The organism is Bradyrhizobium sp. 159 (assembly GCF_023073795.1).
Taxonomy (GTDB): Bacteria; Pseudomonadota; Alphaproteobacteria; order Rhizobiales; family Xanthobacteraceae; genus Bradyrhizobium.
The window spans coordinates 54,049-111,011 of record NZ_JADPKE010000050.1 but is presented as its reverse complement, the minus strand read 5'-3'; the positions used below and the strand labels follow the sequence as shown (position 1 = coordinate 111,011).

The 56,963-nt window shown below is 64.0% G+C and carries 51 protein-coding genes and 1 pseudogene (2 of these 52 only partly in view); 32 read left to right on the top strand and 20 right to left on the bottom strand.

Annotated elements, in window-relative coordinates:
• The 5 genes from IVA96_RS13110 to IVA96_RS13090 all read left to right on the top strand — a co-directional run.
• Positions 1-136: the 3' portion of a penicillin-binding protein 1A gene (locus IVA96_RS13110; RefSeq protein WP_247277234.1), read on the top strand. 2,366 nt of this gene lie to the left of the window's left edge; the window shows 136 of its 2,502 coding nt (coding positions 2,367-2,502); its start codon lies off the left edge, out of view; its stop codon occupies positions 134-136.
• Positions 137-241: 105 nt separating this feature from the next.
• A protein-coding gene (prfB, locus tag IVA96_RS13105; RefSeq protein WP_247417653.1) for a peptide chain release factor 2 occupies positions 242-1,373 on the top strand; the annotation gives its coding sequence in 2 pieces (ribosomal slippage) (positions 242-310 and positions 312-1,373; 1,131 coding nt in all).
• A gap of 2 nt (positions 1,374-1,375) precedes the next feature.
• Positions 1,376-2,257 carry an NAD(P)-dependent oxidoreductase gene (locus tag IVA96_RS13100; protein WP_247417651.1) on the top strand — a complete coding sequence of 294 codons (882 nt, stop codon included), beginning with the start codon at positions 1,376-1,378 and terminating at the stop codon, positions 2,255-2,257.
• A gap of 144 nt (positions 2,258-2,401) precedes the next feature.
• The gene (locus tag IVA96_RS13095) at positions 2,402-3,313 is read left to right on the top strand and encodes a DMT family transporter (protein ID WP_247417648.1); all 912 of its coding nucleotides are present in this window, start codon (positions 2,402-2,404) and stop codon (positions 3,311-3,313) included.
• A gap of 110 nt (positions 3,314-3,423) precedes the next feature.
• A complete protein-coding gene (locus IVA96_RS13090) occupies positions 3,424-4,659 on the top strand; it encodes an ABC transporter substrate-binding protein (RefSeq protein WP_247417646.1) in 1,236 nt (411 codons plus the stop codon).
• A gap of 18 nt (positions 4,660-4,677) precedes the next feature.
• On the opposite strand, the gene IVA96_RS13085 is transcribed toward IVA96_RS13090, so the two are convergent.
• Positions 4,678-6,045, bottom strand: a complete 1,368-nt coding sequence (locus IVA96_RS13085) for a M23 family metallopeptidase (RefSeq protein WP_247417643.1) — start codon at positions 6,043-6,045, stop codon at positions 4,678-4,680.
• Between the two features lie 110 nt (positions 6,046-6,155).
• Positions 6,156-6,835 (bottom strand): annotated as a pseudogene (locus tag IVA96_RS13080) (peroxiredoxin).
• A gap of 168 nt (positions 6,836-7,003) precedes the next feature.
• Here IVA96_RS13080 and IVA96_RS13075 point away from each other — a divergent pair.
• A complete protein-coding gene (locus IVA96_RS13075; protein ID WP_247417640.1) occupies positions 7,004-10,840 on the top strand; it encodes a DUF3971 domain-containing protein in 3,837 nt (1,278 codons plus the stop codon).
• Positions 10,841-10,907: 67 nt separating this feature from the next.
• Here the strand turns inward: IVA96_RS13075 and IVA96_RS13070 are convergent, their stop codons facing one another.
• The 4 genes from IVA96_RS13070 to tyrS form a co-directional block, all read right to left on the bottom strand.
• Positions 10,908-12,602 carry a methyl-accepting chemotaxis protein gene (locus IVA96_RS13070; protein WP_247417638.1) on the bottom strand — a complete coding sequence of 565 codons (1,695 nt, stop codon included), beginning with the start codon at positions 12,600-12,602 and terminating at the stop codon, positions 10,908-10,910.
• A gap of 344 nt (positions 12,603-12,946) precedes the next feature.
• A complete protein-coding gene (locus IVA96_RS13065; protein WP_247277227.1) occupies positions 12,947-13,384 on the bottom strand; it encodes a DoxX family protein in 438 nt (145 codons plus the stop codon).
• 218 nt (positions 13,385-13,602) lie between these two features.
• Positions 13,603-14,859, bottom strand: coding sequence for an MFS transporter (locus IVA96_RS13060; protein ID WP_247417636.1), 1,257 nt, complete (start codon positions 14,857-14,859; stop codon positions 13,603-13,605).
• Between the two features lie 57 nt (positions 14,860-14,916).
• A complete protein-coding gene (gene tyrS, locus IVA96_RS13055) occupies positions 14,917-16,170 on the bottom strand; it encodes a tyrosine--tRNA ligase (protein ID WP_247417633.1) in 1,254 nt (417 codons plus the stop codon).
• Between the two features lie 164 nt (positions 16,171-16,334).
• Between tyrS and IVA96_RS13050 the strand changes: the two genes are divergently transcribed.
• The 3 genes from IVA96_RS13050 (at position 16,335) to IVA96_RS13040 (ending at position 18,547) form a co-directional block, all read left to right on the top strand.
• Positions 16,335-17,438 carry an anhydro-N-acetylmuramic acid kinase gene (locus IVA96_RS13050; RefSeq protein WP_247417630.1) on the top strand — a complete coding sequence of 368 codons (1,104 nt, stop codon included), beginning with the start codon at positions 16,335-16,337 and terminating at the stop codon, positions 17,436-17,438.
• Between the two features lie 97 nt (positions 17,439-17,535).
• Positions 17,536-18,213, top strand: a complete 678-nt coding sequence (locus tag IVA96_RS13045; RefSeq protein WP_247417627.1) for a glutathione S-transferase family protein — start codon at positions 17,536-17,538, stop codon at positions 18,211-18,213.
• 10 nt (positions 18,214-18,223) lie between these two features.
• Positions 18,224-18,547: a multidrug efflux SMR transporter gene (locus tag IVA96_RS13040; RefSeq protein ID WP_247277222.1), complete on the top strand. Its 324-nt coding sequence runs from the start codon at positions 18,224-18,226 to the stop codon at positions 18,545-18,547.
• A 14-nt stretch (positions 18,548-18,561) separates the two neighbouring features.
• On the opposite strand, the gene IVA96_RS13035 is transcribed toward IVA96_RS13040, so the two are convergent.
• Entirely contained in the window at positions 18,562-18,852 is a 291-nt protein-coding gene (locus IVA96_RS13035) for a DUF1330 domain-containing protein (RefSeq protein ID WP_247277221.1), read from the bottom strand.
• 64 nt (positions 18,853-18,916) lie between these two features.
• The gene (locus IVA96_RS13030; protein ID WP_014495555.1) at positions 18,917-19,564 is read right to left on the bottom strand and encodes an alpha/beta hydrolase; all 648 of its coding nucleotides are present in this window, start codon (positions 19,562-19,564) and stop codon (positions 18,917-18,919) included.
• Positions 19,565-19,902: 338 nt separating this feature from the next.
• On the opposite strand from IVA96_RS13030, the gene IVA96_RS13025 reads away from it, so the two are divergent.
• The 8 genes from IVA96_RS13025 (at position 19,903) to IVA96_RS12990 (ending at position 27,514) form a co-directional block, all read left to right on the top strand.
• Positions 19,903-21,042, top strand: a complete 1,140-nt coding sequence (locus IVA96_RS13025) for a cysteine desulfurase family protein (RefSeq protein ID WP_247417781.1) — start codon at positions 19,903-19,905, stop codon at positions 21,040-21,042.
• Between the two features lie 122 nt (positions 21,043-21,164).
• Positions 21,165-22,661 (top strand): Fe-S cluster assembly protein SufB, encoded by a 1,497-nt coding sequence (sufB, locus tag IVA96_RS13020; protein ID WP_247277219.1) that lies wholly within the window; start codon positions 21,165-21,167, stop codon positions 22,659-22,661.
• Positions 22,662-22,723: 62 nt separating this feature from the next.
• On the top strand, positions 22,724-23,476 hold the full coding sequence (gene sufC / locus IVA96_RS13015) for a Fe-S cluster assembly ATPase SufC (protein WP_247417623.1): 753 nt from the start codon (positions 22,724-22,726) through the stop codon (positions 23,474-23,476).
• A gap of 11 nt (positions 23,477-23,487) precedes the next feature.
• Positions 23,488-24,792 (top strand): Fe-S cluster assembly protein SufD, encoded by a 1,305-nt coding sequence (sufD, locus tag IVA96_RS13010; protein WP_247417619.1) that lies wholly within the window; start codon positions 23,488-23,490, stop codon positions 24,790-24,792.
• Positions 24,789-26,036 carry a cysteine desulfurase gene (locus IVA96_RS13005; protein WP_247417616.1) on the top strand — a complete coding sequence of 416 codons (1,248 nt, stop codon included), beginning with the start codon at positions 24,789-24,791 and terminating at the stop codon, positions 26,034-26,036. The genes sufD and IVA96_RS13005 overlap by 4 nt, the downstream gene beginning before the upstream one ends.
• Positions 26,033-26,404: an SUF system Fe-S cluster assembly protein gene (locus IVA96_RS13000; protein ID WP_063683732.1), complete on the top strand. Its 372-nt coding sequence runs from the start codon at positions 26,033-26,035 to the stop codon at positions 26,402-26,404. Before IVA96_RS13005 ends, IVA96_RS13000 begins: the two co-directional genes overlap by 4 nt.
• A gap of 49 nt (positions 26,405-26,453) precedes the next feature.
• Complete coding sequence (locus IVA96_RS12995) at positions 26,454-26,864, top strand: iron-sulfur cluster assembly accessory protein (RefSeq protein ID WP_247417614.1); 411 nt, start codon at positions 26,454-26,456, stop codon at positions 26,862-26,864.
• A gap of 200 nt (positions 26,865-27,064) precedes the next feature.
• Positions 27,065-27,514 (top strand): TfoX/Sxy family protein, encoded by a 450-nt coding sequence (locus IVA96_RS12990; protein WP_247417611.1) that lies wholly within the window; start codon positions 27,065-27,067, stop codon positions 27,512-27,514.
• Positions 27,515-27,567: 53 nt separating this feature from the next.
• Here the strand turns inward: IVA96_RS12990 and IVA96_RS12985 are convergent, their stop codons facing one another.
• From IVA96_RS12985 to IVA96_RS12975, 3 genes are all read right to left on the bottom strand, one after another.
• The gene (locus IVA96_RS12985) at positions 27,568-28,635 is read right to left on the bottom strand and encodes a GGDEF domain-containing protein (RefSeq protein WP_247417608.1); all 1,068 of its coding nucleotides are present in this window, start codon (positions 28,633-28,635) and stop codon (positions 27,568-27,570) included.
• Positions 28,636-28,803: 168 nt separating this feature from the next.
• A complete protein-coding gene (locus IVA96_RS12980) occupies positions 28,804-30,333 on the bottom strand; it encodes a DEAD/DEAH box helicase (protein WP_247277213.1) in 1,530 nt (509 codons plus the stop codon).
• Positions 30,334-30,630: 297 nt separating this feature from the next.
• Positions 30,631-31,608 carry a helix-turn-helix domain-containing protein gene (locus IVA96_RS12975; protein ID WP_247417605.1) on the bottom strand — a complete coding sequence of 326 codons (978 nt, stop codon included), beginning with the start codon at positions 31,606-31,608 and terminating at the stop codon, positions 30,631-30,633.
• Positions 31,609-31,820: 212 nt separating this feature from the next.
• Here IVA96_RS12975 and IVA96_RS12970 point away from each other — a divergent pair, with 212 nt between their 5' ends.
• On the top strand, positions 31,821-33,335 hold the full coding sequence (locus IVA96_RS12970; protein ID WP_247417602.1) for a caspase family protein: 1,515 nt from the start codon (positions 31,821-31,823) through the stop codon (positions 33,333-33,335).
• 395 nt (positions 33,336-33,730) lie between these two features.
• On the opposite strand, the gene IVA96_RS12965 is transcribed toward IVA96_RS12970, so the two are convergent.
• On the bottom strand, positions 33,731-33,979 hold the full coding sequence (locus tag IVA96_RS12965; RefSeq protein ID WP_247417599.1) for a hypothetical protein: 249 nt from the start codon (positions 33,977-33,979) through the stop codon (positions 33,731-33,733).
• On the opposite strand from IVA96_RS12965, the gene IVA96_RS12960 reads away from it, so the two are divergent.
• Positions 33,978-35,225, top strand: coding sequence for an FAD-dependent oxidoreductase (locus IVA96_RS12960; RefSeq protein WP_247417597.1), 1,248 nt, complete (start codon positions 33,978-33,980; stop codon positions 35,223-35,225). The two genes, IVA96_RS12965 and IVA96_RS12960, sit on opposite strands and share 2 nt — an antisense overlap.
• 178 nt (positions 35,226-35,403) lie before the next feature.
• Positions 35,404-36,168 (top strand): outer membrane beta-barrel protein, encoded by a 765-nt coding sequence (locus IVA96_RS12955; protein WP_247417594.1) that lies wholly within the window; start codon positions 35,404-35,406, stop codon positions 36,166-36,168.
• 110 nt (positions 36,169-36,278) lie between these two features.
• On the opposite strand, the gene IVA96_RS12950 is transcribed toward IVA96_RS12955, so the two are convergent.
• From IVA96_RS12950 to parE, 4 genes are all read right to left on the bottom strand, one after another.
• Positions 36,279-37,049 carry a glucose 1-dehydrogenase gene (locus IVA96_RS12950; protein ID WP_247417591.1) on the bottom strand — a complete coding sequence of 257 codons (771 nt, stop codon included), beginning with the start codon at positions 37,047-37,049 and terminating at the stop codon, positions 36,279-36,281.
• Positions 37,050-37,081: 32 nt separating this feature from the next.
• Complete coding sequence (locus tag IVA96_RS12945; protein ID WP_247334748.1) at positions 37,082-37,267, bottom strand: hypothetical protein; 186 nt, start codon at positions 37,265-37,267, stop codon at positions 37,082-37,084.
• Positions 37,268-37,489: 222 nt separating this feature from the next.
• A complete protein-coding gene (locus IVA96_RS12940; protein ID WP_247277204.1) occupies positions 37,490-38,320 on the bottom strand; it encodes a porin family protein in 831 nt (276 codons plus the stop codon).
• 446 nt (positions 38,321-38,766) lie between these two features.
• A complete protein-coding gene (gene parE, locus IVA96_RS12935) occupies positions 38,767-40,815 on the bottom strand; it encodes a DNA topoisomerase IV subunit B (RefSeq protein ID WP_247417589.1) in 2,049 nt (682 codons plus the stop codon).
• A gap of 273 nt (positions 40,816-41,088) precedes the next feature.
• On the opposite strand from parE, the gene IVA96_RS12930 reads away from it, so the two are divergent.
• The 3 genes from IVA96_RS12930 (at position 41,089) to argC (ending at position 43,490) form a co-directional block, all read left to right on the top strand.
• Positions 41,089-41,619: a DedA family protein gene (locus IVA96_RS12930; RefSeq protein ID WP_247417587.1), complete on the top strand. Its 531-nt coding sequence runs from the start codon at positions 41,089-41,091 to the stop codon at positions 41,617-41,619.
• A 225-nt stretch (positions 41,620-41,844) separates the two neighbouring features.
• The gene (locus IVA96_RS12925) at positions 41,845-42,510 is read left to right on the top strand and encodes an FMN-binding negative transcriptional regulator (RefSeq protein WP_247417583.1); all 666 of its coding nucleotides are present in this window, start codon (positions 41,845-41,847) and stop codon (positions 42,508-42,510) included.
• Positions 42,507-43,490 (top strand): N-acetyl-gamma-glutamyl-phosphate reductase, encoded by a 984-nt coding sequence (argC, locus tag IVA96_RS12920; protein WP_247417581.1) that lies wholly within the window; start codon positions 42,507-42,509, stop codon positions 43,488-43,490. The genes IVA96_RS12925 and argC overlap by 4 nt, the downstream gene beginning before the upstream one ends.
• Before the next feature lie 153 nt (positions 43,491-43,643).
• Here argC and IVA96_RS12915 read toward each other — a convergent pair whose 3' ends face one another.
• Together IVA96_RS12915 and phaC are read right to left on the bottom strand one after the other, a co-directional pair.
• Positions 43,644-44,042 (bottom strand): MAPEG family protein, encoded by a 399-nt coding sequence (locus IVA96_RS12915; protein ID WP_247280961.1) that lies wholly within the window; start codon positions 44,040-44,042, stop codon positions 43,644-43,646.
• 64 nt (positions 44,043-44,106) lie between these two features.
• A complete protein-coding gene (phaC, locus tag IVA96_RS12910; protein WP_247417577.1) occupies positions 44,107-45,927 on the bottom strand; it encodes a class I poly(R)-hydroxyalkanoic acid synthase in 1,821 nt (606 codons plus the stop codon).
• A 256-nt stretch (positions 45,928-46,183) separates the two neighbouring features.
• On the opposite strand from phaC, the gene IVA96_RS12905 reads away from it, so the two are divergent.
• From IVA96_RS12905 to IVA96_RS12885, 5 genes are all read left to right on the top strand, one after another.
• Complete coding sequence (locus IVA96_RS12905; RefSeq protein WP_247280963.1) at positions 46,184-46,459, top strand: hypothetical protein; 276 nt, start codon at positions 46,184-46,186, stop codon at positions 46,457-46,459.
• A gap of 223 nt (positions 46,460-46,682) precedes the next feature.
• A complete protein-coding gene (locus tag IVA96_RS12900) occupies positions 46,683-47,903 on the top strand; it encodes an LL-diaminopimelate aminotransferase (RefSeq protein WP_247417574.1) in 1,221 nt (406 codons plus the stop codon).
• Between the two features lie 28 nt (positions 47,904-47,931).
• Entirely contained in the window at positions 47,932-49,248 is a 1,317-nt protein-coding gene (locus IVA96_RS12895; protein WP_247417571.1) for a homoserine dehydrogenase, read from the top strand.
• Between the two features lie 81 nt (positions 49,249-49,329).
• A complete protein-coding gene (gene glpX, locus IVA96_RS12890) occupies positions 49,330-50,331 on the top strand; it encodes a class II fructose-bisphosphatase (RefSeq protein WP_247280966.1) in 1,002 nt (333 codons plus the stop codon).
• A 163-nt stretch (positions 50,332-50,494) separates the two neighbouring features.
• Positions 50,495-51,214 (top strand): haloacid dehalogenase type II, encoded by a 720-nt coding sequence (locus tag IVA96_RS12885; RefSeq protein ID WP_247417568.1) that lies wholly within the window; start codon positions 50,495-50,497, stop codon positions 51,212-51,214.
• Between the two features lie 64 nt (positions 51,215-51,278).
• Here IVA96_RS12885 and IVA96_RS12880 read toward each other — a convergent pair whose 3' ends face one another.
• Together IVA96_RS12880 and IVA96_RS12875 are read right to left on the bottom strand one after the other, a co-directional pair.
• The gene (locus IVA96_RS12880; protein WP_247417566.1) at positions 51,279-52,250 is read right to left on the bottom strand and encodes an MBL fold metallo-hydrolase; all 972 of its coding nucleotides are present in this window, start codon (positions 52,248-52,250) and stop codon (positions 51,279-51,281) included.
• Between the two features lie 204 nt (positions 52,251-52,454).
• Positions 52,455-53,120 carry a GntR family transcriptional regulator gene (locus IVA96_RS12875; RefSeq protein WP_247280969.1) on the bottom strand — a complete coding sequence of 222 codons (666 nt, stop codon included), beginning with the start codon at positions 53,118-53,120 and terminating at the stop codon, positions 52,455-52,457.
• 116 nt (positions 53,121-53,236) lie between these two features.
• Here IVA96_RS12875 and IVA96_RS12870 point away from each other — a divergent pair, with 116 nt between their 5' ends.
• From IVA96_RS12870 to IVA96_RS12855, 4 genes are all read left to right on the top strand, one after another.
• Positions 53,237-54,031 (top strand): enoyl-CoA hydratase/isomerase family protein, encoded by a 795-nt coding sequence (locus IVA96_RS12870; RefSeq protein ID WP_247417563.1) that lies wholly within the window; start codon positions 53,237-53,239, stop codon positions 54,029-54,031.
• Between the two features lie 9 nt (positions 54,032-54,040).
• The gene (locus IVA96_RS12865) at positions 54,041-55,300 is read left to right on the top strand and encodes a CoA transferase (protein ID WP_247280971.1); all 1,260 of its coding nucleotides are present in this window, start codon (positions 54,041-54,043) and stop codon (positions 55,298-55,300) included.
• A 53-nt stretch (positions 55,301-55,353) separates the two neighbouring features.
• Positions 55,354-56,346: a tripartite tricarboxylate transporter substrate-binding protein gene (locus IVA96_RS12860; RefSeq protein ID WP_247280972.1), complete on the top strand. Its 993-nt coding sequence runs from the start codon at positions 55,354-55,356 to the stop codon at positions 56,344-56,346.
• Positions 56,347-56,545: 199 nt separating this feature from the next.
• Positions 56,546-56,963: the 5' portion of a tripartite tricarboxylate transporter TctB family protein gene (locus IVA96_RS12855; RefSeq protein WP_247417561.1), read on the top strand. 65 nt of this gene lie beyond the right edge of the window; the window shows 418 of its 483 coding nt (coding positions 1-418); the start codon lies at positions 56,546-56,548; the stop codon falls past the right edge of the window.

Sequence of the window (56,963 nt, the reverse complement as noted above, 5' to 3'; positions counted from 1 at the left end):
CAAGCCGGGCACGGCGCCGCCGGACAACTACGCAGTCATCGGCGTTGCTGATGCCGATGGGCGCATGCCGGCGTCGCAGCAGCAGCAGCCGGATTCCGGCTTCTTCATGCGGCCGGGGACCGGTGGGCTGTATTAGCTGATAACGCCGACGTTTGATGGTGGGCGGTTGCGCTTTGGCGCCGCCGCCGCTACATCCCGTTGCAATCGTAAGCGGAACAATTCCGCGACATCAGAGAGCGATATGCGCGCCGAAATCGAGCGGTTGGTAGAAGAGATAAAGCAGTCAGTCGGGCTGCTGAGGAGGCATCTTTGACGTCGAGAAATCGACGGCGCGCCTCGCTGAGCTGAACAAGCTCGCAGAAGATCCCAACCTCTGGAACGATCCCCAGAAAGCCCAGAAGCTGATGCAGGAGCGCACCTCGCTCGAGGATGCGTTGTCGGGCATCGGCAAGGTCGAGCAGGAGCTCGAAGACGATATCGGCATGATCGAGCTCGGCGAGGCCGAGGGCGATGACGGCGTGGTCGCCGAGGCCGAAGCCGCGCTGAAGAACCTGAAGAAGGAAGTGGCGCGGCGCGAGCTCGAGGCGCTGCTGTCGGGCGAGGCCGACCGCTTCGATTCCTATCTCGAAGTCCATGCCGGCGCCGGCGGCACCGAGAGCCAGGACTGGGCGCAGATGCTCTTGCGCATGTACACGCGCTGGGCCGAAACCCACGGCTTCAAGGTCGAGGTGCTGGAAGAATCCGCGGGTGAAGAGGCCGGCATCAAATCCGCGACCATTCAGGTCTCCGGCCACAACGCCTATGGCTGGCTGAAGACCGAGGCTGGCGTGCATCGCCTGGTGCGCATCTCGCCGTTCGATTCCAACGCGCGGCGGCACACCTCGTTCTCGAGCGTGCAGGTGTTCCCCGTCATCGACGACAGCATCAAGATCGACATCAAGGAATCGGACGTCCGCACCGACACGATGCGTTCGGGGGGCGCCGGCGGTCAGCACGTCAACAAGACCGAATCCGCGGTGCGCCTGACGCATATTCCGACCGGTGTCGCGGTGGTCTGTCAGGCCGGTCGCTCCCAGCACAAGAACCGGGCGCAGGCCTGGGACATGCTGCGTGCGCGCCTCTACGAGATCGAGCTGAAGAAGCGCGAGGAGAAGGCCGCCGCCGACCAGGCTGCCAAGACTGACATTGGCTGGGGCCACCAGATCCGCTCCTACGTGCTGCAGCCCTATCAGATGGTGAAGGATCTGCGCACGGGTGTGCAGACCTCCGACACCTCGGGCGTGCTGAACGGCGAGCTCGACGAGTTCATGGCGGCGACCCTGGCGCAGCGCGCCTTCGGCACCACCACCGGCGAGATCGAGGACGTGGACTGATCATGCCCCGCGTCGCCTTCATCGGGCTTGGACGGATGGGCCATGGCATGGCCGGGCGCTATCTCGATGCCGGCTTCACGGTGACGTTGTGGAATCGTACCAAGCCCAAGGCCGAAGACCTGATCGCGCGTGGCGCCCATTGGGCAACGTCCCCTGAGGACGCCGCGATCGATGCCGACGCCGTCGTGACCATGGTCGCCGATGACGAGGCCTCGCGTGCGGTCTGGCTTGGGCCCAAGGGCGCTGCCAAGACCGCGAAGGCAGGCACCATCGCGATCGAATGCTCGACCGTCTCCTATGACCATGCCCGCGAGATGGGCCGCGAGCTGAATGCGCGCGGCCTCATCTACATCGACTGCCCCGTGACCGGATTGCCCGATGCGGCCGCAGCCGGGAAGCTGACACTCTTGGCTGGCGCCGATCCGGCCGATCTCGCTCGCGCGCGGCCTTATCTCGACCCAATCGGCTCGACCATCCGCCATTTCGGTGCGGTCGGCACCGGGACGGTCTACAAGCTCATCAACAATCTGATGGGCGCGATCCAGATCGCCGGCCTCGCCGAGGGCCTTGCCATCGCCGAGCAGGCCGGACTCGACATGAATCTGGTGCTGGAGTCGATTCTGTCAGGCGTCGCGGCAAGCCCGCAGGTGCAGCGCCACTCCAAGCGCATGGTTGCCCGCGATTTCAGCGGTGCGACCTTCACGTCGGCGCTGCGGCACAAGGATGCCGCTTATGCCGTGAATTTGGCGGAGAGCCTGCTGGCCAGCAAGCCGCTGGTCGCGCGCGCCGCCGTCGAGGCCTACGCGCAGGCGAAAGCGACGATGCCCGACGATGATGAAGGCAGGATCATCGAACTGGTGTCGCGGCCGAAGAAATCCTCCTAGCCAAGTGCACCAATATAGGGCCGCCTTGGCCGCTCCATTCATTCCGAGCGCCGGTTTTGCAAACCGGTGCTTCATCGGAAATCGGGTGGCACTATCGGGGCGCAGCGTTCTAGGTGATGGGCTCGGCCGCCGAAGTGAGACACCGTGCCCGCCAACGATAACCAGATTGATGCGCGCGACTGGTCGCTGCTCGCCGTGCTCTCGGTGCTCTGGGGTGGCTCGTTCTTCTTCAACAGCGCGGGCTTACGGGAATTGCCGCCGCTGACGCTGGTGTTCCTGCGCGTCGCGCTTGGCGCGGCCACTCTCCTACCGTTGCTCCGTATGCAGGGGATCGGCTTCCCCTCGGGCACGATGGGATGGAGGCCGTTCGTCGCGATCGGGCTGCTCAACAACGTGATTCCGTTCTCGCTCATTGTACTCGGCCAGACTTTCAATCCGAGCGGGCTGGCGTCGATCCTGAACGCGACCGCGCCGCTGTTCACCGTGGTGGTAATGGCGGCGGCCGGCGACGAGGCCTTGCAGATGCGTCGTATGGCCGGGGTGGCGCTGGGGCTTGCCGGCGTGATCATCCTGCGCGGTTGGGGTTTCGAGACAAGGCCGGGACAGGGGCTCGGCATCCTGCTCTGCCTCGGCGGCGCCTTCAGCTATGGTCTTGCGGCGCTCGCGGCGCGGCGGTTGCTGAAGGACACGCACCCGCTTGGAGCGGCGACATTTCAACTGATGGCATCCACCGTGATGATGGCGGTCGTCGCCGGCGCGGTGGAGCGGTCCTGGCAGCTACCGCTACCGAGCCCGACGACCTGCCTCGCCGTGCTTGGTCTTGCCGCGCTTTCAACGGCGCTCGCCTACATCGTCTTCTTCCAGATCGTGCGGCGCTCGGGCGCGAGCAATGTCATGCTGGTGACGCTGCTCATTCCCGTCACCGCGATCCTTCTGGGATGGCTGGTGCTGGGTGAGCCGATCTCCATGCGCGAGATCGCCGGCGCCATCGTCATCGGCAGCGCATTGCTCGTGATCGACGGACGCGTGCCCGGCCTGCTGCGCCGCGGCGCGTAAGTTCCCGCTCTATCGTTTCATCTTGCGGAAAATCCCGGTGCTTGCCAGCGGCAGGGCGCCTTGCGACACTCCCTGCATAACAAGACTACAAAAATACAGGGGAGAGAACGATGCCGGGTCGTCGCACCAACCTTGCTGCCCTCGCCATGCTTGCTGCCGGAGTGCTCGCCACGACACCGGCCTCGGCGCAGAAAAAATACGACCCCGGCGCCAGCGACACCGAAATCAAGATCGGCAACATTATGCCCTATAGCGGGCCGGCGTCCTCCTATGGCGTGATCGGCAAGACCGAGGCCGCCTTTTTCAGGATGATCAACGATCAAGGCGGCATCAACGGGCGAAGGATCAACTTCATCAGCTATGATGACGCCTATTCGCCCCCGAAGGCGATCGAACAGGCGCGCAAGCTCGTCGAGAGCGACGAGGTTCTCTTGATCTTCCAGTCGCTCGGCACGCCCTCGAACTCCGCGATCATGAAATACATGAACGCCAAGAAAGTGCCGCAGCTCTTCGTGGCCTCCGGTGGCACCAAGTTCGGCGATCCCAAAAATTTCCCCTGGACCATGGGCTTCCAGCCCAACTATCAGAGCGAGGGGCGGATCTATGCAAAGTACATCCGCGATCATTTCCCCGACAGTAAGATCGCGGTGTTCTGGCAGAACGACGATGCCGGCAAGGACCAGTTCAAGGGACTGAAGGACGGGCTTGGCGACAAGGCCAGCATGATCATCGCGGACAAATCCTATGAAGTCAGCGATCCCTCGATCGACTCGCAGATCGTTGCTCTTCACGATTCCGGTGCGGACATATTCTTCTCATGGGCCGCGCCAAAAGGGTCGGCGCAGGCAATCCGGAAGGTGGGTGAACTCGGCTGGAAGCCAAAGTTCTTCCTGGCCAACACCGCGACCTCGGTTGCCTCGGTGCTCAAGCCGGCCGGGCTGGACTATTCCAAGGACATCATCTCGACGGTCTATCTGAAAGACCCGACCGATCCGACCTGGGACAAGGATCCGGCTGTGGTGAAATGGCGCGCGTTCATGGACAAATATTATCCCGATGGCGACAAGACTAACGCCAACAATGTCTATGGCTATGTCCAGGCCGAAGCGATGGTCCAGGTCCTAAAGCAGTGCGGCGACCATCTCACCCGCGAGAACGTGATGAAGCAGGCTGCGAACCTGAAGGATTTCCACACTGACCTGATGCTGCCGGGCATCATGGTCAACACCTCGCCCGACGATTATTTCCCGATCGAGCAGATGCAGCTGATGCGCTTCAACGGGCAAGCGTGGGAGCTGTTCGGTGACGTCATCACAGGTGAGGTCGGCCACGAGCGCAGCCATTAATCCGCCGCTGTATCAGCGTTAGCCCGCGCTGAGCCGCACGCCGGCGCGCAAAAATTTCTGCGGATCGACCGCTTCGCCCTCGTTGCGGGTCTCATAGTGCAAATGCGGACCGGTGGAACGGCCGGTCGATCCGACGAGACCGATCACCTGGCCGATCTTGACGACCTCGCCGATCCTGACGTTGATCTCGGAGAGATGGCCATAGCGGGTCGAAAGCCCGTTGCCGTGATCGACCTCGACCATGCGGCCGTAGCCGCCGGACCAGCCGGCGGAAATCACCTTGCCGTTGGCGGTGACGCGAACGGGATCGCCGGTGGCGGCGCGGAAGTCGAGCCCGGTATGCATTGCGGGCCGGCCGAGGAAAGGATCGCTGCGCACGCCGAAGCCGGAGGTGAACTCGACCTCGCCAATGACGGGCTTGCGATAAGGCACCAGCGCCAGCGTGCGATTGAGCCGGTCCAACTCGGAGCGCGTGGTGTTGATGCGATAGAGCTGCTTCTCGAACGGCCCGGCGTTCGGCGTCAATTTGACGGGTACGTAAGGCCCACCCATTGCGGTGCGCGGTACGGCGGCTTCGAGAGTGGCGAGGCTGAGGCCGAGATCGCTGACGACGCCGCGCATCCGGCGCATGCGTGAATCCATGCTTTCCTCAACGGCGTTGAGCGCCGCCATCTGGCGACGCTCGACCTGATCAAGCGAAGCCGTGAGCCGGACCAGGACGTTGTCGAAGCCCTGGTTCTTGGCGAATTGGCTGGTCGGCGGCGCCGCGACGGTCGGCGCGCGCGACTCGAGCCGCGCTTCGCGATCCGGCGGCGCCACGAAGATCACGGTGTCGCTGATCGGCGACGGCTTCGGCGTGCCCTGGGTTGCGTTCTGGCCGGCGTCACCACGCTGCGGTGTCGAGCGCGGGATCGACCCGGTCACGTCGGGCATGGCGCCGAGCGCCGTCGCCCGGGATTCCAGCGCCGTCTGGCGCTTCATGATCTGGTCGAGCTTCTGATCGAACTGCTCCTGGTCGAGCAGCTGCCGGCTGGTGGTGCGGTCAACCTTGGCGCGCAGCTCGGCGATACGGTCTTCATAGGCGTACTGCATCTCGGCCTGGCGGGCGATCAGCCGGGTCAGGACGTCGTCGCGGAAGGCGAAGTAGGTGGCGGTGGCGGCCGACCACAGTCCGAGCAGCACGACCGTGCCGACCACGATCCAGAACACCACGGGTCCGAAGCGGACTTGCTTGCCGGCATGGACGATGGTGTAGGCGTCGTCGGTCGCGGGAAGGGGAATCGCAACCGCCGCCGCTGGGGCGGCTGGATGGCGATGGAAGGCCCGTCCGTGGTGGTGAGGATGATGTTGGGGGTACTGCGAGTATTGGGCAGAACTTTTCGACATCGGCACTCCCGCGCCGGTCGGATGAGTCCGTACGGCCTAATTGCCGCAGCAATCTGGGCCGGTCATGGTTAATTTTCCGGAAACGGGAACATTCGAATTTAAAGGACTGGTTAAAGACTTCTTGCCGCTTCCAGGACCTCATCGGCATGGCCGTCGACCCGGACCTTGCGCCAGATCCGGGCCACCTTGCCATCGCTCCCGACCAGCACCGTGGTGCGAAGAATTCCGAGGAAACTCTTGCCATACATGGACTTTTCGCCCCAGGCGCCGTAGGCCTCCAGCATCTCGTGCGTCTCGTCCGAGACGAGTGGAATGGTGAGCTTGTGCTTGTCGCGGAACTTTTCCTGGGCCTTAACGGATCCGCGGAGATGCCGAGCACGGCCGTGCCGGCAGCCGTGAAGGCGTCCGCCAGCCGGGTGAAGTCGATGGCCTCCCTGGTACAACCGGGCGTGTCGGCGCGGGGGTAGAAGAACAGCACCAGCTTTTGCCCGGCATAGTCCGCCAGCGTGACCACATCGCCGCCGTCGCGGGGCAGACGGAAGGCCGGAGCCTTCTGGCCCTCGGTCAAGGCGACCTTCGCCGCCGCGGGCGACTTGGAAGAATTTAACTGTTTCGAGGCGGCCTTATGCGATCCTGCTTTTGCTACGGTCTTGGTTGATTTGCTCGCCGGCGTCCGCTGTGTTTTCGCGGACCTTGTTTGAGTCGCTGCCCGCGTTTTCAGGGTCTTCTTTTTAGCCGTCGGACTGCCGGAGGGCGTTTTGGACGATTTCTTTTGGGATTTCTTGGACATACGCCTTCCTTTCGTCGCTTTCGGCAGGTCAACCAAAGCGGTATTGCAGCTCTCGTCCGGTGTGCCGGAATCGCGCCCTCGGCTGGGCAAGTCTGACGACGCCGGAGTATGGTTACAAGGAATTCCACGCACCACCCCACTGCTCGTTGAACGCGCTGCCGGGGCGAAATGACGAACAGCAGGAATATTCGAAGTACGGCGGCATTGCCGGCGCAGGGGCCTTCGCTCCCCATCGACGGCTGCGGTCCCGGCGGCGCTCAATCCGACGATGGACGCCTGTATCGAGAGGCAATGGCAAGGAATAAGTCGCCCCAGGATTACACGCGGGACTTCGATCGGCGCGGCGGTCAATCACAGCCGCAGGAATGGGATGACGCCGATTGGGATCCGGATCAGGAGGAGGCGGCGGGCCATCGCGCGCGCCGGCTGTTATCGCGTTCCAATTCGGGTTTCCATCGCCTCGGTGACGGGTTTGGATCTTTGCGTCGCTGGCTGGGCGGCGGCCGCTGGCTGAAGCGGCTGGCCGTCGTCGTTGGCGTCCTCGTCGTCATTTTCGTCGGCTGTTTCGGCACGCTGTGGTGGCGGCTCGGCGCCGGTCCCATCAATCTCGACATTGCAACGCCGTGGCTGGCAGCCGCCATCGAGGACAATATCGGCCACGGCAACACCGTAGAGGTGGGCGGCACCCAGATCGAGCGGGCGGGGCGGGTCCGGATCGCCGTCCGCATCCGTGACATCGTCGTCCGCGACCGCGATCACGCCATCGTCGCCAGTGCGCCGAAGGCCGAGGTCAAGCTGTCGGGTACGGGTCTCCTCATGGGGCGCCTGCGCGCAGAAAGCCTCAATCTCGTCGATGCCGAGCTCGCGATCCGCATCGCACCTGACGGCACCGTCACGGTCTCGGCCGGCGATACCGCAAAGCCGCTGGCAACCGGCGTGGCCTCCAAGAAAGAGGCAGGCTTGCCGCCGACATTCCCACGCAATGGCGTCCCGCCGCCGCCATTCGCCACAGCGCCTGCGGGCCCGGACCCATCCCAGGCTGCTCCCCAGGCGACCGCACAGAGCGGAATTCTTCAGGGCCTCGATTGGCTCGATAGTCTGAGCATGACCGGCCTTGACGGCCAGAACCTCAACGAGATCGGTCTGAAGAACGGCAATCTGATCGTCGACGACCAGCAGCGCGGCAGCAGATGGTCGTTCGAGAACATCACGCTCAGCCTGCGCCGCCCGAGCAGTGGCGGCGTCGCGCTCAGCCTCGGCGAGGAGGGCGCGCGCCCGTGGATGCTGCGCGCCACGATCGGGCCGGCCGAGAACGGCGTGCGCTCGGTCGACATCCGCGCCGACAAGGTCTCGACCTCCAACATCCTCTTGGCGCTGCGGGTCAAGGATCTCACCTATACCGCGGACCTGCCGCTGACGGGCGAGCTGAAGGGCGAACTCGGCCGCGACGGGGTGCCGACCTACTTCCGCGGCAAGATTGCGGTCGGCGCGGGCAACATCATTGACACCGACACGCCCGATTATCCGATGGCGATCGACTCGGCCGAGATCAACGTCGAGTGGGACGCGAACCGGCGGGTGCTGGTCGCTCCGTTCAAAATTCTCTCCGGCGCCAACCGCCTGACCCTGCTGGGGCATCTCGAGCCACCGAATGGCGCCACCAATGACTGGCAGCTCGGCTTCAGTGGCGGCTCAATCCTGCTTGGTGGCATCGACAACGAGCCGCCGCTCGTCTTCAACCGTATTGCGATCGGTTTCCGTTTCGACACTGACCACAAGCGCCTCTTGCTGACGCAGGCCGATATCAGCAATGGCGAGATCGGTGTCGCCGGCACCGGTGCCATCGACTATTCGGGCGAGCCGCGGCTGACGCTCGGCTTTGCGGGAACGCCGATGTCGGCCTCCGCGCTGAAGCGGATGTGGCCCACATTGATTGTTCCCGAGCTGCGTGAATGGGTGATCGAGCGGATCGAGCGCGGCACGCTCCAGCGGATCGAGATCGGCGTCAACTCGCCGGTGAAGAACCTTCCGCGCAAGGGGCCTCCCATCCCCGATGACGGCCTGTCGGTCAACATCGTGGCAAGCGGTGTCGCGGTGCGTCCGGTGGACGGCATGCCGGTGGTGCACGATGCCGATCTGAAGGCGCGCGTGACCGGCCGCACTGCGACCGTGAACATCGGGCAGGGCATTGCCGATACGCCCGCCGGCCGCAAGATCACGATCTCCGACTTCACTTTCGAGGTGCCGGACATGGCGCCCAAGCCGTCGCCGTCGCGCACGAGATTTCGCGTCGACGGACCGGTGCCCGCGGCGGCCGAAATGCTCTCCAATGATCGCCTGAGCGATCTGTCTTCGACCGTCGTCGATCCCAATACCAGCAAGGGGACGTTCTCGGCGAACATCCAGCTCGGCATGCCGGTCAAGGGCGAGCTGACCAGGGCCGACACCACCTATGCCGTGACAGCCGAACTCAACGGCTTTGCCGCCGACAAGCTGGTGATGAACCAGAAGCTGGAGGCCAACAACCTCAAGATCATCGCGAGCAACCAGGGCTATCAAGTCAAGGGAGACGTCAAGATCAACGGGCAGGCCGCCTCGCTCGACTATCGCAAGCCGGCCGAGGGCGACGCGGAGGTCAGATTGCAGGCGACGCTGGACGATGCCAGCCGCGCGCGCCTGGGGTTCGATCTCAGCCCTGCCGTGAGTGGATCGTTGCCGATCAAGCTGTCGGGCAAGATCGCGAGCGGCGCGGATCAGACGACGAAGCTCGGCGTCGAGGCCGACCTGACCTCGGTGAAGCTCGACAACATCTTGCCCGGCTGGGTCAAGCTGCCGGGCAAGTCCGGCAAGGCCAGCTTCAAAGTGGTGCCGGCGGCGCAATCGACGCGTTTCGAGGACATCGTCATCGAGGGCGGTGGCGCCTCGATCAAGGGCTCGCTCGAGATCGATGCGAATGGCGACCTCATCAACGCAAACTTCCCGACCTATTCGCCCTCCGACGGCGACAAGGCCTCGTTGAAGGTGGAGCGCAGCCAGGACGGCGTGGTGCGCGGCACCATGCGCGGCGACGTGTTCGATGGCCGCGGTTTCCTGAAGTCGGCGATCTCAGGCAATTCCAAGGACGATGCCAAGAACAAGCTGAAGAACATCGATTTCGACATCGACGTGAAGCTCGGCGCCGTCGCCGGCTTCAACGGCGAGGCGATGCGCAGCGTCGATGCCAAGATGTCGAAACGCAACGGCGCCGTCAAAGCCTTCACGCTGAGTGGCAAGATCGGCCGTGATACGCCGGTGGCGGCCGATTTGCGCGGTGGGCGGGCGCAGGGCAGCCGTGAAGTGATCTATCTCCAGACCAACGATGCCGGCGCGCTGCTGCGCTTCACCGATACCTATACCAAGGCGGTCGGCGGCCAGATGGTGGTGGCGATGGAGCCGCCGACATCCGAGCCGAACACGTCGCGCGAGGGTCTCATCAACGTGCGCGACTTCACAGTCAAGGGCGAGGCGCAGCTCGAGCGCGTTGCTGCCGGCGCGCCCAACGGCACCGGCAACGGCGTCTCCTTCAGCGCGCTCCGCGCCGAGTTCACCCGTCAGAATGGCGCGCTCACGATCCGTGACGGCGTCGTCAAGGGACCGATGATCGGCGCCACCATCGAGGGCTCGATTGACTATCCCGGCAACCAGGTGTGCATGAGCGGCACCTTCGTGCCGATGTATGGCGTCAACAACATCTTCGGCCAGATCCCGTTGTTCGGCATCTTCCTCGGCGGCGGCAACAACGAGGGGCTGATCGGCGTGACCTACGAGGTCGTCGGCACCCCGGCCGCGCCCGTGATGCGCGTCAATCCGATCTCGGCGATGGCGCCGGGCCTGTTCCGCAAGATCTTCGAGTTCAACACTGGCAAGCAGAACTCGCCATTCGAGGAATTCCAGTCGCAATCGAACGACGGGTCGACCGGATCGACGCGGCAGCTGTCGAGCGGTTGCAGCCTGGCGCGGCGATAGAAGCGGGACTCAAGAGTCCGTCATGCCCGGGCTTGTCCCGGGCATGACGCATGTGGTGGTCGGAAACTTACGCCGCGCGCACGCCGGCCAGGAACGTGCCGACCTCGCCCGAGAGCTGTTCTGCCTGCTTGGAGAGGCTCGAGGCGGCCGCGAGCACCATGCCGGCAGCGTTGCCGGTCTCGTTCGCAGCCGTGCTAACGGCGCTGATATTGGTCGTGACCTCCTGGGTCGCTTCTGCGGTCTGCGACACGCTGCGGGCGATCTCGGCGGTGGCGGCACCTTGCTCCTCGATGGCCGCGCCGATCGAGGTCGCGATGCGACTGACCTCCTCGATGGTGGCGGTGATGCCGCCGATTGCGTCCACCGCTTCTTTGGTCGCGCCCTGGATCTGGGCGATCTTGTCCCCGATCTCGCGGGTGGCTTCCGCGGTCTGGCTCGCGAGCGACTTCACCTCGGAGGCGACCACGGCAAAGCCACGGCCGGCTTCGCCTGCGCGTGCAGCCTCGATAGTGGCGTTGAGCGCGAGCAAATTGGTCTGTGCCGCGATGCTGGAGATCAGCTCGGCGACGTGCTCGATCTGCTGGGCACCATCGGACAACGCGCGCACGATCGTGTCGGTGCGGCGCGCACTGTCCACCGCGCGTCCGGTGACTTCGGCGGACTGCGCGACCTGACGGCTGATCTCGGTGATGGAAGAGGAGAGCTCTTCGGCGGCGGCCGCGACGGTCTGGACGCGCTGGCTGGCCTCCGTAGCGGCCGAGCCGACCACGGCGGCGCGGCGGTTGGTGCCTTCGGCGGTGGAGGACATCGACTTGGCGGTCGCCTCGAGCTCGCCGGAGCCCGAAGCCATCAGCCCGACCAGCCGGCCGACGGACGCATCGAAGCGGTCGGCAAGCGCGATCAAGGCATCGCGTTTCTCCTGCTCGCTACGGGTCTTGGTGGCGACCTGCTCGGCCTCCAGGTTACGCGCGGTCAGCGCGGTTTGCCGGAGCACTTCGAGCGTCTCGGCCATGCGGCCGATCTCGTCGCCGCGGTCGGTCTCTTCGACCGCCTTGTCGATGGCGCCTTCCGAAATCTGCTGCATGCGGTTCTTCTGGCGGTCCAGCGCGGCGAGCACGTCGCGGGCGATCAGCCAGGACAGCATCGCCATCAGCAGCATCAGGCCGACGCCGATGGCGGCGAGCTCCAGCGTCAGCGCGCGCACGTCGGCGTCGATGTCGTCGACGTAGAGTCCGTAGCTGATGGTCACGTTCCAGGGCTCGAATCTGCGCGCGAACACGGTCTTGCGGACCGGCTCGGTCTGGCCGGGGCGGGGATAGAGATAGGAGGTCACGCCACCCTGCGCGGTGTCGGTGCCGGCCCTGATGATGGCGTCGGCAATCAACACGCCGTTGGAATCCTTGGCGCCGGTGATCTTGCCTTCGAGCTGCTGATTGGCGCCGTTCACGACCAGGGAGGTGTCCTGATTATAGACCACCGGGTAGCCCTGGCCGCCGTTAAAGCTCATGCGGCGGCCGCGTTGGTGGAACAAGCTCTTGGCCTCGGCTTGCGTAAGCTTGCCGGCTGTCACCTCGTCCTGGAGCGATTGCGCGTAATTATAGAGGAGCTCCACCGCCGTCCGCATCTGCTGGACGCGGTCCTCCATCATGCGGCCCTTGCTCAGCACGGCCGATACCCCGATGATGGCCGTGACCGTGAGCGCCGCGAGGCAGACCATGCTGGCAAGCTTGGTGCGGATCTTCAGATGACTGAGCAGTTGCATCACGGTCTCAACGAATGGTGGTTATTGCTCGCGTCGGTAGCATGAAGTTCTTACCAATCATGAACGGACGCGGGCAACGCGCTGCCATGCATGCGGCGTTCGCAGTCGCATGCGCAAACGCGCCGCGCCTGCGCATGGCGCATCCAATCGCGGGAAGAATTGATGCTGGATTTTGGTGTGGCCGAGCCTTGCCGGGACAGCGATGAGTCGATTCGTTCACCGCATCATCATGTCGGTGCTGCTCGTGGCGGCTCTCGTTGTCATCTGGAACGTGCTGGGCGCGCGTTGAGCCGGCACCGGCAAATGCGCCGGTGCCCTGTTTTTCCTTCGAATCCGCGAGCGCGTCAGCGCCGCGCGTAGGCGCCGCCGGTCGAATCGCTTTCCTTGCCCATCGCCGCATCGACGCTGACCGACCCGCCGCCGGCTGCCGAGAGGTAGAGGCAGGCGAAGCAGAACAGGATGGCGGCGGTGCCGCCGTTGAGCAGCGGCAGGAACACCGGCGTTTCGCCCTTGAACATGTGGCCCATGAAGTAGGCGAAGGCCATCTCACCCGAGAGAATGAAAGCCGCGAGGCGGGTGAACAGACCGAGCATCAGGAGCGCACCGAGCACCAGCTCGATCGCGCCTGCCGTCCAGATCAGCGGCGGGATGTTGGCGAAGTAAGGAAGCACCGGAAACTTGAAGATCTTCGCAACGCCGTACTGGAACAGCAAGAGGCCGGTGATGAAGCGAAACAGGCTCAGGAGAACCGGTTGAAAGCGAGTGAGATAGGGAAAGTTCATTGGTTTGTGCCCTCCATCCAATGCGCGACTTGGACCGTATTCGATTCCGCCTCGCAAGCCATCAGGATCAATTCCGCGCTGACATTTTCGTCATGTCGGACAAAACACCGCAGGCTCCGCCCTCAGTCGCGCGCGATCCGCATTTTTTCCTGTGTTGGCGTCGTGCCCATCCGTAATTTTCCGGTGACGCAAACGAACTCAAGTTACCCCTGGGAAACCTACCGTCGCAAGGCAGGCACGACCAGGAATGGAATCATCCCGAGCACCACACTCGCAAGTGCGAAGGCGAGCAGCGCGTTGTAGCCATGGGTCGCGTCATGGATCAGGCCGCCGCTCCAGGAGCCGAATGCTGAGCCGAGGCCACTGCCGATCGAGATGGTGCCATAGATGGTGCCCACCCGTTTTCCCTGGAAGATTTTCATCGCGGTTGCGGTGATCAGCGGCCCGCGCGAGCCCATCATGCTGCCGAAGCAGACGACGAAACCGGTGAGCAGGATGATGTTCGGATAATACTGCAAGAGCCAGAGCAGGAAGATGCCGAGCATCGAGATCGCGTAGCTCAGCAGCACCGACGGCCGGCGCCCGATCAGCCCGTCGAGCGCGGAGATCCCCAACATCCCGAACACCAGCACGACGCCGGAGAAGCCCCAGGCAGTCGCGGCCTGAAGCGGCGGGAAACCGGCATCGATCAGATAGGCCACGATCTGCGCCGCGATCGCGTACATGCCGACCGCGGTGAAGAAGAAGGTCGAGAACAGCGCCCAGAAGGCGTGATGGCGCATGGCGCCAACAAGCGTCCAGCCGTTGTCCACGAAATCTGGATCGGTCTTCTTGGTCACGTGCGGCGAGCCGGCAGCGAACAGCGGCCATGGCAGCAGCATGAGCGGCACCAGCAGGCCCAGCGCAGCGAAGCCGAACAGCTGATAGGTCTCGCGCCAGCCGATGTGATCGATCAGGAGCTGCGAGGCCGGCAGCAGCGCCAGCACGCCGCCGCCCATTGCCGAATAAACCACGGCCATCGCGGTCGGCAGCCGCGGCCCGAACCAGCGGCCGAGCAGAATCGAATTCGGCACGTTGCCGATGAAGGCGACCCCGATCCCGACACACAGTCCGATCGAGAGCTGGAATTGCCAGAGCGCTTGCGCATGGCCCGCAATCAGGAAGGCCGAGCCGAGCAGGAACAGTCCGAGCGCGTAGACGACGCGGGGACCGGAATGGTCGAATAGCCGCCCGACCAGAGGCGCGGTCAGTCCGCTGACGAGCCAGGTCAGCGAATAGATCGAGACGACCTGCGCGCGATCCCAGCCAAAGCTTTCGGAGATGGGCTTGAGGAAGACGGTGAAGCTCTCGCTGAGGCCGCGGCCAAGGACAGCCAGCGCGAAACACAGCGCGAGCACGACGAGCGCGGTCCGCACGGCACCTCCCGGCGCAGCCGCTGCGCGGTCCTCGGCCTGCCTGGGCGTGTTCTGGTCCATTGCCGGTCAAGGAGCGCGCTTCGCCGCGCCCTGACAAGCAGCGAAAAGCTCATACGCCTATGCAGGCTTGATGAGGACGTGCTTCTTCTTGCCGAACGACAGCTTGATCACGCCTTCCGGTGTCAGATTGGCCACCGAGAGTGCCATCTTCTCGTCGGTGACGGGGGCGTCGTTGATGCGCAGGCCGCCCCCCTTGATCTGGCGGCGGGCTTCGCCGTTTGAGGCAACCAAGCCCGCCCGAACGAAGGCGTTGAGCACGCCGAGACCATCGTCGAGCTCGCCACGCGGAATTTCCACCGTCGGCAGGCTTTCGGCGAGCGCACCTTCCTCAAAGGTGCGGCGCGCGGTCTCTGCCGCCTCGTTCGCGGCATCGCGGCCGTGCAGCAGCGCGGTCGCTTCGGTGGCGAGCACCTTCTTGGCCTCGTTGATCTCCGCGCCGCCGAGCGCCTCGAGCTTCTTGATCTCGCTTATCGGCAGCGTCGTGAACAATTTCAGGAATTTGCCGACGTCGGCATCCTCGGTGTTGCGCCAGTACTGCCAGAAATCATACGGCGAGAACTGGTCGGCGTTGAGCCAGACCGCGCCTTGCGCGGTCTTGCCCATCTTGGCGCCGGACGCGGTCGTCAGCAGCGGCGTCGTCAGCGCGAACAGCTGGTGCGTGCCCATGCGGCGGCCGAGATCGACGCCCATGATGATGTTGCCCCACTGGTCCGAGCCGCCCATCTGGAGGCGGCAACCGGTGCGCTTGGCGAGCTCGACGAAGTCGTAGGCCTGGCAGACCATGTAGTTGAACTCGATGAAGCTCATCTCCTGCTCGCGCTCAAGGCGCAGCCGCACGGAGTCCATGGTCAGCATACGGTTGACCGAGAAATGCCGGCCGACGTCGCGCAGCATCTCGATCCAGTTCAGCTTGGTCAACCACTCGGCGTTGTCGAGCATGACAGCGTCGCTCTTGCCTTCGCCATAGCGCAGCACCTTGGCGAACACGCCGCGGATCGAGGCCTTGTTCGCCTCGATCTCGGCGACCGTGCGCATCGCGCGCGTCTCGTCCTTGCCGGAGGGATCGCCGACCATGGTGGTGCCGCCGCCCATCAGCGTGATCGGCTTGTTGCCGGATTGCTGCAGCCAGTGCAGCATCATCATGGTCAGATAGTTGCCGATATGTAGCGAGGGGGCGGTGCAATCGTAGCCGACATAGGCGGTCGCCTCGCCCCTAGCGGCGAGCGCGTCCAGCCCCTCGAAATCGGAGCACTGGTGGATGAACCCACGTTCCTGCAGGGTGTTGAGGAAATCCGATTTGAATGCAGTCATTTGTCGGCGTGCCTGACAATTCTTGGTTTACTGTTTTGGGAGCAATTTAAGGGTCTTGCGTGGGAACTCGATTGCCACCCGCCACTTGGCGCAGTGGCATTATAAGATGTGTCCCTCTGGCACAAGATCGGCATGCCAGGGTGGGCCTTTGAGGACGCTGGTCCATGATGTTGACGGCACTCGGTCTGATGAGCGGCACCTCGCTGGACGGGGTGGATGTCGCGCTGATCGAAACCGACGGAAAGCACGTCAAGGCGTTCGGACCGACCGGCTACCGGCCCTATGGTCCGGTCGAGCGCTACCTGCTGCGCCAGGCGCTCTCCGAGGCCGTGCACCTACGGCAACGTGATGCCCGGCCTGGGATCCTGGCCGAGGCTGAGCGCGCAGTGACGCAGGCCCATGCCGAGGCGGTCGCCGCTTTCGTCGCGCAGAACCGGATGAGGCCGGAGGACATCGACATCGTCGGCTTCCACGGCCAGACCGTGCTGCACCGGCCCGAACAGCGGCTGACGGTGCAGATCGGCGATGGGCCGGCGCTGGCCAAGGCGATTCATATCCCGGTCATGTATGATTTCCGCGCCGCCGACGTCGATGCCGGCGGGCAGGGCGCGCCGCTCGTGCCGGTCTATCATCGGGCGCTCGCCAATTCGCTGGAGCGCGAGGGCCCGATCGCGGTGATCAACATCGGCGGCGTCTCCAACATCACCTATATCGACGGCGGCGACACGCTGATCGCCTGCGACACCGGGCCCGGCAATGCGCTGCTCGACGACTTCATGTACCGCGCTATGAACCAGGCGTTCGACGCGGAGGGAAAGTTCGCCGCGCTCGGCAAGGCTGATGAGGCCTGGATCGCGCGGGCACTGGCGCAGCCGTTCTTCGCAGCGCCGCCGCCAAAGTCGCTCGACCGCAACGACTTTGCCGCGCTGAAGCTCGGCGACATGCCACCGGCCGACGGCGCCGCGACGCTGACCGCGTTCACTGCGGCGGCGATCGCCCGCATCATCCCGCTGCTGCCGCGACGGCCGCGCAGCTGGATCGTCTGCGGGGGCGGGGCCCGCAACCTCACCATGCTGCGGATGCTCCGCGAGCGGGTGGGCTCGGCCACGGTCGAGGCCGCGGAGACGCTCGGCTGGGCCGCCGACGCTATCGAGGCGCAGGCCTTCGGTTTCCTTGCCGCGCGCGGCCTCAAGGGCTTGCCGCTATCCTATCCGGCAACGACGGGCGTGCCGATACCGATGACGGGTGGGGTGATTGCGCGGCCTTGAAGATCACAGGCAGTTGACGGAGGTGCATTGATCTTGACATGTGCATGCAAGTGCATCTACATAGATGCAATTGCATCTAACTGTCGGGATCGCCGTTATGACCGCTCCGCTCAAACTGATCAGCCACAAACTGTGCCCCTATGTGCAGCGCGCCGTGATCGCGCTCAAGGAGAAGGGCGTGCCGTTCGAGCGGATCGATATCGATCTCGCTGACAAGCCGGACTGGTTCTTGAAATTGTCGCCGCTCGGCAAGGTGCCGGTGCTGGTGGTTGCGACAGACAAGGGCGAGGTGGCGTTGTTTGAGAGCAACGTGATCTGCGAGTACATCGAAGACACGCAAGGCGGTGCGAAGCTGCATCCGGCGGATGCGCTGAAACGTGCCGAGCATCGCGCTTGGATGGAGTTCGGCTCGGCGATCCTTGGCGACCTCTGGGGGCTGGAGACGACGACCGATCCGGCGACATTCGAGAGCAAGCGCGAGGCGCTCGCGGCCAAATTCGCACGCGTGGAAGCCGCGCTTGGCGCAGGGCCGTACTTCGCGGGCGACGCATTCAGCCTCGTGGATGCAGTATTTGCCCCGATCTTTCGCTATTTCGACGTGTTCGATGAATTGATTGAGCTCGGAATCTTCAACGATCTGCCCAAGGTCCGCGCGTGGCGGGCCGAGCTTGCGAAGCGTCCGAGCGTGCGCTCTGCGGTCGGCGCGGACTATCCGCAATTGCTGCGGGCCTTCCTGGTGCGCCACGACGCGCATCTCTTGAAGCTCGCGGCCTGAGGCTACGCCGATGTCGCAGTCCACGGCCTGGCTCATGCTGGTGATCGCCGGCGCGCTTGATGTCGGCTGGGCGATCGCAATGAAATATGCGGAAGGATATACGCGCGCAGGCTGGAGCATCGCCTCGCTCGTGCTGCTCGCTGCCTTCGTCTTCCTGCTCGGGCGTGCCTTGAAGGTGCTCGAGGTCGGCGTTGCCTATTCGGTGTGGACCGGCATTGGCGCGGCCGGCACGTTCCTGATGGGCGTCGTGCTGTTCGGCGAGACCTTGAGCGCGGTGAAGCTTGCGGGCATCGCACTCGTGCTGACGGGGATCGTCGCGCTCAAGCTGGCGTAGTCAGCCCATACTGATCAGGTGCAACCGTCGGCAAGCAGCAGCCTGCTTGTCGTCGTTGCGTGCCGCACCCTGAAGAGATCCTGAATGTCGGGATCGTCGAGGAACGCTTGCGCCTTCTCGCGCTCCGCAAATTCGATGATGACGAGGCGCTCGGGCGCCCAGTCGCCTTCGATCGTGGTCGGCTCGACGCCGCGCACGATGTACCGCCCTGAATGCTTAGCAATAAATGCCGGGATTTCAGCGATGTAAGTCTTGAAGCCGACGTGGTCGTTCACCGACAGGTCAAGAACCAGATACGCCTTCATCGCTCGCAATCCCCAGCGTTGACGGTCCGCAGCCATGCCACGAACACGTCTACGCCGGAAGGCCTCAGCGCACGTTGGCGAGGCGCATGTCGAGATAGGCGGTGATGGTTTCCATCAGCGGCTCGAGCTTGGCGTCGAAGAAGTGATTGGCGCCGGGAATGACCTGCTGGTCGATCACGATGCCCTTCTGCGTCTTCAGCTTCTCGACCAGGGTGTTGACATCCTTAGGGGGCACCACGGCATCCTTTTCGCCATGCACGATCAGGCCCGAGGACGGGCAGGGCGCAAGGAACGAGAAGTCGTAGAGGTTGGCCGGCGGCGCGATCGAGATGAAGCCTTCGACCTCCGGGCGGCGCATCAGCAGCTGCATGCCGATCCAGGCGCCGAAGGAGAAGCCGGCGACCCAGCAGGCGCGCGCCTCGGGATTGATGGTCTGCGCCCAATCGAGCGCTGCCGCCGCATCCGACAATTCGCCGGTGCCATGGTCGAACGAGCCCTGACTGCGGCCGACGCCGCGGAAATTGAAGCGCAGCACGGAGAAGCCGCGATGCGCGAAGGCGTAGTAGCACTGGTACACGATCTGATGGTTCATCGTGCCGTGGAACTGCGGATGAGGATGCAGGATCATCGCGATCGGCGCGTTCTTCTGCTTGGCCGGGTGGTAGCGGCCTTCGAGACGGCCAGCGGGGCCGGTAAATATAACTTCGGGCATCGATGATCTCTTGATTGATTTCCTGGAGACGACCTCGGCAATCAACCGATTGTGGCCTCATCGGCAGATGCCGACGAAAGCGCGAATGAAGGGCGAGGAGGCGCGCGCAGCGGTGATGCGCTGACGGCGCGCGGTGACTTGACGCTGCGCGTTCTAACATAGGCTGAGGGTCAAAAAGCAAGCATCTTGAACATCAGCCAACGGGTTCAAGACGTTAGCGCGTCACGGCCGCGCCAGCTGTGGCCGCACATTCGCAAATCATGGTTGCCAAGGGCGTGCCCGCGGCCCATGTCGAGATGGCGCAACGCCGTCTGCGATGTGAGGTAATATATTACTCAATGCCGACCCGCGTCTATCTCGATTGGAACGCGACCACGCCGCTCCGCGCTGAGGCGCGGGCAGCGATGCTGGCTGCATACGACCTGATCGGTAATCCATCCTCCCTCCATGCCGAGGGGCGGGAGGCACGACGGCTGATCGAGGAGGCGCGTGCCGCGCTGGGGCTGGCGGCCGGCGCTCAGCCACGCAACGTCGTCTTCACATCCTCTGGAACCGAGGCCAATGCGCTGGCGCTGTCGCCCGGCCTGCGGGGGCCGTCCGGCGGACCCGTCGAGCGACTGCTGGTCTCCGCGGTCGAGCATGCCTCGGTGCTGGCGGGCGGCCGGTTCCCGGCGGATAAGATCCGACGGATACGGGTAACGCGCTCCGGTGTCGTCAATCTCGACGATCTGCGGGCCCAGCTCAACGCTGGCCCGCCGGCGCTAGTCTCCATCATGGCCGCGAACAACGAGACGGGCGCGCTTCAGCCTGTCGCTGAGGCTGCGCGGATCGTTCATGAGGCCGGCGGTCTCCTGCATGTCGATGGGATCCAGGCGCTTGGCAAAATTCGGTTCGATATCAAGGCTGTGGGTGCAGACCTTGCGACCTTTTCTGCGCACAAGATCGGTGGCCCCAAGGGAGTTGGCGCGCTGGTCATGGCAGAAGGGCTCGCCGGTCTGGCGCCGGTCCTGCGGGGGGGCGGGCAGGAGCTCAACCGCCGGGCGGGCACCGAGAATGTCGCGGGGATCGCCGGCTTTGGCGCGGCGGTCAGACGGGCGCTTCAGACTCTGCCGGAGGATCTGAAACGAATGGCAACCCTCAGAGATCATTTGGAAAATGGGCTTCGCGCCACGGCCGGGGCGACAATCCTCGCCGACGATGTGGAGCGGTTGCCAAATACCGTACTTTTCACCGCACCAGGGCTGAAGGCCGAGACTGCTGTGATCGGCTTCGACCTTGCAGGCGTCGCCGTGTCGTCAGGTTCGGCCTGCTCATCGGGAAAGGTCCAGCCCTCCCACGTGCTCTCCGCCATGGGGTACGATCCCATGGTGGCCCAAGGAGCGGTGCGCCTCAGTCTTGGCTGGTCCACGGAACTGGAAGAGATCAATAGGGCGTTGGAGGCTTGGCGAAAGCTCGGTAATAACCTACTTAAGAGCTAGGCGACGAAACACAGCTTGAACGATTCTAGGCGCGTGCTTTCCGCCAGAGAACATCGTAATAAACGTAATACTCGTCCGAGTTTGATCCACCGCGGTCCTTGAAACCGCGAGCGGAGGATGGAATGCCAGCCGTACAAGAGACGGTCGAGCGCGTGAAGCGCATCGACGTCGACCAATATCGTTATGGGTTTGAGACCCTGATCGACTCCGAGAAAGCCCCCAAGGGGCTATCGGAAGAGACCGTAGAGTTCATCTCGCAAAAAAAGAATGAACCCGCCTGGATGCTCCAGTGGCGGCTGGAAGCCTATCGGCGCTGGCTGACCATGACCGAGCCGACCTGGGCGCGGGTCGATTATCCCAAGATCGACTTCCAGGACCTCTATTACTACGCGGCGCCGAAGCCGAAGAAGACGGTCAGCTCCCTCGATGAGATCGATCCGGAGATCCTGAAGACCTACGAAAAGCTCGGCATTCCCCTGCGGGAAGTCGCCATGCTCGAAGGCGTCGAGCCGAAGGTTGGCGAGGAAGATCCGGCCCGCCGTAAGATCGCGGTCGACGCGGTCTTCGATTCGGTGTCGGTTGCGACCACGTTCAAGGCGGAGCTGAAGAAGGCCGGCGTGATTTTCATGCCGATCTCGGAGGCGATCCGCGAGCATCCCGAGCTGGTGCAGAAGTATCTCGGCACCGTGGTGCCCACCTCGGACAATTTCTACGCGACGCTGAACTCGGCGGTGTTCTCGGACGGCTCGTTCGTCTACGTGCCGCCCGGCGTGCGCTGCCCGATGGAGCTGTCGACCTATTTCCGCATCAACGAGCGCAACACGGGTCAGTTCGAGCGCACGCTGATCATCGCGGACAAGGGCTCCTACGTCTCCTATCTCGAGGGCTGCACTGCGCCGCAGCGCGACGAGAACCAGCTGCACGCGGCCGTGGTCGAGCTCGTCGCGCTCGACGACGCCGAGATCAAATACTCGACGGTGCAGAACTGGTATCCGGGCAATTCGGAAGGCAAGGGCGGCATCTACAATTTCGTCACCAAGCGTGGCGACTGTCGCGGTGCCAATTCAAAGATCTCCTGGACCCAGGTCGAGACGGGCTCGGCGATCACCTGGAAATATCCGAGCTGCATCCTGCGCGGCGACAATTCGCGGGGCGAGTTCTACTCGATCGCGATCTCGAACGGCTTCCAGCAGGTCGATTCGGGCACCAAGATGATCCACCTCGGCAAGAACACGTCGAGCCGCATCATCTCCAAGGGCATCGCCGCCGGCAAGTCGCAGAACACCTATCGTGGGCTCGTCACCGCGCATCGGAAAGCCACCGGCGCGCGCAACTTCACCGCCTGCGATTCCCTGCTGATCGGCGACAAATGCGGCGCGCACACCGTGCCGTACATCGAGGCGAAGAACTCCTCGGCGACGTTCGAGCACGAGGCGACGACGTCGAAGATCTCCGAGGACGTGCTGTTCTACTGCATCCAGCGCGGTCTCTCGCAGGAAGAGGCGGTTGGCCTCGTGGTCAACGGCTTCGTCAAGGATGTGCTTCAGCAGCTGCCGATGGAGTTCGCGGTGGAAGCGCAGAAGCTGATCTCGATCTCGCTTGAAGGGTCGGTCGGTTAACACCGACCCTCGCGGTGCGCTTAGGCGCTCCATGCCTCATTTGAATAGACTGGACACCAACAATGCCTTTGCTTGAAGTGAAAGACCTGAAGGTTCGTGTCGAGGAGCGTGAGATCCTCCACGGGCTGACGCTGACCGTGAATGAGGGCGAGGTGCACGCCATCATGGGACCGAACGGCTCCGGCAAGTCGACGCTCTCCCATGTCATCGCCGGCAAACCCGGCTATGAGGTCACCGACGGCCAGATCCTGTTCAGGGGCGAGGATCTCCTGGAGATGGATCCCGAAGAGCGCGCCGCCAAAGGCGTGTTCCTGGCGTTCCAGTATCCGGTCGAGATTCCCGGTGTTACCACCATGAATTTCCTCCGTACCGCACTCAATGCCCAGCGCAAGGCTCGCGGCGAGAGCGAACTGATGGTGCCGGACTTTTTGAAGAAGGTCCGCGAGGTCTCGAAGTCGCTGAACATCCCGCAGGACATGCTCAAGCGCGGCGTCAATGTCGGCTTCTCCGGCGGCGAGAAGAAGCGCAACGAGGTGCTCCAGATGGCGCTGTTCGAGCCCAGCCTGTGCATCCTCGACGAGATGGATTCCGGCCTCGACATCGACGCGCTGCGCATCGCGGCCGACGGCGTCAACGCGCTGCGCTCGCCGAAGCGCGCCATGGTCGTCATCACCCACTATCAGCGGCTGCTGAACTACATCGTGCCCGACGTCGTGCACGTGATGTCGAAGGGCCGCGTCGTGAAGAGCGGCGGCAAGGAGCTGGCACTGGAGCTGGAAGCGTCCGGCTATGCCCAGTTCGAGGACGCCGCGTAAGGAATTTTGCAATGAACGTTGCTGTGGCAAAGACCGGAAAGGGCCGCGCGGTGAGCGATCTCTTCGCCAGCGTCGAAGGCCGCTTGCCGGGTCCGCCTGCTGTGATCGCGGCGCGTCGCGAAGCCTTCGAGAATTATGAGCGGCTAGGCCTGCCGCACCGCCGGCTCGAGGAATGGAAATACACGGATCTGCGCGCGCTGGTCGGCGAGGTCCTGCCGCTGGCGGCCAGCCCCGACGCGGCCGCGCTGGCGCGCGCCGCGGACGCGGTGAAGGCGCATGCCATCGCGGGCGCCCGCAAGCTGGTGCTGGTCGACGGCGTGTTCGCGGCCGATCTGTCCGACGTGAAGGCGCTCGGCTCCGAGACGAGCCTCAAGACCCTGCGCGAGACGCTGGAGACCGATGCCGGTCTCCTCAACACGGCGCCCACCGATGCCGTGATCGCGCTGAACGCCGCCATGGCAACCGACGGCGTCGTGCTGTCGATCGCTGACGGCGCGCAGCTGTCCGCGCCGATCCAGATCATCCACATCGCAACCGCGGCTTCCGCCTCGAGCTTCACCCGTTCGCAGGTTGCGATCGGGAAGGGCGCTCGCGCCACCATCGTCGAAACCTTCGTTGCGGCAGGTAGCAAGGCCTACCAGGTCAACGATGCCGTGGTGGTGAAGGTTGGCGACGACGCCGATGTTGCACACATTCGCCTGATGGACGATGCGCCTGACGCGGTGAACGTCACCTCGCAGTTCGTGACGGTCGGCGCCAATGTGAAGTTGAACTTCTTCAACATGACCAGTGGCGCGGCGGTCAGCCGCTTGCAGGGCTTCATCACACTGGCGGGCGAGGGCAGCGAGCTCTCCGTCAACGGTGTCAACCTTTTGAAGCAGACCGAGCATGGTGACACCACACTGGTCGTCGACCACGCCGTGCCGAACTGCGTCAGCCGCGAGACTTTTCGCGCCGTGATCGACGATCGCGCTCATTCGGTATTCCAGGGGCGCATCATCGTTCGCCCCGATGCGCAGAAGACCGACGGCAAGATGATGACTCGCGCGCTGCTGCTCTCGGACGAGGCGGAAGCCGACAACAAGCCCGAGCTGGAAATCTTTGCCGATGACGTCTCCTGCGGCCACGGCGCCACTGCCGGTGCGCTGGACGACAGCCTCTTGTTCTATCTGAAGGCGCGCGGCCTGCCGGAGAAGCAGGCCCAGGCGCTGCTGATCCAGGCCTTCGTGGGCGAGGCGATCGAGCAAATCGCCGACGACGGCTTGCGCGAGCACGTGATCGGCATCGCCGAGCGCTGGCTGGAGCGCCGGTCATGAGCACGCATCCGGCGGTCAAGAACGGCGCCTACGACGTTGCGCGCGTGCGCCAGGATTTTCCCGCGCTCGCCATGCAGATCTACGGCAAGCCGCTGGTCTATCTCGACAACGCCGCCTCGGCGCAGAAGCCCGGCGTCGTGCTCGACCGCATGACGCAGGCCTATACGAGCGAATACGCTAACGTGCATCGCGGCCTGCATTACCTCGCAAATGCGGCGACGGAGGCCTATGAGGGCGCGCGGGCAAAAGTCGCGCAATTCGTCAATGCTCGCCGCACAGAAGAGATCATCTTCACCCGCAACGTCACCGAAGCGATCAACCTCGTGGCGTCGTCCTGGGGCGAGCCGAACATCGAGCAGGGCGACGAAATCGTCCTCTCGATCATGGAGCACCATTCCAACATTGTGCCCTGGCATTTTCTCAGGGAGCGCCATGGCGCGGTGATCAAATGGGCGCCCGTCGATGACGAAGGCAACTTCCTGATCGACGAGTTCGAGAAGCTGCTGACGCCGAAGACCAAGCTTGTCGCCATCACCCAGATGTCGAACGCCCTCGGAACCTTCGTTCCTATAAAGGAGGTGGTGCGACTGGCCCACGATCGCGGCATCCCCGTGCTGGTCGACGGTGCGCAGGGCGCGGTGCATCTGCCCGTCGACGTGCAGGATCTCGACTGCGATTTCTACGCGTTCACCGGCCACAAGATTTATGGCCCGACCGGTATCGGCGCGCTCTATGCCAAGCATGAGCACCTTGTCGCGATGCGTCCCTTCAACGGTGGCGGCGAGATGATCCGCGAGGTTGCGAAGGACTGGGTCACCTATGGCGACCCGCCGCACAAGTTCGAAGCTGGCACCCCGCCCATCGTCGAAGCGATCGGCCTCGGTGCCGCCATCGATTACGTCAATTCGATCGGCAAGGAGCGTATCGCCGCGCACGAGCGCGATCTCGTCACCTACGCCCAGGACCGGCTCCGCGAGATCAACTCGCTGCGGCTGATCGGTACTGCGCGCGGCAAGGGGCCGGTGATCTCCTTCGAGCTCAAGGGCGCGCATGCCCACGACGTCGCCACCGTGATCGACCGTCAGGGCATCGCAGTGCGCGCCGGCACCCATTGCGTGATGCCGCTTTTAGAGCGGTTCAACGTCACCGCCACCTGCCGGGCGTCGTTCGGCATGTATAATACGCGGGAAGAAGTCGATCATCTGGCACAAGCGCTTCTGAAGGCGCGGGATTTGTTCGCATGAGTGACACGGCCGAAATCAAAGCCAATCCGATGGAGACCCATTCGGCGCTGCCGCCGGAGGAGACCGAGCGTCTGACCACCGAGATCATCGCGGGCCTCAAGACCGTATTTGATCCGGAAATCCCGGCCGACATCTACGAGCTCGGCCTGATCTACAAGGTCGAGATCAAGGACGACCGTTCGGTCGACGTGCAGATGACGCTGACGACACCGAACTGCCCGGCTGCGGGCGAGCTGCCGACCATGGTCGAGAACGCGGTCGCCAGCGTCCCCGGCGTCGGCGTGGTCGACGTCAAGGTCGTCTGGGAGCCGCCGTGGTCGCCCGAGCGCATGAGCGACGAGGCGCGCCTCGTGCTCAATATGTGGTGACGGTCTCAGCTCGCATTGAATTCGCCTCGCAACGGACCACATAGATAACATGACCCAGATCTCGTCAGGCTCGACACCAGCTTCGACACCAAAGCCCCGGCGGCCGCGCCCGCAGGTGATGCGGCTGACGGATGCCGCCGCGCAGCGGATCACGGAGCTGACCCAGCGCGCGGACTCCGAGATCGTCGGCCTGCGCGTCGGCGTGAAGAACGGCGGCTGCGCCGGCCAGTCCTACACGGTCGAATACGCCCACGAGATCCGGCCGACTGACGAGGTCGTCGAGGACAAGGGCGTCAAGATACTGGTCGATCCCAAGGCCGTGCTGTTCCTGCTCGGCACCGAGATGGACTACAAGGCCGACAAGATGCAGGCCCAGTTCGTCTTCAACAACCCCAACCAGGTCTCCGCCTGCGGCTGCGGCGAGTCGGTCGAGCTGCGGCCGGCGAAGGTCGACGGGTAGTTTTCCCCGCCCTTGCGAGGAGCTCGCGACAAAATTGCGTAGCAATTTTGCGCTGATGCGACGGAGCAATCCAGACTGTCTCTGCCTCGGCAGTCTGGATTGCTTCGCGGAGCCTGTCATCGGGCCGCGCTTCGCGCGGACCCGTTGGCTCGCAATGACGGCAGTGGTATAGTGGCCGGCCTGCTCGCTCCGGGATACCCATGGACCGCGAATTCCTGATCGACCTGTTCGCCGATTTCGGTCCCGTCACGATCCGCAAAATGTTTTCCGGCTACGGCATCTCCGCCGAGGGCATCAACTTCGCGCTGTCCTTGCGCGCCGGGCTGTTCTTCCGCGCCGACGAGATGACGATCCCGAATTTCGAGGCGGAAGGCTCAAGGCCGTTCCAATACTCGACCCGCGCCAAGACAGTCACAGTGAACTCCTACTGGCAGTTGCCCGCGCGCTTGTTCGACGATTCCGAGGAGCTGGCACAATGGGCGAGGGCAGCGCTCGCTGCCGCCCAGCGCGCCAAGGTCAAGAAGCGGCCGAAGACGAAGAAGGTCAGCAAAGCTGCCAACGCGCCCGCCGGAAAGCCCAGCCAGAAAACTTCGTCAAAAAGATCGCTCAACAAGTTTGCGGTGCGCAAGCGTGCAAAGCGAAAGGCGTAACTCTCGGGGCTCGCGCCAAGAGGTGCGCTCCGGAATGACAGCGAGGGTCGGGCCTACGCCACCCGGTTGTGCGTCTCGATCGCGTATTCCGGATCGACTTCACAGATCACGCGGTTGCGGCCGTTGCGCTTGGCGGCGTAGAGGCAGGCATCCGCGCGTTCGATCAGGGCGTCGGTGTCGTCGCCCTGCCTGAGCATGGAGACGCCGACGGAGATGGTGACGCGGCCGAGAATCTCGCCGGTCGATTTCTTCTTCAGTTCCTTCGCCATCACCGCGCGGCGGATGTGATCGGCCACCGTGAGTGCCTGGCGCAGCGCCGTGTTGGGCAGCACGACCGCGAATTCTTCGCCGCCATAACGCGCGGTGATGTCCTGGCCCTTGATGGTCTGCTTCAGGGACAAGCCGACAAGGCGCAGCACCTGGTCGCCGGTGAGGTGGCCGTAGGAATCGTTGAATGACTTGAAATGATCGATATCGAACAGCAGCAGCGACAGCGGCTCCCCGGAGGCGAGCGCGCTCTGCACCGCCATGCCGATCATGCGATCGAAATATTTGCGATTGCCGAGGCCGGTGAGCGGATCGGTGAGGCTCTCGGCGCGGATCGCCTCCAGGCTCTGCTGGAGATTGCTGATCTCGTTCCTCGATAGTGTCAGGCGGCCTTCCAGCGCCTTGTTGGCCTCGCGCATCTCGCTGGTCGAACGCAGCAGCGTCTCGACGATCGCCTTGATCTGGTCGCGGCCCTTGGCCGACGACAGTTTCTCGGTCGCACCCGACAGGCTGGCGTCGTAGGCGCCGCTCATCCCGAGCGCATCGCCGAGAACCTTCATCACGTCGTCGATCTCGCCGATGACGCGCGCGCCCACCTTATCGATGCGGTCGGTGGTCTTGATATGGGAGAGATAGGTCTCGTAGATCTGCTCGAGATCGGCTTCGGTCAGCTTGCCGTTGCGCGCCAGCGTCTCGTTGATGATCTTGTTGAGCGGTGCGTTGTAGCCGGTGGCGTAGACGTACCAGATCTCGTAATTGCGCGGAATTGCCGTCTGCCGGAGCGATCGAATCTGGCCGAGCGCCACTTCGGCGAACGCCATCGTGCGTTCGTGTTCGTCGAGAACCTTGACCACGGAACATACCCCGCAGCGGTCGGTGCGCCCTCGACCGCAGCAATGCTTAAATTATGTTCGTAGGCTAACGGACGATCGTGAACGCCCCGTAAATATACGTTCGCCAATGCATCCGAAAAAAGTGTGGGGCGTTTTTCCTCAACCGAAACCAAAAGCGCGTGTCGCGCTTCAGGCTCCGGCGGGGGAGCGAACCGGCCGCAGCAGAAATGCCGGCAGATGCGAGTGATCGCCCGGCTCGGCGTCGACCTCCCGCTGCCGGCGCGGTTCGGGACGGCCGATCGAGGGCACGTGCGACGGATTGGCCTGATGGCGCGCGCTCTGACGCGGCTCAGATGACGGCCGTGCTTCGCGGGGAGGCCGCGCTTGGCGTGCAGCCCTTGGCTCGCGAGCGGGCCGGGCTTCGGCCGCGGGGCTTGCATCGACCGAAGGCCTTGCCTCGGAGGGCTGCGGCGCGTCGCCACGCGGCTCGTGGCCGCGACGCGGCTTGCCCCGTCCGCCACGGGAGCGCTCGCGGTCCCGTCCGCGAGACTCGCGCGGGCGCTCGCTGTGTTCGGTCGTGCTCCCGTGCACCTCGAAGTCACCCTCGGCGCGCGGAATGCTCTGGCCGATCAGCTTCTCGATCGCCGCCATCGACTTCTGGTCGAGCGGTGTCACGATCGAGATCGCCGTGCCGGTGCGGCCGGCGCGGCCGGTGCGGCCGATGCGATGGACGTAGTCGTCAGCGTGGTGGGGGACGTCGAAATTGAAGACATGGCTGACCTCGGGAATGTCGAGGCCGCGAGCGGCGACGTCGGAGGCGACCAAGAGCGGCAACTCACCCTTGCGGAACTGTTCGAGCGCCGCCGTGCGGGCCGATTGGTCCATGTCGCCGTGCAGGGCGCCGACGCTGAAGCCGTGCTTCTGAAGGGATTTGTGAACGATGGCGACCTCGCGCTTGCGATTGCAGAAGATGATCGCGTTCTTGAGATCCTTGGCCTCGCGCAGCAGGCGGCGGAGCAACTCGCGCTTCTCGTGCGCCTCGCGCCCAGCGGGCACCTGGGCCTGCGTGACAGTCACGGCTGTCGTGGCGGGTTTGGAGACCTCGATCTTCTGCGGATTGTGCAGGAAGGCCTCGGTGATGCGCCGGATCTCCGGCGGCATGGTCGCGGTGAAGAACAGGGTCTGCCGCGTAAACGGGACGAGCTTGCAGATGCGCTCGATGTCGGGGATGAAGCCCATGTCGAGCATGCGGTCGGCTTCGTCGATGACGAGCAGCTCGACGCCGGTGAGCAGGAGGCCACCGCGCTCGGTATGGTCGAGCAGGCGGCCCGGCGTTGCGATCAGCACATCGACGCCGCGCGTCAGCTTGGCATCCTGGTCGCCGAACGAGACGCCGCCGATCAGAAGCGCGACGTTGAGTTTCTGGCCCGCGCCGTAACGGTCGAAGTTTTCCTTCACTTGCGCCGCGAGTTCGCGGGTCGGCTCGAGGATCAGCGTGCGCGGCATGCGCGCCCGGGCTCGACCCTTTTCGAGGATGGTGAGCATCGGCAGCACGAAGGCCGCGGTCTTGCCGGTGCCGGTCTGGGCGATGCCGAGCACGTCCTTGCGTGCGAGGACGTGGGGGATCGCCTGTTCCTGGATGGGAGTGGGGGTGGTGTAACCGGTGGCCGCCACTGCGGCGAGGACTTTTTCGGATAGTCCGAGATTGGTGAAGGACATTGAGCCTCTGGTCGAAACCGCCGTTCGGAATCGAGGGTAAAAAGGCTGTCGCGTTCCACCCCAAAACGGCGTGCTCTCAAAGAAGCTGGGGGTGCTGACTCACGCGAACAAAGCGCCAGGCTCGAGAATCGATCTTCGATTTGAGCCGCGTCGCCCCGGAACATAGGCAGGAATCCGCCAAAGTCAATGGAGCGGGCGCGGGAAGACCCTAAAAAACCTGAGGTTTTTGCCCAAATAGCGGGCGCGGCTGCGGTTTTCCGCCCAAGCGGCGGACTGACCAGAGCCGGCAAACGGCGGCTAATGCCCCGCCCGAACCTGGGCCCGGAAGTCGCCTGGGGCGATGCCATAGGCAGCGTTAAAGACTCGGTAGTAGGTCGCCAAGCTCTCGAAGCCGCAGGCGGCCGCGATGTCGGCAATCAGCCGCTCCGGAGCCTCGCGGATCAGGCGGCGGCTCTGTTTCAGCCGCTCTTCGGTGATCGTCTGCGAGAAGCTCTTCTCCGCCGTCTCGAACAGCATATGCAGGTGACGCACGGAAATGCCGAGCCAGTCGGCCACCATCGTCGGCGCGAGATTGGGGTCTTGCAGGTGACGCGCGATCAGGCGCCGGGCCTGCGACAGACGGGCGGTCCGCAGCGCGGCCTGCCCGCGGCGGCCGCCGGGCCGCACGATGCCGCGCTCGATCAGCGCCAGGTGGGCCAGGGCCTGAACAAGGGAGGCCTGCACCGGGGAGGCGGCGTCGAAGCAGCCGTCATTGCCGGCAACATCGTCGAGATCGGCAAAGCAGGTGCCGAGCAGGGGCGCCAGGGTGGGATCGTCAAACGTCCGCGGTGCAAGCTCGCGCATGCGTTTGTCCTGCGCCGGGATGTTGCTCACCGGGATCTTCAGGATTCGCAAATGGAAGCCGCCTGCGCCCAGCGGCGCGGTACGATAGGGCAGGTCGATATGGCTGGTGGCAAAGCTGCCGTTTGCGATCGCAAAGTCGCTGCCGCGCATGCCGCCGAACCAGCCGCCGCTGCCAAGCTGCTGGTAGACGCAGATGGCGTCGCCCGGTGCGGAGGCGATGTCGGATGCGCTACGCTCGACCGTGTAGGCGGAGGCCTTCAACTCGACGAGGCTGGCGCCGCCAAGCTGGCGCAGCGAGAATTCGCCGAAGAAATCGGCGCGGCGTTCGCGCTCGAGCTCGGCCGTGACGCCGAACAGACCCTTGGCGCGCACCTCGCGCCAATAGTCGAAGCGGTCATGCGGCTCGACCTCGTCGGTGCACCAGCGATACACGATACCTCTCGGTTCCAATGGGATTACCCAGAGACATTGCTAAGGAAGAGCAGATTCCAGCGGAATCTGCCATAGGACCGATGATGGAATCGGGGACCGAGGCCCTTGAACCCTCGATATGTCTGGACCGACTATCACATCATCGGCTGGGTTTCCCATGAACGACCTTTCGAGGGGGCCGGCGGAGGGCCGTTCTGCAACGGGGTATTCCAATGACGCGTCGGCTTTTCAGAATTCTGGCGGCACTCGGCCTCGCAGCGGGCCTGAGCGGATTCGCGCTTCCCGCGCATGCCGAGAAGCGGGTCGCGCTCGTCGTTGGCAACAACGACTACAGGAACGTGCCGAAGCTGCTCAAGGCCGTCAACGACGCACGCACCATGGGCGACACGCTGAAGCAGCTCGGGTTCTCGGTGATGGTCGCAGAGAATCAGAACCGGCAGCAATTCTCCGAGACGTTGCTCGCCTTCGACAAGGCGATCGAGCCCGGCGACACCGCGTTCTTCTTCTATGCCGGCCACGGTTTCGAGATCGCGGGCCAGAACTACTTGCTGCCGACCGACGTTCCGGCGGCGACGGAAGGGCAGGAAGAGCTCGTGCGCGACGCCTCCATCCTGGCCGACCGCATCGTCGAGCGCCTTCAGAACAAGAGGGCGCGGACCTCGATCCTGGTGTTCGACGCCTGCCGCAACAACCCGTTCGAGCGCAAAGGTACCCGCGCGGTCGCCGGTGGCGGCGGGCTCGCGCCGATGACGCAACTGCCGGAAGGCGTGTTCTCGGTGTTTTCGGCAGGTCCCCGCCAGACCGCGCTCGATCGCCTCTCCAACGACGACGCCAACCCCAATTCAGTGTTCACGCGCACTTTCGCCAGGGAGCTGCTCAAGCCCGGCGAGAACCTCGTGCAGGTGGCGCAGCGCACCCGCCGTGCCGTCAGTGAGATGGCCGATACCGTGAAGCACAAGCAGGTGCCGGTCTATTTCGATCAGATGGTCGACGACGTCTTCCTTAGCGGCCTCGCCAAGGATGCCGCCGCGCGCGCGGACGATCCGCCGCCGCAGAAGCTCGCCGCGCTCCCGCCGGTATCGGTGCCGCACCTGCCGAAGGAGGAGACCACCAACGCGCCGATCGCGAGCTTCTCGCGGCACAATGGCGGCTGGAGCGTGGTGTTCTCCTTCGCCGATCCGACGCTTGGCATCTCCTGGCGCATGGCCGGCAAGGGCGATTTCCGCGAAACCGGCTTCATCGACACGCTCGATCCGCGCACGCGCAAGCGGATGCCGAACCCGTCGGTCGAATTGCCGCCGGATGCGCAAGCCGGCACCATCGAGGTCCGCTATGTCGATCAGTCCGGCGAGATGCAGGGGCCGTTCCCGATCAGGTTCGATCCCGAGGCCGCGCTGATCCGCGACCAACGCAAGATCCTCGACATGACCGCGACAAGCTGGCTGTCATTCCGCGAGTTCAATGGACTGCTGGTCTACTACACACATCTCGTGTCCTACCGCTGCGCCATTCGCGAGGTGCGCATTGGTATCGACACTGCCGTGCCGAACCAGGTGCTGAAGATGCCTCCTTGCGACATGCGCGATCCCAGCGCGATCAGCGCCGGCATGCCGCTCTACATGAAGCTCGCCCCGGCGACGCAGTCCGTCTCGGTTGAGCTGACCTACCGCGACGGCAGCGTGTCGGAGATCAAGAGCTTTCGCAGCGCGAACCGCAGCAATAATTGAGGTCTTCGTCGGCCGCGACAGGAGAGGAACAACTCCTGCTGACCTGGATTGTCAGTCAAACCAGGGAGACGATCCATGATCCGCAGATCCATCTTCGTAACGATCGCTTGCGTTGCACTTTCGACGGCGGCTTTTGCCCAAGGGGGCGGTGGTGCGGCGGGCGGCGCCGGTGGCGCCAGCGCCGGATCGGGGGCCAGCTCAGGTGCAGGGGTGGGCACGTCACCCAGCAGCGCCAACTCCGGGCCGTCGGCTCCCTCGGGGATGGGGACGCATGGCACCACCACGGGGGCCAACGTCAACACCAATACCGGCCCGGTCAACCCCAACGTTCAGTCCCCAACCGCAAATGGTAAGACGCCGTCAGCAGCACAAGCCGAGCGGAACATGGGTGTCGGTCATGCGACCAATGGGTTGCCGATCGGCAGTCCAGGCACCGGGACCAGCAACGAGGACCAGAAATAGTCGATCCCGTTCTCACCCAAGGCCCGCGCTCTGCGGGCCTTTTTTATTTGGCGCTTGTTTGCTGCAGCAAAGCGGCCGCGGTGAGCTTTTGTCTGCAAATTGAGACTGCACTCGGCCTGGATCGCGTTAGTATCGTCCGGCATATCTTCATCGATACTCACATCGCGGATCGCGGCTGCCATGACATCCGACCAACAACCAAACCGGACCATGAAGGTCCGCTGCTGCATCGTCGGCGGCGGGCCAGCGGGCATGATGCTCGGCTATCTCCTGGGCCGCGCCGGCATCGAGGTCGTGGTACTGGAGAAGCATGCGGATTTCTTCCGCGATTTCCGCGGCGACACCGTGCATCCCTCGACACTTCAGGTGATGGACGAACTTGGCCTGATCGACGGCTTCCTGAAGCTGCCGCATCAGCGCTTGCAGAAAATGGACGGCCTGTTCGGTGGCACGCCGGTGCGCATCGCCGATCTCAGCCGGCTCCACACCAAGTACCCCTTCATCGCTTTCATGCCGCAATGGGACTTCCTGAATTTCCTGCGCGAGGCCGGCCGGCGCTTTACCTCGCTCAAGGTGATGATGAGCACGGAGGCGGTCGATCTGATCCGCCGCGGCGAGACGGTCGCCGGCGTGCGGGCGAGGACGCCTGAGGGCATTATCGACATCGAGGCGGATCTCACCATTGCCTGCGACGGCCGGCATTCGACGGTGCGCGAGCGCGCCGGGCTTGCCGTCGAGGAGATCGGCGCGCCGATGGACGTGCTGTGGTTCCGCGCCGGCCGCAGACCCGACGAGACGGAGAATGTGTTCGCGCGCGTCGAGCCCGGCAAGATGATGATCACCTTCGATCGCGGCGACTATTGGCAATGCGCCTACGTCATCGCCAAGGGGCAATTTGATGCGGTGAAGGCGAGGGGATTGCCGGCGCTGCTCGACGACGTCGTGCGCATGGCGCCGATCCTGAAAAGCGGCATCGCGGACGTGAAGAGCTTTGACGACATCAAGCTGCTCACCGTCGCGATCAACCGCATGACGCGCTGGACGCGGCCCGGCCTGCTTCTCATCGGCGACGCCGCGCACGCGATGTCGCCGGTCGGCGGCGTCGGCGTCAATCTCGCCGTGCAGGACGCGGTCGCAACCGCAAACCTGCTGGCGGATAAGCTGCAGCACGGTTGTCCCTCGGAGAACGAACTCGATGCGGTGCGACGCCGGCGCGAGTTCCCGGTGAAGATGACGCAGCGAATGCAGGTCGTCGTGCATAACAACATCATCAGCGGCGCCTTGCTAGGCAGCGACCGGCCGTTGAAGGTGCCGCTGATCGTGCGCCTCATCACTGCGCTGCCCTGGCTCCAGGGCATTCCGGCGCGCCTGCTTGCGCTCGGCGTTCGGCCCGAGCACGTGCAGTCGAAGGCGGCGCCGCCATCGTAGCGCAAGACTCGGTAGGGATAACGCTGCATTAAATTACGCTCGGTGCGTTGCACGCTTGCAACATCGCGAATGCATTCAAGGCGCAACGTGTGCTCATCCGCCACATTAACCGTGTTGATTTCAATTTTGGTAAGGGCCGTCTGTGAGCGTGCGCCCATCAACGGACACGAGGTCTACCATGCGTACCAAATTGATTGCCGCCTTCGCCTGCACGACCGCTCTGGTTTCGATCGGCGCGGCTTCCGCTGCCGATCTCGGTGCGCGCTACACGAAGGCGCCCGCCTATGTCGAGCCGCTGTTCAACTGGACCGGCTTCTATGTCGGCGGCCACATCGGTGGCGCGTGGACCAACGAGCAGTTCATCAACAACGGAACCGGCGCGCCGTTCGGCGATCTTTCGCCGGGCGAAGGCGTCCGCCAGCGCAAGTCGGGCATCATGGGCGGCGCCCAGATCGGCTACAACTGGCAGGCCAACAATTACGTGTTCGGCATGGAAGGCACGATCTCCGGCCTCGACAACAAGGGCACGGTGGTAAACAACGTGTTTGGCGCCGCGGACGACGTGTTCTCCTGGCGTGCCAACGTGCTCGCGACCATCGTCGGCCGCGCTGGCTTCGCCGTGCAGAACAACCTCTTCTACATCAAGGGTGGCTATGCCGGCGCGAACAACCGTCTGTCGGTCAGCGACACCGTCGGTGTGTCGGGCTCCGGCGGACAGACCCACTGGGCCAACGGCTGGACCGTCGGCGCCGGCTGGGAATACGGCGTCACCCGCAACTGGGTCGTTGGCCTCGAATACAACTACGCGGCCTTCGGCAGCCAGACCTATCAGCTCGGCGGCACCTCGGGTAACTACACCTTCGATGCCAAGCCGCGCGACATCCAGTGGGCCGTCGTGCGCGCGAGCTACAAGTTCGACGCCCCGACCATCGCCCGCTACTGAGCACGTCGACGCAACGCGACCAACGATCAAAAAAGCACGGCCAAAATTCAAAGCCGCGGCATGGTCCGGGGCTTCTTTTTTGCGTTGGTGGATTGCGGCCACGGCCGGCCTCAGGCCATCACCGAGAAGCCGCCGTCGACCGGGATCGCGGTGCCGGTGAGGAAGTTCGAGGCGGGCGATGCGAGGAACACAGCGATGCCGGCGAAGTCGTCGATGTCGCCCCAACGTCCTGCAGGCGTGCGCGCCAGCACGCGCTCGTGCAGCCCTGAGACCTGCTGTCGTGCGCCGCGGGTGAGGTCGGTGTCGATCCAGCCCGGCAGGATGGCGTTGACCTGGATGTTGTCGGGCGCCCACGCATTGGCGCAGGCGCGTGTGTACTGCACGATGCCGCCCTTGCTCGCCGCATAGGCGGTCGCGAAGCTCGCGCCGAAGATCGACATCATCGAGCCGATATTGATCACCTTGCCGTTGCCGGACGCCTTCAAGGCTGGATAGGCCAGCTTCGAGCAGACGAAGGCGCTGGTGAGGTTGGTGTCGATCACCTTGTTCCACTCGTCGAGCTCGAGTTCGTGCGGGGGCTTGCGGATGCTCATGCCGGCATTGTTGATGAGGATGTCTATCCGGCCGAGCTCGCTGACGACACGGTCGACCATGGCCGCCACGGCGGCCTTGTCGGTCACGTCGGTGGTGATCGCGATCGCCTTGACGCCGCGCTGTCTGAGATCGGCCACGGCTGCGGCGGACTTGGTTTCATTGCGTCCCACCACGGCGATGTCGGCTCCGGCGTCGGCAAGGCCGCGGGCCATGCCAAGCCCGATGCCGCCATTGCCTCCTGTTACGACAGCGACCTTGCCGCGAAGGTCGAATCGGCTGGATGTCATGCTCTCAGTACCTTTTCTTGTCCTGGTTTGTTTTATTGGCTGCTCTGCCAGATTAGCACCAGCCCGAAGCCGGCCATGGCTGCGCCATAGCCAGCCCATTGCAGCTGGTCGACCATGAAGCTCGATCGCGGCCAGGCGAGCGTGCCCGTGCCTTGTCCGATCCAGAGCAGCCCGACGGCAGTCGCAAACAGGCCTGCGATCAGCAGAAATCGGCGCATGCGTTCCTCCCATCAGTCCGCTTCTGTCGCGACGCGGCATGAACGATTGCCGTGCACCCGCGAACTTGGACGCAGACTAGCCGTAGCTTCGGCTCCGATACAATGGGCCGCGATTGACACGCGGGGCGCCGGCTCATGCAGGAACGTCATTGACGGTGAGGAGATCACAACGAAAAAGCCCCGGACGATGCCGGGGCTTTGACGTTTGGTCCTGAGACCAGATCAGTACTTCGCGACGACCGGGCCGCTCCAGTTGAAGCGATAGACCAGCGAGGTGCTGATAGTCTGGACCCAGGGCTTGAAGGTCGCGGCCGTGCCAAGCGGCGCAACAACACCGCAACCGGCAACAGTACAGGTCTCAGGCAAGCTGATCCGATCGTAGAAGGCGGACCGATATTCGGTCTTCATGAACCAACCAGGGGCGCTGATCCCGAAGATGTTGAGGTTGTTCTCAACACCGCCGCCCACGAACCAGCCGTCACGCCGGAAAGACGACGTATTCAGGAGGGTCGGGCCTCCACCGGCAGTCAGTGTGGACAGGCTGGTGCCAGACCATTCCGATCCGGAATAACCAGCGTTCACGTAGGAAAGAACGTTCGGGGCGACCAAATAACCGAGCCTGACGCCAGCGGCGTAGCTGGTCCGGAGCTTTTCGCGTCCTTCAACGAAATTGAAGGGATCGCTGAGGGAACCACGAATGTCACCAAATTGACCATCGGCGAAGACGCCCGCCACCCAGCTCGGGGTGAACTGCCAGTCATAACCAAGACCGACCGTTCCGAACCAGCCGCTACCGCCCAAACGCTGATCGCGGGTTAGCGCAGTGCCTGCCGCACCAAAGGCGCCGAACGGCCCGACAACACCAGTGCTCTGAACGTTGCTGTCCGCGTTCCAGAGCCCGCCGCCGGCACCGCCGAAGATGTAGAAGCCGGTCCAGTTGGCGACCGGCGCGGGCGCCGGAGCCTTCACGTACGGACGGGCCCCAAGGTCGGCCGCCGAGGCCGAACCGGTCAAAGCCGCAACCGCGGTCAGAGCAAGCAAAATCTTCTTCATTTCCAAATCCCCAACCTTGGTTCGCTTAGCAGGTGCGAGCGCCGTTCCGTTCAAATTCGATGGTTGGACTATAGACGGATTCTGCTGAAATGCTGTTGCTGAGCGGACACAGATAACTGAAAACGATCCGGTGTTGTACGGAGGACACAGCGACGCGGGAGTGATGTCGTCCGTCCTAAAAGTGAAGGCGTACAATAACTTACACGACGACTTCCATTACACGCTAAAGATGAAGGTCGTCGCGAGAATCACCATATTCGACGTAGAGGGAGAAAGTTGCTTCAGCCGCCGGCGAAAAAGCGAAAATCAAATCGCCCCCGATTCTTATCTTTGCGGCGCGGTCAGGGGTGAGTCGGAGCCGGAATTCGGCTGGACTGTTCATCTCTCGCCATCGCGACGCGATGAGCAGATGGAAACCGCAAGCGGCTGGCCCGCTGCTTCTCGCTCTAGACGTCCAGCAGCTCTTCGCTGGCAAATTCGGCCTTGTCCGAGATGAACGCGAAACGTGCCTCGGCCTTGGTGCCCATCAGGCGCTCCACCGAATCCGCCGTGGTGTCGCGATCGTCGGCGAGCAGCACCACCTTGAGCAGCGTCCGCTTGGCCGGATCCATGGTGGTTTCCTTGAGCTGCGCCGGCATCATCTCACCGAGGCCCTTGAAGCGGTTCACCTCGACCTTGGCGTTGGCATTGAACGCGCTCTTGATCAGCTCTTCCTTGTGCTTGTCATCGCGCGCGTAGACCGATTTGGTGCCGTGGGTCAGCTTGTAGAGCGGCGGCACCGCGAGGAAGAGGTGCCCTTCGTCGATCAGCCGCGGCATCTGCCGGTAGAAGAAAGTGATCAGCAGCGAAGCGATATGCGCGCCGTCGACGTCGGCGTCGGTCATGATGATGATGCGCTGATAGCGCAGATCCTCTTCGCGATAATGGGCAAGCGTGCCGCAGCCGATCGCCTGCACGAGATCGGAGAGCTGGGCATTCGCCGTCAGCTTGTCCTTGCCGGCTGAGGCGACGTTGAGAATCTTGCCGCGCAGCGGCAGCACGGCCTGGGTCTTGCGGTCGCGCGCCTGCTTGGCGCTGCCGCCGGCCGAGTCGCCCTCGACGATGAAGAGCTCGGAACCGTCGGTGCCGGCATCGGTGCAGTCGGCGAGCTTGCCGGGCAGGCGCAGCTTCTTGCCGGCGGTCTTGCGCGCCGTCTCCTTTTCCTGGCGACGGCGCAGCCGCTCCTCGGCGCGGTCGATCACGAAATCGAGCAGCCTGTTGGCCATGTTCGGATTGCCCGACAGCCAATGATCGAACGGATCTTTGATCGCCTGTTCGACGATGCGCTGGGCCTCGGCGGTGGCGAGGCGATCCTTGGTCTGGCCCTGGAATTCAGGCTCGCGCACGAACACCGAGAGCATCACGGCAGCGCCCACCATCACGTCTTCGGAGGTGATGGAGGCCGCGCGCTTGCCCTGACCGACGCGCTCGGCGTGATCCTTCAGACCGCGCAGCAGCGCGCTGCGCAAGCCCGATTCATGCGTGCCGCCATCGGGCGTCGGCACGGTGTTGGTGTAGGAGGAGAGAAAGCCGTCGGCATCCGCAGTCCACGCCACCGCCCATTCGCAGGCGCCATGAGCACCGTTGCGGCCGGACTTGCCGGAGAAGATGTCGGGATGCACCAGCGTGTCGGCGTGGATCGCCGCGGCAAGATAATCCTTGAGACCGCCGGGGAAGTGGAACGTCGCCTCCGCCGGCACGTCCTCGACGCCCTTGAGCAGCTCGGGCGCGCAGTTCCAGCGGATCTCGACTCCGCCGAACAGGTACGCCTTCGAGCGCGTCATCTTGAAAAGGCGCTGCGGCTTGAACGCGGCCTTGGCGCCGAAGATGTCGGTGTCGGGCTTGAAGCGCACGCGCGTGCCGCGGCGGTTGTTGACCTTGCCGAGATCCTCGAGCTTGCCTTTGGGGTGCCCGCGCTCGAACGTCATGCGGTAGAGCTTCTGGCTGCGCGCGACCTCGACCTCGAGACGCGAGGAGAGGGCGTTCACCACGGAGATGCCGACGCCGTGCAGACCGCCCGAGGTCTCGTAGACCTTGGAGTCGAACTTGCCGCCCGAATGCAGCGTGCACATGATGACTTCGAGCGCCGACTTCTTCGGGAACTTCGGATGTGGATCGATCGGGATGCCGCGGCCGTTGTCGGTGACGGTCAGGAATCCGTCGGCGCTCAGATCCACCTCGATGAAGGTCGCGTGCCCGGCCAGCGCCTCGTCCATGGAATTGTCGATGACTTCGGCGAAGAGGTGATGCAGGGCCTTCTCATCGGTGCCGCCGATATACATGCCGGGTCGGCGCCGCACCGGTTCCAAGCCCTCGAGCACCTCGATGTCGGCCGCCGTATAGTCGGCTTCCCCGCCACCGCCGCGCGAGGCCGTCTTGGCGGCGGGCGCGCGAGACTTTGCCTCGTCGGCGCCGAACAGGTCGTCTTTCGCTTTGGTTTTCAATTGCTTGGACATATATCTTGATGCGCTTTGAAGGCTGCATGGGCGGCGAATCGGTTAGGCCGACTATGCCACTTCTGGCTTGGAAAGGTTACCGCTGGGCGGGCCGGGCCGTGTGGTTGGGAGGCAATCCCGGCGATTTTACGCCGTAGGCCCGCCAATTCCCGGCAATTTGACGTCCCGCCTGCCTTGGGCCGGGCTTTGTGACTTGATGTCACACAAGCCCTTGGCTTACCAGTCCTTTTCATCGAGCAGCACCTTGAGACAGGGCGGGAAGGCTAATCTGGAATGGAGCAGTTTGCGCACGCCCTGGCCGACTTCGTGCGCGCTCACCAGGCTTGGGCCGCGCCGATCGTGTTCCTGCTCGCCTTCGGGGAATCGCTTGCCTTCATCTCGCTGCTGGTCCCGGCCTGGGGCGCGCTGGTGGGGATCGGTGCGCTGATCGGAGCGAGCGGCATCAGCTTCTATCCGGTCTGGATCGCCGGCGGTATTGGCGCGGCGCTGGGCGACTGGGTCTCCTACTGGTTCGGCTACCGCTACAAGGAGAGGGTCGCGCAGATGTGGCCGCTTTCGCGCTATCCCGAACTCCTGTCCAAGGGCGAGGCTTTCGTGCGCAGCTGGGGCGTGCCCAGCATCTTCATCGGCCGCTTTTTCGGCCCCTTGCGCGCCTCGGTGCCGCTCGCAGCCGGCATCTTCGAGATGCCGTATTGGAGCTTCCAGGTCGCCAATTTCGTCTCGGCCCTGGTTTGGTCGGCGGCACTGTTGCTGTTCGGCGACGTGATCGCGAAGCTGATGGAATGGATCTGGCGCCTCATCTGATGCCATGAACCTTGACCGGAACCGAATCTGGCCTTATAGCCGCGCGCCATGATCAACGCCGCGACCATTCTGTTCGCCCGTCGCCGCCGCCGCTCCTTTGCGGTTTGGGCGGTCGATCGCGTTTGAGATCATCGTCTGTGCCGCTGGATCCGGTCCGCGGCATTCTCTCTCCTGTCAGCGCGATCTGATCCGGCGGCCCCCAAGGAGGCCCAGCAGGAGACCACGATGTACACGCCAGCCTTTTTTAAGCAGGACCGCGCCGCGAGCCTGAAATTCGCCGAGGAGCGCGGCTTCGGCACGATGTGCGCCTTCGACGGCCACAAGCCAGTTGCTTCCCCGCTGCCGTTCTATCTGACCTACGCCGCTGACGGCACGCCGCAGGCCGCCTTTCATGTCGCCCGTCAAAATCCGCTGCTAAAGCTCGCGGGCGGTGATGCGTCCTGGCTGCTCGCGGTCAACGGCCCCGATGCCTATGTATCGCCGGACTGGTACGTCTCGCCCGACCAGGTGCCGACCTGGCTCTACCAGTCGGTGCATCTCAGCGGGCCGGTACGGCTGCTGTCGGACGACGAGCTGGCGGTGCAGATCGATACGCTCAGCGACAAGTTCGAGAGCTGGCTGCTGCCGAAAAAGCCGTGGACATCAGGCAAGATGACGGCGGGGCGGCTGGAGACGATGAAGAAGGCGATCGTTGGGCTGGTGATGACGGTTGAGGAGGTCGAAGGCAGCTTCAAGCTGAACCAGCACAAATCGGACGCCGACTATACGGCGATCGCCAATGCGCTTGGCGCCGGCGACGCCGATGCGAAGCAGATCGCACATTTGATGCGGCAGGCCCGGCCGCAGGCTTTTGCAGACGATACGAACATGCTCGAAGGGAGCGCGCCATGAGCCTCGCTGACACCACCAAAGCCCCGACCCCCGGCACGGCGAAAAAGCCGGCCACCGTCTTCGTCGACGGCGGCTCCGGCACCACCGGGCTCGGCATCAACGAGCGGCTGAAGCTCCAGGGCGACGTCGCGGTGAAGACCATCGCCGACGACAAGCGCAAGGACCCCGCGGCCAAGAAGGCGCTGATGGAGGAGGTGGATCTCGTCATCCTCTGTCTGCCCGACGATGCCGCCAGGGAGACGGTTGCTCTCGTGGACAGCATGGGCGCCTCGGCGCCGAAGGTGCTGGACGCTTCGACCGCCTACCGCGTGGCGCCCGACTGGGCCTATGGCTTTCCCGAGCTCACGCCCGATCAGGCCGGCAAGATCAAGGCCGCGAAAAAGGTCTCCAATCCCGGCTGCTATCCGACCGGCGCGATCGCGCTGCTGCGGCCGATCGTCGATGATGGCCTGCTGCCGCAGGATTATCCCGTCACCGTCAACGCCGTGAGCGGCTATTCCGGCGGCGGCAAGTCGATGATCGCGAGCTTCGAGGATGGCAGCGCGCCGTCCTTCGAGCTGTACGGTCTCGGCTTCGAGCACAAGCACCTGCCGGAGATGCAGCTCTACTCGAACCTGACGCGGCGGCCGATCTTCATTCCATCGGTCGGCAATTATCGGCAGGGCATGCTGGTCTCGGTGCCACTCCAACTCGACACGTTGCCCGGCAAGCCGGGCGGCGCCGACCTGCAAGCGGCGCTCGCCAAGCGATACACCGGCTCGAAATACGTCAAGGTGATGCCGCTTCAGAACGAGGCGACCAAGGGTGGTCGGCTGGAGCCGGAGGCGCTGAACGAGACCAATATGCTCGAGCTCTACGTCTTCGCCAGCGACAAATATCGCCAGGCGTTGCTGGTCGCCCGGCTCGACAATCTCGGCAAGGGCGCCTCGGGTGCAGCGGTGCAGAACATGCGGCTGATGCTGGGATTGCCGGAGGAGTAGGGCTGGGACCTATCCAACCGTCATTGCGAGCCAACGGGTCCGCGCGAAGCGCGGCCCGATGACAGGCTCCGCGAAGCAATCCAGAGCTCCCATCGTGGAAATAGTCTGGATTGCTTCGTCGCAAAAGCTCCTCGCAATGACAGTGAAATCGCGTCAAAGTACCCCGAAGATCGCCAGCGCCAGCACGGCCTGGGCGAGGAAGCCGACGGTGAATGCGAGCGTGCGGAAGATCGGGATCCCGATGGCGTAGACAATGATATGTGCGACGCGCGACCAGAAATACACCGCGCAGGCGAGCACCGTCCATTTCGTCGAATAGTCGATTGCGTTGAGGATCAGCACCAGCGGCGCGAAGATCACGAGGTTTTCGACCGCGTTGTCGTGCGCGAACATCAGCCGGTTGGCCCAATCCGCCTGCGGCTTGTCGTTGCGCGACGGATTGGCCATCGCACCGCTGAGCCCGCGAACCTGGCAGCGGTTGATGATGTAGGGGATCCAGAGCACTCCGGTCAGGATCACCGTCAGTGTCAGCCAGAACAATTCGCGCGTCATGGTCCGGTCCCTTCTGTCGTCGCTGTGGTGAGAGCGAGTCTATACGAAAGCGCGGACGATTCCGCTATGCGCGAACCCTGACATAGCTGCCGGGCGCATCCTCGATCGGGGGGAACGTCGCGCTGCCGACCGGACGCGCCGGGACCTCCTCCGGATCCAGCTCGCCGAGCCATTGGCGCCAGTCCGGCCACCATGAGCCCTTGTGCTCCACCGCGCCCTTCATCCATTCGGCGACGCTGACGTCCTTGATGTTGTCGTTGGTCCAGTACTGATACTTGTTCGAGGCCGGCGGATTGACCACGCCGGCGATGTGGCCCGAGCCCGACAGCACGTATTTCACCGGGCCGCCAAAGAACTGCGAGCCGTACAGCACCGATTCCGCCGGTGCGATGTGATCCTCGCGGGTGGCGAGGTTGTAGACGGGGACCTTGACCTTGGAGAGATCGAGCAGGGTATTGTCGAGCACCATCGTGCCGGTCGAGAACCGATTCTCCAGATAACAGTTGCGCAAATAATAGGAATGGTTGGCCTGGGTCATCCGTGTCGCGTCCGAATTCCAGTGCAACAGGTCGAACGCACTCGGCTGCTGGCCCTTCAGATAGTTGCTGACGACATAGGACCAGATCAAATCGTTGGAGCGCAGCATGTTGAAGGCCATCGCCATCTTCGAGCCTTCGAGCACGCCGGCCGCCTTCATATCCTGCTCGAGGGCTGCGATCTGCTCCTCGTCGACGAACACGAGGAGATCGCCGGCATGGGTGAAGTCGACCTGGGCCGCGAAGAACGTCGCCGATGCAACGCGCTGGCGGCGTTTCTCGGCGAGCCAGGCCAGCGTGGTCGCGAGCATCGTGCCGCCGACGCAATAGCCGGCAGTGTGTACCTTCATCTCGCCGGTGATCTTCTCGATCACGTCCATCGCCGCGAGCGGGCCTTCCTTCATGTAGTCTTCCCAGCCCTTGTTGCCGAGCCGCTTGTCGGGATTGACCCATGAGATCACGAACACGGTGATGCCCTGGTCGACGCACCACTCGATGTAGGATTTCTCCGGCTTGAGATCGAGGATGTAGAACTTGTTGATCCAGGGCGGCACGATCAGGAGCGGGGTGCGTAGCACTTTCTCGGTGGTCGGCGCATACTGGATCAGCTGCATCATCTCGTTCTGGTAGATCACCTTGCCCGGCGTCGTCGCCATGTTGACGCCGACGACGAGATTGTCCGGATTGGACTGGCGGATCTTCAACATGCCTTTGCCGGCCGCGATGTCCTCGGCCAACATCTTCAGGCCGCGCGCGAGGTTATCGCCGGACGTGGCAAGTGTCTCGCGCAGCACCTCCGGATTGGTCAGCACGAAGTTGGACGGCGACAGCGCGTTGGTGACCTGCTGGACGTAGAACTCGGCCTTGCGGCGGGTATGCGGATCGAGCCCTTCGGCAGCGCGCACCAGCTCCTGCGCCCATTTGGTCGTGAGCAGATAGAGCTGCATGACGAAATCGAAGAACTGGTTCGACTTCCATTCGGGATCGGCAAAGCGCTTGTCACGCGGCGAGGGCGTGATCGCGGGCGGGGCGTCCTGACCTGCCATGCGGCGGACCGCCGAGCCCCAGAGGTCGAGATAGTCCTTGGCGAGCTTGGTCTGGAGATCGGAGGAACGGGACGTGTCCGACAGCCAGTATTCGGCGACCGAGGTGAAGGTCCTGACGATCTCGGCAAGCTCGGGCGGCGGGCGATCCTGCACCTCGCCGGTCTCGCGCGGTTTGAGGTAGGCAGCGAGCGCCTTGCCACCGCTCTCCATCGCCCGCGCGACATTCATCGCGAAAGCTTCGGCATCGAACTTCGTCTCGAACGGGGTGCCGGATTTGGGCGTGTCGGTTGTGACGGTACTCATGCGCAGAACAGTAACGATTCATTCTGTATTCGTCACCGCGAAGCTCGCATGTTTGGCGTTAAACACTCTCGAAGATGTGTTGCAGCGCGACAAATTTTCTTGGTTCCGTCACAATCGAGCCGCAACCGCTCGGCTTGGTAGCGCCGGGCGGTTTTCTCGCTCATACCATTTTGGGCAGCCATGGTTTGAGCTTGGGCGCGGTCTTGGGTAAGTTGCCCTGGGGGCCGTGCTTCGGGACGAGTAGGGGATTTCCCAAGTGTTGGTGTTATGGGACCTGCAAAAGACGCTGCCGATCTGTGGAGCGCTGTTGATCGCGGCGCTTGCCTTGGGCGGCTGCTCAAGCCAGCTCGCGGATATGACGCCCGCGGATGCGCAGGCGCATCCCAGGGAGCCCGGCAGCTATCTGCCGGTGCATGATCTGCCGCCGGATCGCGATCAGGCGACCATCCCGCCGGACCAGCGCGCCAAGATCGAGGCCGAGCTTGCCGCGGCGCGCGATCGTCAAGCCCTGGCCGCCAAGGACGCCAAGTGAGCAAATGGGGCGGTGCAAGGTAATCGCTGGCGCCCCCGTCTTGCCGTGCTAAAAGACCTCAGTTCAGCCAATAGTCAGGGCGAACGACCTCAGCCGCCAACGTCGATAATTGCTCTAAGTATTTGATTTCGAGTAATTTTCGTGAAGGGACTGGGCGCGTTTCCGAACGGCCGTCATGGCCTGTCGATTCCGTCCTGACCGGTTGCCCGGAGCCCAGAGAGCCATGGAAGAGTTTTACCGCATCCGCCGCCTGCCGCCTTACGTGTTCGAACAGGTCAACCGGGCCAAGGCGGCCGCGCGGAACGCCGGCGCCGACATCATCGACCTCGGCATGGGCAATCCGGACCTGCCGGCGCCGCCGCACGTGCTTGAGAAGCTCAAGGAGACTCTTGGCAAGCCGCGCACCGACCGCTACTCGGCCTCACGCGGCATTCCGGGGCTGCGCCGGGCGCAAGCTGCCTACTACGCCCGCCGCTTCGGCGTGAAGCTCAATCCCGATACCCAGGTCGTCGCGACGCTCGGCTCCAAGGAAGGCTTTGCCAACGTGGCGCAGGCCATCACCGCGCCGGGCGACGTCATCCTCTGTCCGAACCCGAGCTATCCGATTCACGCCTTCGGCTTTTTGATGGCGGGCGGCGTGATCCGCTCGGTGCCTTCCGAGCCGACGCCGCAGTTCTTCGAGGCGGCCGAGCGGGCGATCATCCATTCGATCCCCAAGCCGCTGGCGCTCGTCGTCTGCTACCCCTCGAACCCAACGGCCTATGTCGCGAGCCTCGACTTCTACAAGGACCTCGTCGCGTTCGCGAAGAAGCACGAGATCCTGATCCTGTCCGATCTCGCTTATGCCGAAGTCTATTTCGACGAGAGCAACCCGCCGCCCTCGGTGCTCCAGGTGCCCGGCGCGATGGACGTCGCCGTCGAGTTCACCTCGATGTCGAAGACCTATTCGATGGCCGGCTGGCGCATGGGCTTTGCGGTCGGCAATGAGCGCGTGATCGCGGCGCTCGCCCGCGTCAAATCCTATCTCGATTACGGCGCGTTCACGCCGGTCCAGGTCGCGGCGACCGCCGCATTAAACGGCCCGGACGATTGCATCAAGGAGATGCGCGACACTTACCGCAAGCGCCGCGACGCGCTGGTGGAATCGTTCGGCCGCGCCGGCTGGGAGATTCCGCCGCCGGAGGCCTCGATGTTCGCCTGGGTGCCGCTGCCAGAGGCTTTCCGCAGCATCGGCAGCATGGAGTTCGCGACCCTGATGGTGGAGAAATCCGGCGTCGCGGTCTCGCCCGGCGTCGGCTTTGGCGAGCATGGTGAAGGATATGTCCGCATCGCCATGGTGGAAAACGAGCAACGGATCAGGCAGGCCGCGCGCGGCGTGCGCCGCTTCCTTGAAAGCGGCGTCGAAACGTTGCACAACGTGGTTCCGCTCGCCAATCGGCGCTAATTCTCTTCTGCAGGTTTTCTGAACTATCATGGTCGCACCCCTGAAAGTGGGCATAGCGGGGCTCGGCACCGTGGGTGCCGAAGTCGTCCGTTTGATCGAAACGCAAGCGCGCGTGCTCACGGGACGCAGCGGCCGGGGCATCCGCGTCGTTGCCGTCACCGCGCGCTCGAAGGCGAAGAAGCGCGGCGTCGACTTGCGCGGCGTCGAATGGGCGAGGGATCCAATGGCGCTTGCCACCCATGCCGAGGTCGATTGCTTCGTCGAACTGATGGGCGGCGCCGGCGATCCCGCGCTGTCGGCGGTGGAAGCCGCGCTCAATGCCGGCAAGTCGGTTGTCACCGCCAACAAGGCGCTGCTCGCCAAGCATGGCCTCAAGCTCGCCAAGGCGGCTGAAAAGCACGGCGGCGCGCTGAATTTCGAGGCAGCGGTCGGCGCCGCGATCCCTGTCATCAAGACGTTACGCGAGGGGCTTGCTGGAACCGGCGTCAACCGCGTCTATGGCATCCTCAACGGCACCTGCAATTACATCCTGACCCGGATGGAGCAGGAGGGCCTGTCCTTTGCCGAATGCCTGAAGGACGCGCAGCGGCTCGGCTATGCCGAGGCCGATCCGTCCTTCGACGTCGACGGCCACGACACCGCGCAAAAACTCGCCATTCTGGCCAGCCTGGCCTTCGGCACGAAAGTTGCTCAAAGCGCGGTGTATGTCGAAGGCATCTCATCCATCGCGCCGGAAGACCTGCGCGCGGCGGCTGATCTCGGTTACCGCGTCAAGCTGCTCGGCGTTGCGGTTCGCACCGCCACGGGCATCGAGCAGCGCGTGCATCCGACCATGGTGCCAAAATCCTCCTCGATCGCGCAGGTGATGGGTGTCACCAACGCGGTCACGATCGATGGCGAGGGGATTCCGCCGATCACGCTGGTCGGCCCCGGCGCAGGCGGTGCCGCGACCGCCTCCGCCGTGGTAGCCGACATCGCCGACGTTGCGCGCGGCATTCGTGCGAATCCGTTCGGACGGCCGATTTCGCACTTGCGCGACACCAAGAAGGCGCCGATGGAGCGGCATGAGGGCGGTTATTACATCCGCCTGCTCGCCCGCGATTTTCCCGGTACTGCGGCTGCGATCGCCACGCGGCTTGCAGAACAGAAGATTTCGATCGAATCGATCGTGCAGCGTCATCCCAATGGCGGCGCTGCTCCCAGCGACGGCAAGACGGTCCCCGTGCCGGTCATCCTGATCACTTATGCGACCCATGAGGACGCCGTGCGCCGCGCGCTCTCCGCAGTCCAGCGCGACAAGGTGATCAGCGGACGGCCGCAGGTGATCCGGATCGAGAAGAACTGACACGGTTCGAACGAACTGTGGGTGTTACGAGTTGATGCGGACGGAGATGTCCGTCCAAAACCGTTTCGAAGGAGTGAGCCGATGTCGACCCATATTTCAGTCCCGCCGCAAGCGTTGCTCGAGCGCATCCTCACGCTGGAGATCGTGCGGGTGACGGAGCGGGCGGCGGTGTCCTCGGCGCGGCTGCGCGGGCACGGCAACGAGAAGCAGGCTGACCAGGCTGCCGTCGACGCCATGCGCCGCGAGCTCAACAAGCTGCCGATCGAAGGCACTATCGTGATCGGCGAAGGCGAACGTGACGAGGCACCGATGCTCTTCATCGGCGAGAAGGTCGGCATGAATGCCGGTCCCCAGGTCGATATCGCGGTCGATCCGCTCGAAGGCACCACGCTATGCGCCAAGAACATGCCGGGCTCGATCGCCACAATGGCGATGGCCGACGGCGGCACGCTGCTGCATGCCCCCGACGTCTACATGCAGAAGCTCGCGATCGGACCCGGTTACGACAAGGGCGTCGTCGATCTCGATGCTTCGCCGGCTGACAACGTCCGCCGCCTCGCCAAGGCCAAGGGCGTCAAGCCTGATGGCATTACCGTTCTCGTGCTCGATCGTCCGCGCCATGCCGACATCATTGCGAGCGTGCGTTCGACCGGCGCCGCCGTGCGCCTGATCACCGACGGCGACGTAGCCGGCGTGATCCATTGCGCCGACCCCGACAACACCGGCGTCGACATGTATCTCGGCACCGGCGGTGCGCCGGAAGGCGTGCTCGCCGCCGTGGCGCTGCGCTGCATCGGCGGTCAGATGCAGTGCCGCCTCATCCTCGACTCCGAAGAGAAGCGCGAGCGCGCCGCCAAGATGGGCGTCAACGATCCCAAGATGATCTACGGCATCGAGGATATGGCGCGCGGCGACTGCCTGTTTGCCGCCACCGGCGTCACCACGGGCTCGCTGCTCTCGGGCGTCAAATTCCGCAAGGACGGCGTGATCGAGACCGAGACGGTGGTGATGCGCTCCGTCACCGGCACCGTGCGCTACATCAAGGCCGAGCACCGCGAGCTGGCCAAGTTCCATCTGGATTGATCCAGGCAACACCACTGTCGTCGTTCCGGGGCGACGGGACCGCGCAACGCGCGGCCCGCGAGCCCGGAATCCATCGGGCGACAGTCTCCGACGCGCAATGGGTTCCGGGTTCGATGCTGCGCATCGCCCCGGAATGACGATAAGAAAAAAGAGGGGAAGCGCCATGTCCGATCTCTCCGCCGTCAAAGCCCTCGTCTTCGACGTGTTCGGTACCGTCGTGGACTGGCGCACCAGCCTGATCACCGATTTCATGTGGTGGGGCAAGCAGCGCGGCATCAGCGCTGATTGGACCGCGCTCGTCGATGGCTGGCGCGGCATGTACATGGCCTCGATGGACGACGTGCGCAAACATCCCGAGCGCGGCTACGTCATGCTCGACGATCTGCACCGCCGCTCGCTGGAAAAGCTGGTCGATCAATTCTCGATCAAGGGCCTCACCGAAGCCGATCTCAACTATCTCACCAAAGGCTGGCACCGCCTGCATCCCTGGCCCGACAGCGTCGGCGGCCTGGCCCGGCTGAAGACCAAATTCGTGATCGCGCCGCTGTCGAACGGCAATGTCGCGCTGCTCACCAACATGGCGAAGTTCGCTGGGCTGCCCTGGGACCTCATCATGTCGGCGGAGCTGTTCGAGCACTACAAGCCTGATCCCGAGACTTATCTCGGCGCCGCGCGCTTGCTGTGCCTCAAGCCGCAAGAGGTAATGATGGTCGCCGCCCACAACGGCGATCTTGCGGCTGCGCAGAAGAACGGATTGAAGACCGCATTCGTGGCGCGGCCGACCGAGTACGGACCGTTGCAGAAGGTCGACTTCGAGGCGACCGGCAATTGGGACATCGTCGCAAAGGATTTTGGCGGGATCGCCGACAAGCTCGGGTGCTAGCGACGTCCTTGTACGCGGCAACGCCGGTCCGGGCAGCGCGCGCCGCCCGGACCTGATTTCGAAACTACAAGGTCATCTTCATCGGCTCCGGATAGTAGTGGAAGCCTTCGCCTGTCTTGGCGACATGGCCGTAGCCCGGCCAGGCGAAGTGATAGGACATCACGGGGGTCTTGTTTGCCGCAAGCATCGTCAGCAGCTTGACGCGCGAGTCTGCCGCCTGCTTCGGGTCGGTGTCGTAGGAGAACTCCATCCTCGGCCGCTCCAGCAGCAGCACCGAATGGTGCGAGAGATCGCCGAGGAAGGCGAACGATTTGCCCGCCGAGGAGACCATGAAGATGGTGTGGCCGACAGTGTGACCGGGCGCGGCGATCGCCTGCACGCCCGGCAAAAATTCCTGGCCGTCCTTGAAGAACACGATGCGGTCGCGGACCGGCAGCAGGTTCTTGCGGGCGTGGAGGACGAAGTCCTTGGCCGGGCTGCCGAGCTTGCCCTCATCGGTCCAGAAGTCGAAATCGGACTGGGAGATGTAGACCTGCGCGTTCGGAAACAACGGTTTGCCGCCCTCGTCCACGATGCCCCCGATGTGGTCGATATGGGCGTGCGAGCACACCACGGCGTCGATGTCCTCCGGCTTGATTCCGGCCTCGGTCATGCTCTTCTGCTGCCGTCCGGTGCTGGCGCCGAACATTTTTGAGCTGCCCATGCCGGTATCGAACAGGATGAGCTTGTCGCCGGTGTTCACGATCGGCGAGTTCTGCTCGAGCACGACATTGTCCGGCGACAGGAAATTGTCGGCCAGCATCTTCTTGACCTCTTCCTTGGGAACGCCGGTGAAGGTCCCGGAGGGATCGCCGAGCGGCAGCGGCCCATCGGATACGACGGTCACCTCGGCATCGCCGAGAATGAAGCGATGCCAGTAGGGCGTCTGGGTGCCGAGCTTGGGTGCCCGGGCCATCGCGCTGCTGCCGAGCAGCGCGCTGGCGCCAAGGCCGGCCCCGAGTGCGAGAAGGGATCGACGTGAGACATCGATTGTCATGCGTTTCCTCCGCTTTTTTGACCTGCGCGATTGTTGGCGCGGTGTGACCGGCCCCGGTCGGCCATGAGGCCGGAGGTCGGCGGAAGGCATGCTGCGCCGGTTGCGATGAGCTAGCAAGTGGAATTGGTCCGCGGACGCATGCCGGGCAGGGACACGGCGTCCAGAGGCACGTTCCGCAAAAACAAAGCACCGCGGAATTGCGTCTTACGCAATTCTCAGCGTGAGGTCATTGCCGTCCGTTTCGGCAAAGCCGGCCTGTAAGACCTCTTCGCGCTTATGGCGCAGATGCGCACGCAGGATGTGCGCGAGGCCGGCGCCGTCGCGGCGCTGGAGCGCATTGAGGATTGCCTCGTGCTCCTTGACGGCGAGCGCCCAGCGCTGCGGCGTCATCGGCGTGACGTAGCGCGCGCGGCGGATCCGCGCTGTCACCGAGGTGTAAAGGCTCGCGAGCACCGGGTTTCCGGCCGCGTTGACGATGGCTTCGTGAATTGCGCGGTTGCCGCGATAGTACTGGATCAGGTCACCCTCGCGATAATGCTGCACCATGTCCGCATGCGCGGTGGCGATCGCGTCGATCTCGGCGTCCGTGATGCGCTCGCAGGCAAGCTCGCCGGCAAGGGCTTCGAGACCCTGGCAGACCTCGAACAGGTCGCGCATGTCCTGGTCGGTCAGCTTCGCAGCGCGCGAGCCGCGATGCGGCAGCAGCTGCACGAGGCCTTCGGCGGCCAGCACCTTGAGTGCCTCGCGCAGCGGCGTGCGCGAGATCTCGAGCCGCTCGCACAGCTCGCGCTCCGGAATGCGCGCCCCTGGCGGGATTTCACCGTCGAGCAGGATGGCGCGAATGCGGCCGACGACTTCTTCGTGAAGCATTGTCTGAAACTCTATTTGCATGCAAAAATGGGCCTACAAACGAAAAATTGCAAGTTCCGGCTTGAAAATTCCAAGTTTTGCATTCAAAACTGTAAAAAAGCAGAAAGGGTGTGGGAATGGACCTGCAAGTGGGGGCAGAAGACCTCGTCTTCGAGCGCCAGGACGGCATCGGGCGGATCACCTTTAACCGCCCGCAGGCCCGCAACGCCTTCACGTTTGCCATGTACGAGCGGCTCGCTGCGATTTGCGAGGAGGCCGACCGCGACCCTGCGATCAAGGTGCTGGTGCTGCGCGGGGCTGGCGACAAGGCGTTCGCCTCGGGCACCGACATCAACCAGTTCCGCGAATTCAAGACGCCGCAGGACGCCATCGATTACGAGAACCGCATCGATCGCGTGCTCACAACGCTGGAGCAGTGCCGTGTGCCGACGATCGCGGCGATCAACGGGTTCTGTACCGGAGGCGGGGCCGGCATCGCTGCGGCCTGCGACCTCCGCATCGGCACAAGGAGCGCCAAGATCGGTTTCCCCATCGCCCGCACGCTCGGCAATTGCCTGTCGATGTCCAATGTCAGCCGTCTCACGGCGCTCATCGGCGCCGCGCGCGTCAAGGATCTGATCTTTACCGCGCGCCTGGTCGATGCCACCGAGGCCGCAAGCATCGGTCTGCTTGGCGAGGTCGTGGACGATCTTGCCGCGCTCGATCGGCGCACTGACGAGGTCGCTCGGCTGCTCGCCAGTCATGCTCCGCTGACGCTGAATGCGACCAAGCAGGCGGTGACGCGCCTGCAAAGACGGCTGACGCGGGACGAGGGCGAAGACCTCATCCTGATGTGCTACACGAGCCAGGATTTTCGCGAAGGGCTCGATGCTTTCCTCAACAAGCGCGCGCCGCAATGGCGCGGCCAATAGGACGGGCCCATGCAGAGCGATCGATCGCAATCCACCTCCCGCCGTTCGGGACCGCTCGCCGGTCTCAAGGTCATCGATCTCACCCATGTCATGGCCGGGCCGACCTGCACCTTGATGCTCGCCGACATGGGCGCCGACGTCATCAAGATCGAGAAATGGCCCAATGGCGACGATACCCGCCATTCGGTGCCGCCGAAGATCGGCGATGAGGCGGCCTCCTTCCTGATGATGAACCGCAACAAGCGCGGCATCGTGCTGGATCTGAAGACCGACGGTGGCAAGCAGGTGCTTCGGCGGTTGATCGCGAGCGCCGACGTGCTGGTGGAGAACTTTGCGCCCGGCGCGATGGAGCGTCTCGGTTTCGGCTACGAGGCACTGCACGCGGAATTTCCCGCGCTGATCTACTGCTCGCTGTCGGGCTTCGGCCGCACCGGCCCGTACAAGCACCGCCGCGGCTTCGACCTGGTCGCGCAGGCCATGAGCGGCATCATGAGCTTTACCGGCGAACGCCCCGACGGTCCGCCCGTCAAATGCGGCCCGCCACTGTCCGACATCACCGCCGGTCTGCTGGCGAGCATGGGCATCCTCGCGGCCTATACGCACCGTCTCAAGACCGGCGAAGGACAGTGGGTGGAGACGTCGCTCTATGAAGCGGCCCTGGTGCAGACCTATTGGCAGTCCACCATCGCGCTGGCCGCGGGCACGGCACCGCGCGCGATGGGCTCGGCCCATCCGCTCAATGCGCCCTATCAGGCGTTCGAAGCCTCGGATGGCTGGCTCGTCGTCGGCGGCGCCAACAAGAAGCATTGGCTGTTGATGCTGGAAGCACTCGGCGCCAGCGAACTCGCCGCCGATCCGCGCTTCGTCACCGGCTCCGACCGTATGGCGCATCTGAAGGAGCTGGAAGCCGTCTTGAGCGAACGCTTCCGCACCAAATCGCGCGCGCATTGGCTTGCGGCGCTGGACGAGAAGGGCGTGCCGTGCGGCCCCGTGCACGACATGCTGGAAGCGCTCAGCGATCCGCAGACGCTGGCGCGCGAGATGGTCGTCGAGGTCGAGCACTCCACGCTCGGCCCCGTAAAGACGATCGGACTTCCCATCAAGTTTTCGGAGACCCCAGGCAAAGTTCGCTCAGGCGCGCCGGTCTATGGTGAGCACACAAGTGAGGTGCTGGCCGAGCACGGGTTCGACCAGAAGCAGATCGAAGCGCTCGAAAAAGAAGGCGCAATCGTGCTGGCCTCAGCAAGTCGCGAGGAACGCGTCGCCTGAGCGGACGTCGATAAGACAACAACAAAAGACAAAAAATCAGCTGGAGGAACATCATGGGTCGGACGTCAACACTTCTGCTCCCCGCGGCCGCGATCGTGCTCGCCGGCACGATGCCGGCGCTCGCCGCCTGGCAACCGCAAAAGCCGATCGAGTTCGTCGCCACGGCCGGGCCGGGTGGCGGCACTGACAATCTCGCGCGCGCGGTCCAGAACATCATCACCAAGTACAAGCTGACAGACCAGCCGATCGTCGTCGTCAACAAGGGCGGCGGCAGCGGCGCCGAAGGTTATGTCTACGGCAAGGCCTCCGCGGGCGATCCCCACAAGGTGATCTTCGGCACCTCGAACGCCTGGCAGCAGCCGCTCGTCTCCAAGGTCGCCTTCAACTACACCGATCTCACCCCGATCGCGGCGATGGCGCAGGACGAGTTCCTGCTCTGGGTCAAGCAGGACGCGCCGTACAAGACAGCGGGCGACTATCTCAAGGCGGCCGCATCGGGCGAATTCAAGATGGGCGGCGCGCAATCCAAGGACACCGACGAGGTGTTGACGCGCATGATCGAGAAGGCTGGCAAGGTCAAGCTGACCTATATCCCTTTCAAGAGCGGCGCCGAGACCGCCGTGCAGCTCGCCGGCGGACATCTCGATTCCCACGTCAACAATCCCAGCGAGAGCCTCGGGCAATGGCGCGGGGGCACGCAGCGCCCGCTCTGCGTTTTCAGCCCGAAACGGCTGCCGCAGGGTCCGAAGGTCACCGCAACCGAAGGCTGGAGCGACGTTCCGACCTGCGTCGAGCAGGGCCTCGACATCAAGCAGTATGAGCAGCCGCGCACGGTGTGGCTGCCCGGCAAGGTCACGCCGGACCAGGCGGCGTTCTATGTCGACCTGATGAAGAAGGTGCAGGCAACGCCGGAATGGAAGGACTACATCGAGAAGACCTCACAGGTCGACACCTTCCTGACCGGCGCCGAGTTCGAAAAATTCATCAAGGAGGACCTCGAGCACGTCAAGCAGGTCGCGGGCGAGCAGGGCTGGCTCGTCAAGTGAGGCGGCGGGCAGGTCGCCTGCGGCCATCCTGCGAGACGCCCGCCTGCGGCGGGCCCTCAGGGTGAGGTCGCGCGCCGTGGCAAGATATCCAACCCTCATGGTGAGGAGCCCGCCAAAGCGGGCGTCTCGAACCATGCAGGCCGAGCTCGTTCAGCAGGTCTCACCGCCGTCACATGGGATAGCTCAGAGGTAACGGACCATGATCTCCCGCCGCGCGCTTGAACTTGCGACCGCTGTCCTCACCGGGACCTTCGGTGTGGCAGTCGTCATCTCCAGCCTCGACAACGGCATCGGCTGGTCGAGCGCCGGGGTGGACGCCGGCACGTTTCCGTTCCTGACCGGGGTCATCATCGTGATCGGGAGCCTCTACAATCTGGTGCGGGGCGTGCTACCGGCCGCGACACTGGCAAATGTCCCCATCGCCATCACGTCCCTCGAGCTGCGCAGGCTCGCCGGCCTGTTCGTGCCGGCTGCGATTTTTGTTGCCGCGATCCCGCTGGCCGGGATGTACGTCGCTTCAGCATTGTACGTTTTCGCAGTGCTGGCGATCCCCAGGTATCAATCCGTGCCGCGTGCGCTCGCGATGGCGGGGGCGACGGCACTCGCGCTCTACGTCG

Excerpts from the sequence above, each read along its gene's own strand:
- argC (WP_247417581.1), top strand. The coding sequence starts at position 42,507 with ATGAGCCTCGCTGACACCACCAAAGCCCCGACCCCCGGCACGGCGAAA.
- IVA96_RS12970 (WP_247417602.1), top strand. The coding sequence starts at position 31,821 with ATGACGCGTCGGCTTTTCAGAATTCTGGCGGCACTCGGCCTCGCAGCG.
- IVA96_RS12870 (WP_247417563.1), top strand. The coding sequence starts at position 53,237 with ATGGACCTGCAAGTGGGGGCAGAAGACCTCGTCTTCGAGCGCCAGGAC.
- IVA96_RS13050 (WP_247417630.1), top strand. The coding sequence starts at position 16,335 with ATGATGTTGACGGCACTCGGTCTGATGAGCGGCACCTCGCTGGACGGG.
- phaC (WP_247417577.1), bottom strand. The coding sequence starts at position 45,927 with ATGAGTACCGTCACAACCGACACGCCCAAATCCGGCACCCCGTTCGAG.
- IVA96_RS13065 (WP_247277227.1), bottom strand. The coding sequence starts at position 13,384 with ATGAACTTTCCCTATCTCACTCGCTTTCAACCGGTTCTCCTGAGCCTG.
- IVA96_RS13000 (WP_063683732.1), top strand. The coding sequence starts at position 26,033 with ATGAGTGACACGGCCGAAATCAAAGCCAATCCGATGGAGACCCATTCG.
- IVA96_RS13070 (WP_247417638.1), bottom strand. The coding sequence starts at position 12,602 with ATGCAACTGCTCAGTCATCTGAAGATCCGCACCAAGCTTGCCAGCATG.
- IVA96_RS13025 (WP_247417781.1), top strand. The coding sequence starts at position 19,903 with ATGCCGACCCGCGTCTATCTCGATTGGAACGCGACCACGCCGCTCCGC.
- IVA96_RS13045 (WP_247417627.1), top strand. The coding sequence starts at position 17,536 with ATGACCGCTCCGCTCAAACTGATCAGCCACAAACTGTGCCCCTATGTG.
- IVA96_RS13035 (WP_247277221.1), bottom strand. The coding sequence starts at position 18,852 with ATGAAGGCGTATCTGGTTCTTGACCTGTCGGTGAACGACCACGTCGGC.
- sufD (WP_247417619.1), top strand. The coding sequence starts at position 23,488 with ATGAACGTTGCTGTGGCAAAGACCGGAAAGGGCCGCGCGGTGAGCGAT.
- IVA96_RS12965 (WP_247417599.1), bottom strand. The coding sequence starts at position 33,979 with ATGGCAGCCGCGATCCGCGATGTGAGTATCGATGAAGATATGCCGGAC.
- IVA96_RS12925 (WP_247417583.1), top strand. The coding sequence starts at position 41,845 with ATGTACACGCCAGCCTTTTTTAAGCAGGACCGCGCCGCGAGCCTGAAA.
- IVA96_RS12930 (WP_247417587.1), top strand. The coding sequence starts at position 41,089 with ATGGAGCAGTTTGCGCACGCCCTGGCCGACTTCGTGCGCGCTCACCAG.
- IVA96_RS13040 (WP_247277222.1), top strand. The coding sequence starts at position 18,224 with ATGTCGCAGTCCACGGCCTGGCTCATGCTGGTGATCGCCGGCGCGCTT.
- tyrS (WP_247417633.1), bottom strand. The coding sequence starts at position 16,170 with ATGACTGCATTCAAATCGGATTTCCTCAACACCCTGCAGGAACGTGGG.
- IVA96_RS12900 (WP_247417574.1), top strand. The coding sequence starts at position 46,683 with ATGGAAGAGTTTTACCGCATCCGCCGCCTGCCGCCTTACGTGTTCGAA.
- parE (WP_247417589.1), bottom strand. The coding sequence starts at position 40,815 with ATGTCCAAGCAATTGAAAACCAAAGCGAAAGACGACCTGTTCGGCGCC.
- IVA96_RS12895 (WP_247417571.1), top strand. The coding sequence starts at position 47,932 with ATGGTCGCACCCCTGAAAGTGGGCATAGCGGGGCTCGGCACCGTGGGT.
- IVA96_RS12990 (WP_247417611.1), top strand. The coding sequence starts at position 27,065 with ATGGACCGCGAATTCCTGATCGACCTGTTCGCCGATTTCGGTCCCGTC.
- IVA96_RS12980 (WP_247277213.1), bottom strand. The coding sequence starts at position 30,333 with ATGTCCTTCACCAATCTCGGACTATCCGAAAAAGTCCTCGCCGCAGTG.
- IVA96_RS13030 (WP_014495555.1), bottom strand. The coding sequence starts at position 19,564 with ATGCCCGAAGTTATATTTACCGGCCCCGCTGGCCGTCTCGAAGGCCGC.
- IVA96_RS13085 (WP_247417643.1), bottom strand. The coding sequence starts at position 6,045 with ATGTCGAAAAGTTCTGCCCAATACTCGCAGTACCCCCAACATCATCCT.
- IVA96_RS12960 (WP_247417597.1), top strand. The coding sequence starts at position 33,978 with ATGACATCCGACCAACAACCAAACCGGACCATGAAGGTCCGCTGCTGC.
- IVA96_RS12915 (WP_247280961.1), bottom strand. The coding sequence starts at position 44,042 with ATGACGCGCGAATTGTTCTGGCTGACACTGACGGTGATCCTGACCGGA.
- sufB (WP_247277219.1), top strand. The coding sequence starts at position 21,165 with ATGCCAGCCGTACAAGAGACGGTCGAGCGCGTGAAGCGCATCGACGTC.
- IVA96_RS13060 (WP_247417636.1), bottom strand. The coding sequence starts at position 14,859 with ATGGACCAGAACACGCCCAGGCAGGCCGAGGACCGCGCAGCGGCTGCG.
- IVA96_RS13005 (WP_247417616.1), top strand. The coding sequence starts at position 24,789 with ATGAGCACGCATCCGGCGGTCAAGAACGGCGCCTACGACGTTGCGCGC.
- IVA96_RS13100 (WP_247417651.1), top strand. The coding sequence starts at position 1,376 with ATGCCCCGCGTCGCCTTCATCGGGCTTGGACGGATGGGCCATGGCATG.
- glpX (WP_247280966.1), top strand. The coding sequence starts at position 49,330 with ATGTCGACCCATATTTCAGTCCCGCCGCAAGCGTTGCTCGAGCGCATC.
- IVA96_RS12940 (WP_247277204.1), bottom strand. The coding sequence starts at position 38,320 with ATGAAGAAGATTTTGCTTGCTCTGACCGCGGTTGCGGCTTTGACCGGT.
- IVA96_RS12860 (WP_247280972.1), top strand. The coding sequence starts at position 55,354 with ATGGGTCGGACGTCAACACTTCTGCTCCCCGCGGCCGCGATCGTGCTC.
- IVA96_RS12950 (WP_247417591.1), bottom strand. The coding sequence starts at position 37,049 with ATGACATCCAGCCGATTCGACCTTCGCGGCAAGGTCGCTGTCGTAACA.
- IVA96_RS13090 (WP_247417646.1), top strand. The coding sequence starts at position 3,424 with ATGCCGGGTCGTCGCACCAACCTTGCTGCCCTCGCCATGCTTGCTGCC.
- IVA96_RS12880 (WP_247417566.1), bottom strand. The coding sequence starts at position 52,250 with ATGACAATCGATGTCTCACGTCGATCCCTTCTCGCACTCGGGGCCGGC.
- IVA96_RS12865 (WP_247280971.1), top strand. The coding sequence starts at position 54,041 with ATGCAGAGCGATCGATCGCAATCCACCTCCCGCCGTTCGGGACCGCTC.
- IVA96_RS12885 (WP_247417568.1), top strand. The coding sequence starts at position 50,495 with ATGTCCGATCTCTCCGCCGTCAAAGCCCTCGTCTTCGACGTGTTCGGT.
- IVA96_RS12995 (WP_247417614.1), top strand. The coding sequence starts at position 26,454 with ATGACCCAGATCTCGTCAGGCTCGACACCAGCTTCGACACCAAAGCCC.
- IVA96_RS12875 (WP_247280969.1), bottom strand. The coding sequence starts at position 53,120 with ATGCTTCACGAAGAAGTCGTCGGCCGCATTCGCGCCATCCTGCTCGAC.
- IVA96_RS12945 (WP_247334748.1), bottom strand. The coding sequence starts at position 37,267 with ATGCGCCGATTTCTGCTGATCGCAGGCCTGTTTGCGACTGCCGTCGGG.
- IVA96_RS13075 (WP_247417640.1), top strand. The coding sequence starts at position 7,004 with ATGACGAACAGCAGGAATATTCGAAGTACGGCGGCATTGCCGGCGCAG.
- IVA96_RS12955 (WP_247417594.1), top strand. The coding sequence starts at position 35,404 with ATGCGTACCAAATTGATTGCCGCCTTCGCCTGCACGACCGCTCTGGTT.
- sufC (WP_247417623.1), top strand. The coding sequence starts at position 22,724 with ATGCCTTTGCTTGAAGTGAAAGACCTGAAGGTTCGTGTCGAGGAGCGT.